General features: G+C 65.0%; 53 protein-coding genes and 4 pseudogenes (1 of these 57 only partly in view). 35 read left to right on the forward strand and 22 right to left on the reverse strand.

The window, feature by feature from the left end:
* Window positions 1-966 (reverse strand): type I restriction-modification system subunit M (locus RM530_RS15385; RefSeq protein WP_311366143.1); only part of this gene is annotated, 966 nt, incomplete at its 3' end.
* Window positions 967-998: 32 nt separating this feature from the next.
* Window positions 999-1,220, reverse strand: a complete 222-nt coding sequence (locus RM530_RS15390) for an HVO_A0114 family putative DNA-binding protein (protein WP_311366144.1) — start codon at window positions 1,218-1,220, stop codon at window positions 999-1,001.
* Between the two features lie 238 nt (window positions 1,221-1,458).
* Between RM530_RS15390 and RM530_RS15395 the strand changes: the two genes are divergently transcribed.
* A complete protein-coding gene (locus RM530_RS15395; RefSeq protein WP_311366145.1) occupies window positions 1,459-1,836 on the forward strand; it encodes a hypothetical protein in 378 nt (125 codons plus the stop codon).
* A gap of 90 nt (window positions 1,837-1,926) precedes the next feature.
* On the opposite strand, the gene RM530_RS15400 is transcribed toward RM530_RS15395, so the two are convergent.
* The 5 genes from RM530_RS15400 to RM530_RS15420 all read right to left on the reverse strand — a co-directional run bounded on the left by RM530_RS15400 (window position 1,927) and on the right by RM530_RS15420 (window position 5,380).
* On the reverse strand, window positions 1,927-2,568 hold the full coding sequence (locus RM530_RS15400) for a glutathione S-transferase family protein (RefSeq protein ID WP_311366146.1): 642 nt from the start codon (window positions 2,566-2,568) through the stop codon (window positions 1,927-1,929).
* A 175-nt stretch (window positions 2,569-2,743) separates the two neighbouring features.
* Entirely contained in the window at window positions 2,744-3,475 is a 732-nt protein-coding gene (arsH, locus tag RM530_RS15405; RefSeq protein WP_311366147.1) for an arsenical resistance protein ArsH, read from the reverse strand.
* Window positions 3,472-4,536 (reverse strand): ACR3 family arsenite efflux transporter, encoded by a 1,065-nt coding sequence (arsB, locus tag RM530_RS15410; RefSeq protein ID WP_311366148.1) that lies wholly within the window; start codon window positions 4,534-4,536, stop codon window positions 3,472-3,474. Before arsB ends, arsH begins: the two co-directional genes overlap by 4 nt.
* Window positions 4,533-5,054: an arsenate reductase ArsC gene (locus RM530_RS15415; protein ID WP_311366149.1), complete on the reverse strand. Its 522-nt coding sequence runs from the start codon at window positions 5,052-5,054 to the stop codon at window positions 4,533-4,535. The genes arsB and RM530_RS15415 overlap by 4 nt, the downstream gene beginning before the upstream one ends.
* Complete coding sequence (locus RM530_RS15420; protein ID WP_311366150.1) at window positions 5,051-5,380, reverse strand: ArsR/SmtB family transcription factor; 330 nt, start codon at window positions 5,378-5,380, stop codon at window positions 5,051-5,053. The genes RM530_RS15415 and RM530_RS15420 overlap by 4 nt, the downstream gene beginning before the upstream one ends.
* Window positions 5,381-5,535: 155 nt before the next feature.
* On the opposite strand from RM530_RS15420, the gene wrbA reads away from it, so the two are divergent.
* The 3 genes from wrbA (at window position 5,536) to RM530_RS15435 (ending at window position 7,700) form a co-directional block, all read left to right on the forward strand.
* On the forward strand, window positions 5,536-6,135 hold the full coding sequence (gene wrbA / locus RM530_RS15425) for an NAD(P)H:quinone oxidoreductase (RefSeq protein ID WP_311366151.1): 600 nt from the start codon (window positions 5,536-5,538) through the stop codon (window positions 6,133-6,135).
* Between the two features lie 162 nt (window positions 6,136-6,297).
* Window positions 6,298-7,365, forward strand: coding sequence for a DNA polymerase IV (gene dinB, locus RM530_RS15430; protein ID WP_311366152.1), 1,068 nt, complete (start codon window positions 6,298-6,300; stop codon window positions 7,363-7,365).
* A gap of 122 nt (window positions 7,366-7,487) precedes the next feature.
* Window positions 7,488-7,700 carry a dodecin gene (locus tag RM530_RS15435; RefSeq protein ID WP_311366153.1) on the forward strand — a complete coding sequence of 71 codons (213 nt, stop codon included), beginning with the start codon at window positions 7,488-7,490 and terminating at the stop codon, window positions 7,698-7,700.
* Between the two features lie 69 nt (window positions 7,701-7,769).
* On the opposite strand, the gene RM530_RS15440 is transcribed toward RM530_RS15435, so the two are convergent.
* Window positions 7,770-9,425: an alpha-glucosidase gene (locus RM530_RS15440; protein WP_311366154.1), complete on the reverse strand. Its 1,656-nt coding sequence runs from the start codon at window positions 9,423-9,425 to the stop codon at window positions 7,770-7,772.
* A 325-nt stretch (window positions 9,426-9,750) separates the two neighbouring features.
* On the opposite strand from RM530_RS15440, the gene RM530_RS15445 reads away from it, so the two are divergent.
* Together RM530_RS15445 and RM530_RS15450 are read left to right on the forward strand one after the other, a co-directional pair.
* A complete protein-coding gene (locus RM530_RS15445) occupies window positions 9,751-9,975 on the forward strand; it encodes a CsbD family protein (RefSeq protein ID WP_311366155.1) in 225 nt (74 codons plus the stop codon).
* Between the two features lie 109 nt (window positions 9,976-10,084).
* Window positions 10,085-10,417, forward strand: a complete 333-nt coding sequence (locus RM530_RS15450; protein ID WP_311366156.1) for a BON domain-containing protein — start codon at window positions 10,085-10,087, stop codon at window positions 10,415-10,417.
* A 116-nt stretch (window positions 10,418-10,533) separates the two neighbouring features.
* On the opposite strand, the pseudogene RM530_RS19055 reads toward RM530_RS15450, so the two are convergent.
* From RM530_RS19055 to RM530_RS15470, 5 genes and pseudogenes are all read right to left on the reverse strand, one after another.
* Window positions 10,534-10,737: pseudogene (locus RM530_RS19055) on the reverse strand (OPT family oligopeptide transporter); the annotation flags it as partial.
* Window positions 10,723-12,453: pseudogene (locus RM530_RS15455) on the reverse strand (OPT family oligopeptide transporter); the annotation flags it as partial. The pseudogenes RM530_RS15455 and RM530_RS19055, both read right to left, overlap by 15 nt.
* Before the next feature lie 253 nt (window positions 12,454-12,706).
* Entirely contained in the window at window positions 12,707-13,276 is a 570-nt protein-coding gene (locus RM530_RS15460; protein WP_311366158.1) for a type 1 glutamine amidotransferase domain-containing protein, read from the reverse strand.
* 129 nt (window positions 13,277-13,405) lie between these two features.
* Window positions 13,406-14,680 carry a cation:proton antiporter gene (locus RM530_RS15465; protein WP_311366159.1) on the reverse strand — a complete coding sequence of 425 codons (1,275 nt, stop codon included), beginning with the start codon at window positions 14,678-14,680 and terminating at the stop codon, window positions 13,406-13,408.
* Window positions 14,681-14,815: 135 nt separating this feature from the next.
* A complete protein-coding gene (locus RM530_RS15470) occupies window positions 14,816-15,058 on the reverse strand; it encodes a hypothetical protein (protein WP_311366160.1) in 243 nt (80 codons plus the stop codon).
* Between the two features lie 250 nt (window positions 15,059-15,308).
* Between RM530_RS15470 and RM530_RS15475 the strand changes: the two genes are divergently transcribed.
* The 11 genes from RM530_RS15475 (at window position 15,309) to RM530_RS15525 (ending at window position 26,811) form a co-directional block, all read left to right on the forward strand.
* Entirely contained in the window at window positions 15,309-16,070 is a 762-nt protein-coding gene (locus tag RM530_RS15475) for an SDR family oxidoreductase (RefSeq protein WP_311366161.1), read from the forward strand.
* A gap of 100 nt (window positions 16,071-16,170) precedes the next feature.
* Window positions 16,171-17,319 carry a transporter substrate-binding domain-containing protein gene (locus RM530_RS15480; protein ID WP_311366162.1) on the forward strand — a complete coding sequence of 383 codons (1,149 nt, stop codon included), beginning with the start codon at window positions 16,171-16,173 and terminating at the stop codon, window positions 17,317-17,319.
* Between the two features lie 91 nt (window positions 17,320-17,410).
* Window positions 17,411-18,496, forward strand: coding sequence for a CNNM domain-containing protein (locus tag RM530_RS15485; RefSeq protein WP_311366163.1), 1,086 nt, complete (start codon window positions 17,411-17,413; stop codon window positions 18,494-18,496).
* 46 nt (window positions 18,497-18,542) lie between these two features.
* Window positions 18,543-19,331: a potassium channel family protein gene (locus RM530_RS15490; protein WP_311366164.1), complete on the forward strand. Its 789-nt coding sequence runs from the start codon at window positions 18,543-18,545 to the stop codon at window positions 19,329-19,331.
* Between the two features lie 93 nt (window positions 19,332-19,424).
* Window positions 19,425-20,597, forward strand: coding sequence for a mechanosensitive ion channel family protein (locus RM530_RS15495; RefSeq protein ID WP_311366165.1), 1,173 nt, complete (start codon window positions 19,425-19,427; stop codon window positions 20,595-20,597).
* Window positions 20,598-20,669: 72 nt separating this feature from the next.
* Window positions 20,670-21,050 carry a hotdog fold domain-containing protein gene (locus RM530_RS15500; RefSeq protein WP_311366166.1) on the forward strand — a complete coding sequence of 127 codons (381 nt, stop codon included), beginning with the start codon at window positions 20,670-20,672 and terminating at the stop codon, window positions 21,048-21,050.
* Window positions 21,051-21,060: 10 nt separating this feature from the next.
* Window positions 21,061-21,861, forward strand: coding sequence for an MOSC domain-containing protein (locus RM530_RS15505; protein ID WP_311366167.1), 801 nt, complete (start codon window positions 21,061-21,063; stop codon window positions 21,859-21,861).
* A 94-nt stretch (window positions 21,862-21,955) separates the two neighbouring features.
* Window positions 21,956-23,080 carry a fatty acid desaturase family protein gene (locus RM530_RS15510; protein WP_311366168.1) on the forward strand — a complete coding sequence of 375 codons (1,125 nt, stop codon included), beginning with the start codon at window positions 21,956-21,958 and terminating at the stop codon, window positions 23,078-23,080.
* Window positions 23,077-24,096 (forward strand): diacylglycerol kinase family protein, encoded by a 1,020-nt coding sequence (locus RM530_RS15515; RefSeq protein ID WP_311366169.1) that lies wholly within the window; start codon window positions 23,077-23,079, stop codon window positions 24,094-24,096. Before RM530_RS15510 ends, RM530_RS15515 begins: the two co-directional genes overlap by 4 nt.
* Entirely contained in the window at window positions 24,093-25,871 is a 1,779-nt protein-coding gene (locus tag RM530_RS15520; RefSeq protein WP_311366170.1) for an ABC transporter ATP-binding protein, read from the forward strand. Before RM530_RS15515 ends, RM530_RS15520 begins: the two co-directional genes overlap by 4 nt.
* Window positions 25,864-26,811, forward strand: coding sequence for a lysophospholipid acyltransferase family protein (locus tag RM530_RS15525; protein ID WP_311366171.1), 948 nt, complete (start codon window positions 25,864-25,866; stop codon window positions 26,809-26,811). Before RM530_RS15520 ends, RM530_RS15525 begins: the two co-directional genes overlap by 8 nt.
* Here RM530_RS15525 and RM530_RS15530 read toward each other — a convergent pair.
* A complete protein-coding gene (locus RM530_RS15530; protein WP_311366172.1) occupies window positions 26,777-26,962 on the reverse strand; it encodes a hypothetical protein in 186 nt (61 codons plus the stop codon). The genes RM530_RS15525 and RM530_RS15530 overlap by 35 nt on opposite strands.
* Window positions 26,963-27,198: 236 nt before the next feature.
* On the opposite strand from RM530_RS15530, the gene RM530_RS15535 reads away from it, so the two are divergent.
* Window positions 27,199-27,432, forward strand: a complete 234-nt coding sequence (locus RM530_RS15535) for a hypothetical protein (protein WP_311366173.1) — start codon at window positions 27,199-27,201, stop codon at window positions 27,430-27,432.
* Between the two features lie 10 nt (window positions 27,433-27,442).
* Here the strand turns inward: RM530_RS15535 and RM530_RS15540 are convergent, their stop codons facing one another.
* Window positions 27,443-28,639 carry a Fic family protein gene (locus tag RM530_RS15540; RefSeq protein ID WP_311366174.1) on the reverse strand — a complete coding sequence of 399 codons (1,197 nt, stop codon included), beginning with the start codon at window positions 28,637-28,639 and terminating at the stop codon, window positions 27,443-27,445.
* A gap of 603 nt (window positions 28,640-29,242) precedes the next feature.
* Here RM530_RS15540 and RM530_RS15545 point away from each other — a divergent pair.
* On the forward strand, window positions 29,243-30,211 hold the full coding sequence (locus RM530_RS15545) for an NAD-dependent epimerase/dehydratase family protein (RefSeq protein WP_311366175.1): 969 nt from the start codon (window positions 29,243-29,245) through the stop codon (window positions 30,209-30,211).
* A gap of 112 nt (window positions 30,212-30,323) precedes the next feature.
* Here RM530_RS15545 and RM530_RS15550 read toward each other — a convergent pair whose 3' ends face one another.
* Together RM530_RS15550 and RM530_RS15555 are read right to left on the reverse strand one after the other, a co-directional pair.
* Complete coding sequence (locus RM530_RS15550; protein ID WP_311366176.1) at window positions 30,324-31,256, reverse strand: hypothetical protein; 933 nt, start codon at window positions 31,254-31,256, stop codon at window positions 30,324-30,326.
* Complete coding sequence (locus RM530_RS15555) at window positions 31,253-32,482, reverse strand: CDP-alcohol phosphatidyltransferase family protein (RefSeq protein WP_311366177.1); 1,230 nt, start codon at window positions 32,480-32,482, stop codon at window positions 31,253-31,255. The genes RM530_RS15550 and RM530_RS15555 overlap by 4 nt, the downstream gene beginning before the upstream one ends.
* Between RM530_RS15555 and RM530_RS15560 the strand changes: the two genes are divergently transcribed.
* From RM530_RS15560 to RM530_RS15590, 7 genes are all read left to right on the forward strand, one after another.
* A complete protein-coding gene (locus RM530_RS15560; protein WP_311366178.1) occupies window positions 32,469-33,353 on the forward strand; it encodes a metallophosphoesterase family protein in 885 nt (294 codons plus the stop codon). The genes RM530_RS15555 and RM530_RS15560 overlap by 14 nt on opposite strands.
* 100 nt (window positions 33,354-33,453) lie before the next feature.
* A complete protein-coding gene (locus RM530_RS15565) occupies window positions 33,454-33,897 on the forward strand; it encodes an HIT family protein (RefSeq protein WP_311366179.1) in 444 nt (147 codons plus the stop codon).
* 27 nt (window positions 33,898-33,924) lie between these two features.
* Complete coding sequence (locus RM530_RS15570) at window positions 33,925-35,109, forward strand: LptF/LptG family permease (RefSeq protein WP_311366180.1); 1,185 nt, start codon at window positions 33,925-33,927, stop codon at window positions 35,107-35,109.
* Complete coding sequence (locus tag RM530_RS15575) at window positions 35,106-36,173, forward strand: LptF/LptG family permease (RefSeq protein ID WP_311366181.1); 1,068 nt, start codon at window positions 35,106-35,108, stop codon at window positions 36,171-36,173. The genes RM530_RS15570 and RM530_RS15575 overlap by 4 nt, the downstream gene beginning before the upstream one ends.
* A complete protein-coding gene (locus RM530_RS15580) occupies window positions 36,170-37,384 on the forward strand; it encodes a CDP-alcohol phosphatidyltransferase family protein (RefSeq protein ID WP_311366182.1) in 1,215 nt (404 codons plus the stop codon). The genes RM530_RS15575 and RM530_RS15580 overlap by 4 nt, the downstream gene beginning before the upstream one ends.
* Window positions 37,381-38,505: a dATP pyrophosphohydrolase gene (locus RM530_RS15585; protein WP_311366183.1), complete on the forward strand. Its 1,125-nt coding sequence runs from the start codon at window positions 37,381-37,383 to the stop codon at window positions 38,503-38,505. Before RM530_RS15580 ends, RM530_RS15585 begins: the two co-directional genes overlap by 4 nt.
* Entirely contained in the window at window positions 38,502-39,302 is an 801-nt protein-coding gene (locus RM530_RS15590) for an NTP transferase domain-containing protein (protein WP_311366184.1), read from the forward strand. The genes RM530_RS15585 and RM530_RS15590 overlap by 4 nt, the downstream gene beginning before the upstream one ends.
* Here the strand turns inward: RM530_RS15590 and RM530_RS15595 are convergent.
* Window positions 39,292-40,080, reverse strand: coding sequence for a phosphocholine cytidylyltransferase family protein (locus tag RM530_RS15595; RefSeq protein WP_311366185.1), 789 nt, complete (start codon window positions 40,078-40,080; stop codon window positions 39,292-39,294). The two genes, RM530_RS15590 and RM530_RS15595, sit on opposite strands and share 11 nt — an antisense overlap.
* Before the next feature lie 102 nt (window positions 40,081-40,182).
* Window positions 40,183-40,836: a 4'-phosphopantetheinyl transferase family protein gene (locus RM530_RS15600; RefSeq protein WP_311366186.1), complete on the reverse strand. Its 654-nt coding sequence runs from the start codon at window positions 40,834-40,836 to the stop codon at window positions 40,183-40,185.
* A gap of 61 nt (window positions 40,837-40,897) precedes the next feature.
* On the opposite strand from RM530_RS15600, the gene RM530_RS15605 reads away from it, so the two are divergent.
* The 9 genes and pseudogenes from RM530_RS15605 to RM530_RS18800 all read left to right on the forward strand — a co-directional run.
* Complete coding sequence (locus tag RM530_RS15605; RefSeq protein WP_311366187.1) at window positions 40,898-42,199, forward strand: cytochrome P450; 1,302 nt, start codon at window positions 40,898-40,900, stop codon at window positions 42,197-42,199.
* Between the two features lie 8 nt (window positions 42,200-42,207).
* Window positions 42,208-44,190, forward strand: coding sequence for a non-ribosomal peptide synthetase (locus tag RM530_RS15610; RefSeq protein WP_311366188.1), 1,983 nt, complete (start codon window positions 42,208-42,210; stop codon window positions 44,188-44,190).
* A 205-nt stretch (window positions 44,191-44,395) separates the two neighbouring features.
* Window positions 44,396-46,204 (forward strand): fatty acyl-AMP ligase, encoded by a 1,809-nt coding sequence (locus tag RM530_RS15615; protein ID WP_311366189.1) that lies wholly within the window; start codon window positions 44,396-44,398, stop codon window positions 46,202-46,204.
* Entirely contained in the window at window positions 46,201-46,476 is a 276-nt protein-coding gene (locus RM530_RS15620) for an acyl carrier protein (RefSeq protein ID WP_311366190.1), read from the forward strand. The genes RM530_RS15615 and RM530_RS15620 overlap by 4 nt, the downstream gene beginning before the upstream one ends.
* On the forward strand, window positions 46,473-47,678 hold the full coding sequence (gene spt / locus RM530_RS15625; RefSeq protein ID WP_311366191.1) for a serine palmitoyltransferase: 1,206 nt from the start codon (window positions 46,473-46,475) through the stop codon (window positions 47,676-47,678). The genes RM530_RS15620 and spt overlap by 4 nt, the downstream gene beginning before the upstream one ends.
* Window positions 47,679-47,751: 73 nt before the next feature.
* Complete coding sequence (locus RM530_RS15630) at window positions 47,752-48,141, forward strand: GNAT family N-acetyltransferase (RefSeq protein ID WP_349256260.1); 390 nt, start codon at window positions 47,752-47,754, stop codon at window positions 48,139-48,141.
* Between the two features lie 45 nt (window positions 48,142-48,186).
* A complete protein-coding gene (locus RM530_RS15635; protein WP_311366193.1) occupies window positions 48,187-52,635 on the forward strand; it encodes a DEAD/DEAH box helicase in 4,449 nt (1,482 codons plus the stop codon).
* A 447-nt stretch (window positions 52,636-53,082) separates the two neighbouring features.
* Window positions 53,083-53,420, forward strand: a pseudogene (locus RM530_RS18795) (ATP-binding cassette domain-containing protein); the annotation flags it as partial.
* Between the two features lie 8 nt (window positions 53,421-53,428).
* Window positions 53,429-53,521: pseudogene (locus RM530_RS18800) on the forward strand (DNA-binding response regulator); the annotation flags it as partial.
* 60 nt (window positions 53,522-53,581) lie between these two features.
* Here RM530_RS18800 and RM530_RS15645 read toward each other — a convergent pair.
* The 3 genes from RM530_RS15645 to RM530_RS15655 all read right to left on the reverse strand — a co-directional run.
* Window positions 53,582-54,358 (reverse strand): fumarate reductase iron-sulfur subunit, encoded by a 777-nt coding sequence (locus tag RM530_RS15645; RefSeq protein ID WP_311366195.1) that lies wholly within the window; start codon window positions 54,356-54,358, stop codon window positions 53,582-53,584.
* A 71-nt stretch (window positions 54,359-54,429) separates the two neighbouring features.
* Complete coding sequence (locus tag RM530_RS15650) at window positions 54,430-56,421, reverse strand: fumarate reductase flavoprotein subunit (protein WP_311366196.1); 1,992 nt, start codon at window positions 56,419-56,421, stop codon at window positions 54,430-54,432.
* Window positions 56,418-56,691, reverse strand: partial view of a fumarate reductase cytochrome b subunit gene (locus RM530_RS15655; RefSeq protein ID WP_311366197.1) — the final stretch only. 458 nt of this gene lie beyond the right edge of the window; the window shows 274 of its 732 coding nt (coding positions 459-732); its start codon lies off the right edge, out of view; it ends in the stop codon at window positions 56,418-56,420. The genes RM530_RS15650 and RM530_RS15655 overlap by 4 nt, the downstream gene beginning before the upstream one ends.

Genomic DNA, 56,691 nt, shown 5'->3' on the forward strand with positions numbered 1-56,691 from the left:
GAGGTGCCAGTGGATGTGTTGCAGCCAGGCGTAGTTGGCGTTGCCCACCGGCGGCACGCCGAACTGCCAGCGCGGGTCGTCGCGCAGGCGGTCGCCGCCCCAGTCGGAGATGTTGAACGGCGGGTTGGCGAGGATGTGGTCGAAGCGCAGGTCGCGCAGTTCGTCCTTGTGGAAGCTGCCTTCGTTGTTCCAGCGGATGTCGGAGTCGATGCCGCGCACGGCCAGGTTCATCTTGGCCAGGCGCCAGGTGGTGTAGTTGCTCTCCTGGCCGTAGACGGCGATGTCGCCGAGGCGGCCGCCGTGTTCGAGCACGAACTTCTCGCTCTGCACGAACATGCCGCCGGAGCCGCAGCAGGGGTCGTAGACGCGGCCCGAATACGGCTCCAGCATCTGCACCAGCACGCGCACCACCGAGCGCGGCGTGTAGAACTCGCCGCCGCGCTTGCCCTCGGCACCGGCGAACTGGCCGAGGAAGTATTCGTAGACGCGGCCGAGCACGTCCCGGGACCGGTCGGCGCCTTCACCAAGCGCGATGCCGGAGATCAGGTCGATCAGTTCGCCCAGCATCAGCTTGTTCAGCGCCGGGCGGGCGTAGTCCTTGGGCAGCACGCCCTTCAAGGATTCGTTGTCCTTCTCGATGGCGCGCATGGCATCGTCGATGTGCTGGCCGATTTCCGGGCGCTTGGCATTGGCCTTCAGGTGCGACCAGCGGGCCTCCCTGGGCACCCAGAAGATGTTGTCGGCCAGGTACTCGTCGCGGTCCTCGGCGGCGTGCGAATCGCCGGCCAGCAGTTCGGCGTGGCGGGCCTCGAAGGTGTCGGAAATGTATTTGAGGAAGATCAGCCCCAGAGCGACGTGCTTGTAGTCGCTGGGTTCCATGTTGCCGCGCAGCTTGTCGGCGGCCTTGAACAGCTCGGCCTCGAAACCGAGGTTGCCGCCATTGTTGTTGTCTTTGCCGTTGGCCATGTGGGGATCCTATTGTTCAGTTGCGGAGCGGGTCAGTCCAGCAGCACGAGAAATTCGGTGGCCAGCGCCTCCGGGCGCACCGCGCGGGTGTCCGGGCTGCGGTGCAGCGTGACCAGGCCGTAGCCTTCCAGATTACGCAGCGAGCGCGACAAATTGCTGGCGGCGCGACCGGAGAGTTCGGCCTGCTCCAGTACCGTGCGGAGCTGCTGCTCCTGCATCAGGCGCAGCAGTGCCCGGTTTTCGTCCGACAGCACGCCGGCCAGCTGACGCCATGAGGCGAACCAGGCCGAGCCCTATTTATTTCTCGTCGTTCAGCCGACGCGTATCCGGACTTTCAGTCCGTAAATCACTAACCCACCGACTTCAGTCGCTGGTTGTTGAGTCACTCCGACCCTTTTTGGCCTGTCATTGAAAGAGGCTGGGATTTGGAAAGAGGCTGGGATTTGACAGCGCCGGGCCGTGCGCCGGACCATGGGCTGCGCTCGGCGGGCCGTGCCGCTGCTGATCGGCGCGCCAAGTGCCAACCCGGCGAAAAATAATCACGACCTGGAGAGCAGCATGACCTCGGCAAAACCAACCATCGTTCTCTACTTGCTGGCTTTTCTCGGCATCTTCATCTGGGCGGCCATGACCGACCCAAGCTTCGCCGGTTTCATGACGGTGGTGCGCGAACCCTGGGGGCTGGTAGTGTTCCTCGACTTCGTGTTCGGCTGTCTGCTGCTGTCCTGGATCATCTATTACGTCGAGGGCTCGGCGCGCGCGGCGCTGCCCTGGGCCGTGGCGCTCTTCATCATCGGCAATATCGTCGGCGCTATCTACTTGCTGATGCGGCTCGACCGTATCCGCCAGCGTTTGGCGGCTACCGCCTGAGGATCAAAAAAGGGTCGGAGTGAATAAAATACTTTTTTATTCACTCCGACCCCTTTTTGCGCCCCTTTTTGCGAATCGGTGTACTGGACATCAACCGGCGAGGCTTTTTAGCGCCTGGTCGCGATCGCGGTTGACCTGCTGCACCAATGGATTATTGTCCATCATCTGCTGCCAGTCGCGCAGGCCCTCAACCTCCGTGGCGAGATCAATGCCGTACGCTCGCTTCGCCACCATGTCGGCCAGATTCGCGGTGTAATACAGCATCAGGTCGGCTTGCGTCAGTTGTGCGCCGGCGGCATAGGGTGAAAATTGCAGCAGACACTTGAGCGCGGCCACGCCCTTTTCGAGCTCCGGCCTGACCTTGATCTTCAACTCTTCGCTCAGCGTTTCGCCGAAAAAGATGCCCCGATACAATTGCCGAGCGACGAGCTCCACATACAGCTCGATGGACTTGGATAGCTCGCGAACCTTGGCCCGCGCAAAATGTTCTTTCGGCAATAGCGCCTTGTCGGGATAGGCCTCATCGAGGAAATCGAGGATGACATTGGTTTCAGAAATAAACCCGTCAGGCGTCTGCAGGCAGGGGATCTTGCCCATGGGGCTTTTGGAGAGGTAGTCCTGTTCCTGGCTCGGCCGCATGATGATTTCTTCGAAGGCAAGGCCCTTGTGCAACAGCGCCAGTTTGACCATGTTGTAATAATTGCTTACCGGAAAACCGTAGAGTTTGAACATTTTATTCTCCTATCTGTTTGTTTTAAATAATTTTTATATATTATCGGGGCGGTTTAGACGGCGGGAGCGGTGCCGGATTTTTAAGTAATAAAAGCAATAAGGGGTCGGAGTGAATAAAATAAATACAGCCGATCCGTACTCTAACACTTCCTTACTTACTTCGCCCCCCTTTTTCCTATTCGGTCTGGGCTCTTGTGGCGGGGTCGGTTTGCGGTTCCACTGTCCTGCCGTCCTGCTTGCGTTCCGAGTAGCGATCGGTGAGCACCGAGGTGTGCGGCCGCAGCAGCACGGTGACGCGGACGAGTTCTTCCATGACGTCGACGATGCGATCGTAGTAGGCCGAGGGCTTCATGCGCCCGGCCTCGTCGAATTCCTGATAGGCCTTGGCGACGCTGGACTGGTTCGGAATCGTGAACATGCGCATCCAGCGACCGAGCAGGCGCAGTGTGTTGACGGCATTGAACGACTGCGAGCCGCCGGAAACCTGCATCACCGCCAGCGTGCGCCCCTGGGTGGGACGCATGCCGCCGAAGCTCAGCGGCAGATGATCGATCTGTGCCTTCATCAGTCCGGTGATCTGACCATGCCGTTCCGGGCTGCACCAGACCTGTCCTTCGGACCACAGTGAAAGTTCACGCAGTTCGTGAACGGCGGGGTGGTCGTCCTTGGGGGTTTGATCGGGCAGCGGCAGGTCGGCGGGATCGAAGATGCGGGTCTCGGCGCCGAGCCATTGCAGCAGTCGCGCCGCTTCCTCGGTGGCGAATCGGGAATACGAGCGCTCGCGCAGCGAGCCGTACAGCAGGAGGATGCGCGGTGCATGCGTTTCTGGAGCGGGCATCGACCGCGCCAGAAACGTCGGGTCCAGCGCCGGCAGTGTGTCGGGGGCGCTCAGCGTGCGCAATCTCATGTCGATAGTGTGGAAGCGGAGGGTGACGCCGGCCAGCGATCACGCAGACGCAGCGCCACATGTACCAGTGCCAGCAGCACCGGCACCTCGACCAGTGGCCCGATCACGGTGGCGAAGGCGACCGGCGAGGCGAGCCCGAAGCTGGCGATGGCCACGGCGATGGCCAGCTCGAAGTTGTTGCTGGCGGCGGTGAAGGCGGTCGCCGTGGTGCGTGCATAGTCCACGCCGACAAAGCGGGCCATCGCGAAGCTCAGCGCGAACATGATCAGAAAATAGAGCGCCAGCGGAGCGGCGATTCGCAGCGCATCCAGCGGCAGGCGCAGCACATCGCCACCCTTGAGGCTGAACATGACGATGATCGTCAGCAGCAGCGCGATCAGCGTCAGCGGCGCGATTCGCGGCACGAAATTCTGCTCGTACCAGGGCTGGCCACGCAGCCGCAGCAGCCATCGACGGCTCAGGTAGCCGGCGGCGAACGGAACGCCGAGATACAGCAGCACCGCCCCCGCGATCGTTTGGAAGGACACGTCCACGACACGGCCTTCAAGCCCGAGCAGGGGTGGCAAGGCGCCGAGGAAAAACCAGGCGTAGGCGCCGAAGAACAGGATCTGGAAGATCGAATTGAAGGCGACCAGCCCGGCAGCGTAGCTGCTGCTGCCGCAGGCGAGCTGGTTCCACACCAGCACCATGGCGATGCATCGTGCCAGACCGATCAGGATCACACCGGTCATGTAGTCGGGACGGTCTGACAGGAACAGCACGGCCAGCCCGAACATCAGGAACGGTCCGATCAGCCAGTTCTGGATCAGTGACAGCAGCAGCACGCGACGATCGGAAAAGACCTTCGACAGTTCCTCGTAGCGCACGCGCGCCAGCGGCGGATACATCATCACGATCAGGCCAATCGCGATCGGAATGTTGGTGCCGCCGATGCTGAGTCGGTCCAGTGCGGTTGGCAGCGATTCGAACAGGGTGCCGAGCAGCACACCCAAGGCCATCGCGGCGAGTATCCAGACCGTCAGATAGCGGTCGAGAAACGACAGGCGGGGGGGGGCGTTCATGTCAGCGTGGCGATCTCGCGCAGTGCGCCGGCGAGTGCGGCATGATCGCGTGATTCAAGGGGGAGCTGCGCGAAGGCCCGCAACCGTCGGAACAGGATGTCGTAGGCTTCGGTGAAGGCCGCCGCTTGCGCCTCGGCGCCGGCCACGGCCGCCGGGTCGGGCAGTCCCATGTGGACCTTCAGCGGCGCGCCGGGCCAGTAGGGACAGGTTTCGCCAGCGGCCTGATCGCAGACGGTGATGACGTAGTCCATGCGCGGCGCTTCGGGGCCGCTGAATTCGTCCCAGGACTTGCTGCGAAAGCGTTCGGTGGCGATGCCACGCCTGCGCAGTTCCGCCAGGGCCATGGGATGAACCTGACCTCGCGGGTGCGAGCCGGCCGACCATGCGTGGAGGCGTCCGTCCTTGCGGCCGAGCTCATTGAGAATCGCCTCGCCGAGTATCGAGCGTGCCGAATTGCCGGTGCACAGGATCAGGATGTTCACACCATCCCGTGGAATATCTTTGGAGGTTGGGTTCATGCCTTGGTGTCCTGGGTGGGCAGGCAGCCGGCGCCGCAGTCGGCGCCGTCACAGCAGTTTTCGAGCAGATAGGCCATCAGCGCGTTCATCGCCTTGAAATCCGGCGCATAGAAAATGCGCCGGCCGTCCGGGCTGGCGCGCAGCAGCCCGGAGCGGCTCAGTTCCTTGAGGTGAAACGATAGCGTTGCGGGTGCCATCCCGGTATTCGCGGCGATGTCGCCCACGCACAGGCCGTTCGGCCCGTTCTGAACCAGCAGGCGAAAGACCGCGAGCCGGTTTTCGTGGGCCAGCGCTGCGAGCTGGGTGACCGCGTCCTTAGATTCCATATTTCCAGAATTATTAAAATATTTTCGATTGTCAAGCTGTCTGCGCAACGAACGAGGCTGGCGCTGGCCGATTCATCGGTACGACAGCGCCGATGTGAAATACAGTGCCGGGGCGAGGTGGCTGTGCCGCCCGAAGAACCGCGAAGGAGACCTCAATGGCAAACGTACTGATCCTCTACTACAGCACCTACGGACACATCGAAACGATGGCCAATGCCGTGGCCGAAGGCGCCCGGTCGATCGGCGGCACTACGGTGGACATCAAGCGCGTACCGGAACTGATGCCGCCGGAGGTCGCGAAGAATGCCGGCGCCAAGCTCGACCAGGCGGCGCCGATCGCGCAGGTCGAGGAGCTGGCGAATTACGATGCGATCATCTTCGGTACGCCGACGCGCTTCGGCAACATGGCGTCGCAGATGCGCAATTTTCTCGACCAGGCCGGTGGGCTGTGGTCCAGCGGCAAGCTGATCGGCAAGCTTGGCAGCGTGTTCGTATCCACAGCCTCGCAGCACGGTGGTCAGGAAACCACGATCACCTCGTTTCATACCACGTTGCTGCATCTGGGCATGGTCATTGTCGGTGTGCCGTACAGTGAGCCGGGTTTGACGCGCCTTGACGAGATCTCCGGGGGGACACCGTATGGCGCGACCACCATCGCGGCCGGTGACGGTTCGCGCCAGCCCAGCGACAACGAGCTGGCGATTGCGCGCTTCCAGGGCAAGCATGTGGCCACGATCACGGCGAAGCTCGCCTAGTCGGCCAGGCTCTCGACAGCGGCAGGTATCGCCGAGAACGGCAGTCTCGGCGTACCGGCTTGTCGCGGGAGGAAAAATGGGCAGTACTGACCGGCTGCTGCCATTTGTGGGCTGGCGAGTGAATTAGGATGTGCTCCCGTCCCGAAAATTCGCCTGGAGTCGATGCGCAAAATCGTCCATATCGACATGGACGCGTTCTATGCCTCGGTCGAGCAGCGCGACGATCCCGCGCTGCGCGGGCGGCCCGTGGTGGTGGCCTGGCGTGGCGGGCGTTCGGTGGTGTGCGCGGCTTCCTATGAGGCGCGCGTGTTTGGCGTGCGTTCGGCGATGCCAGCGATTCGTGCCGAGCGGCTGTGTCCGGATGCAGTGTTCGTGCCGCCGGACTTCACGCGCTACCGCGCGGTGTCACAGCGAGTGCGCGAAATTTTTCTGCGCTATACCGATCGCGTCGAACCCCTGTCGCTCGACGAGGCCTATCTTGATCTCAGTGAGATTCGTACCGGGCAGGATTCCGCGACGGCTGTGGCGCAGCTGATCCGCGAACAGATTCGCGATGAATTGAATCTCACGGCCTCGGCCGGTGTGGCGCCGACCAAATTTCTGGCGAAGATCGCCTCGGACTGGAACAAGCCGGATGGCTTGTTCGTGATCCGCCCGGCGCAGGTGGATGCCTTTCTGCAGCCTTTGCCGGTGGGGCGTCTGCCCGGCGTTGGCAAGGTCATGAACGCTCGCCTCGAAGCGCTAGGGATCAGGACCGTGGGTGATCTCAAAAGCAGCGGTGCGAGTGCGTTGGAGCAGGCCTTCGGCCGCTACGGGCGGCGCCTGTATGAGCTGTCGATGGGCATCGACCGCAGCGAGGTGCAGCCCGACCGTCCGCGCAAATCGCTGTCGGCGGAGGATACGTTCGAGCGTGATTTGCCGATGTCGGAACTGGAATCGGCGATTCGGGTGCTGGCGGACAAGGTCTGGAAGGCCGCGGCACGCTCCGAGCGGGTGCCGCGCACCATCGTGCTCAAGCTCAAGACCAGTGACTTCCGCATTCTGACGCGCAGCCTGACGCCCGGCCGCTGGCCCCAATCGGCCGGCGAGTTCGCTGATATCGCCTGCCAGCTGCGCGAGCGTGTGGCCCTGCCGGACAGCACTCGTTATCGCCTGGTCGGCGTCGGACTGTCGAACTTCGAGGACGTCCCGCAGGCCGACGCGCAGGCGGATCTGTTCGGGCCGGATTGAAGCCCGGACCCGCTGTGTCCATCGGTGGTTCAGGCGGCGAGCGTTGTAATGACGGGGTGCACGGGCTCGAAAACGAATCACAAGATCGAGCCGACCGCATTCACGCCTTCAGGAGACAGACTATGCAACACGACCATACCTACAAGATCACTGAAATCGTCGGCTCGTCCAAGACCAGCGTCGAAGACGCCGTGCGTACCGCCATCGCGCGGGCCGGCAAGACCTTGCACGGCATGAAGTGGTTCGAGGTCGTCGAGACGCGCGGCTGGATCGATGGCGACCAGATCGGTCACTGGCAGGTCACGCTCAAGGTGGGCTTTGTGCTGGAAGGCTGAGCCTGTCCGATTGCCGCGCGCCGCAAAATGGCGCGCGGCGCTTCATCGATTTGCCTGAGGCTTGCCGCGTCAATGCCAGCTGTCAGGCGGCCGGCGTCCGAGGATGGCCGAACCGTAGGCGCCCAGATGCAGCACTGGCGGAATCAGGCGCCCCTGCAACAGCGGCTCGTGGCACAGGTGCCAGCCGCGCTCATTGATCGTGACTTCGGCAGGTTCGGTCGACAGATTGAACACGCATAGCAGTCGCTCCTCGTGTCGCCCGCGTTCGAACATCAGCACCGGCGGCGGTGAGCCGATCAGGCTCAGGGCGCCGCTGCGCAAGCCCGGCTGCGTCTTGCGCCAGTGCAGGAAGTGCCGATAGGCATTGAGCAGCGAGCCCGGATTCTGCTGTTGGCGGTCGACCGCGAGCGGAAGGTGCTCGGCGGGGATCGGCAGCCAGCTCTGGTCGCCGTCGCTGAAGCCGGCCGTATCGGCTTCGGCGCACCAGGGCATTGGTGTGCGGCAGCCATCCCGGCCCAGAATTTCGGGATAGTTCGCGATTCCGTAGGGGTCGCGCAGCTGCTCGAAGCTGAGCTGGGCCTGCGGCAGTCCCAGCTCATCGCCCTGGTAGATGCAGCAACTGCCCGGCAGACAGACCAGCATCGCCGCCAGCAGGCGGTCCAGGCGATGCTCGGTTTCCTCGTCATGCCGCCGATGCTGCGCCCAGCGACCCTTGAGTCTTGGAAAATCGTGGGTGCCGAAGGTCCAGCAGATGCGGTGGTCTTCGAACAGCTCCACGACCCGTTGCAACAGCTCGCTCATGGTCTGCTGGGTGAACGGTTCGTGGCTGATCAGCGACGCGTTGTAGGCCGTGTGCAGGCGCCGATTGCCACGCACGAAGTCGGCGGCACTGGCCAGCGTGTCTTCGGCGCTGGAAATTTCGCCCAGGGTGAACGTACCGGGGTAGCTGTCCATCAGCGAGCGCAGCTCGCCCAAGAGATCCAGGGTTTCCGGTCGGCTGACGGTGCCGCGGTTGATGTAGTCGAAGTAGCGATCGCGCGGCCCCGCGCCGGCGGGCCGCGGCACGTCCGCCGGGCGCCGCGGATTGTCGCGCAGGCTGCGGTCGTGGGTATAGAAATTGACGACATCGAGACGAAAGCCGTCGACTCCGCGGTCGAGCCAGAAGCGCGCCACCTCGTTCAGTGCCGCACGAACCTCGCGCTTGTAGAAGTTGAGGTCCGGCTGTTCGCTCAGAAAATTGTGCAGATAGTACTGGCCGCGCAACGGATCCCAGGTCCAGGCGCTGCCGCCAAAGGTGGCGCGCCAGTTGTTGGGCGGCCCGCCGTCGGGCGATGCGTCCGCCCAGACGTACCAGTCGGCCTTGGGGTTGTCGCGGCTGCTGCGACTTTCGACGAACCATTCGTGTTCGTCCGAGGTGTGATTCCAGACCTGGTCCATGATTACGCGCAGGCCCAGCATGTGCGCTTCGCGAACCAGCGCATCGAAATCGTCCATTGTGCCGAACATTGGTTCGATGGCCTGAAAGTCGGAAACGTCGTATCCGAAGTCGCGCATCGGTGACTGTACGAAGGGGCAGATCCAGATCGCATCCGCGCCAAGTTCCGCGAGATAACCCAGGCGCTCGCGTATGCCGTTGAGATCGCCGATGCCGTCGCCGTTCGAATCCCGAAAACTGCGTGGATAGATCTGGTAGATGACCGCGTCTCTCCACCAATCGGTTGTCATAAGCTCTCCTGAATCCCGGCAAGCGTTGCTCGGTTTGTCGAACGACCGAATCGACGGCTGCGAGCGCATCGGTCGGCATCTGCAGAACGAGCCGATCACGGCTCGAGCCTCAGTCTAGATCTGGCCGAGTAACCGCCGCTGAATGTCAGCTGCGTGACTCGGCTTCAGAGCGGACACGGCCCCCCCGTATCAAGCGGGCGAAAACTGCAATTTAGACAGAGTCTGGAAAATCCAGAGCGGTTCGGCCCCCGAATTCACGGCGAGTTCAGAGATTGACCGGCACAGTGAAGATGCCCTCGGTCGGGGGCGACCAGTGGAGATCGGCATGAACAGCGACATCCTCAAGGGCTCCTGGAAGGTGATGGGAGGGCGTCTCAAGAGCACCTGGGGCGCGTTGACCGACGACGACCTGATGCAGGTTCAAGGCAATTACGAGCGTTTGTGCGGGAAACTGCAGAGCAAGTACGGCCTGAATCGTGAACAGGCCGGAAAGCAGATCGACGAGTTTGTCGGCAAGTTCGAGCGCGACAATCGGTCCGCCCCACATTGACACTTTCGTCGGTCCGGATTCGCACTCGACATATTCGATTTTTCAAACAGAGCCGCCCGAGATTCCACGGCTCGACCTCGCCAATGAGAAACCAAAGGAGACACATCTTATGAAGTCCGATACCAAGACCCTGTTGCTCGCCGCCGTTCTCGGTGCCTCGGTGCCGATGGCCGTGATCGCCGGCGATGACTACAAGGACAAATCCACGATGGAGAAGACCGGCGACTATATTTCGGACGCTGCGATGACCGCCAAGGTGAAGGCCGCGCTGGTGGCGGAGGACGATCTCAGCGCGCTGGATATCGACGTCGAGACCGATCAGGGCGTGGTCACGCTCAGCGGCATGGTCGACAACGATGCGCAGGCCGAACTGGCCGAGCAGAAGGTCGAGGAACTCGACGGCGTCAAGGGCGTGAACAACAAGCTGGTTGCCAGCGACTAGCCCGATTCCGTGCGAATTCTCAGTATCTTGAGAATTCCGGAAGAAAAAACCCCGCCGGAACGATTCCGGCGGGGTTTTTCATGTCCGCTGATGAGGCGGGGCAGGGCCCATCGCGCTCAGGCCTGTGCGCGTGAGGACACCCGATAGAGCAGCCAGGCGATTACGGCCAGTATCAGGAGCCCCAGCCACTGACCGAAGTGCAGGGCGTCCGGCAGGGCCAGCACGTCGGCACTGCCGGCCAGCACGATCGGAATCGCAATGAAGATGCCCATCAGTGCCTCGCCGGTGATCAGGCCGGCGGCGAACAGGGTGCCCTTGCGGGTGGCGGCTTCGGCGCGGGCTTCGTCCTTGCCGGCGCGTCGTGTGATCGCCCAGTTGAGCAGGCCGCCGAGGAAGATCGGCACCATCAGCTCCAGCGGCAGATAGATGCCGATGGCGGCGGCCAGCACAGGCACCCGAAAGTTGGCTCCGCGCGCCTTGAGAATCTCGTCCAGCACGATCAGGGCCGCGCCGATGCCGGCGCCGACGGCGATCGTGTTCCAGGGCAGTTCGCCACCGAAGATGCCCTTGGCCACGGAGGCCATCAGCGTGGCCTGCGGCGCCAGCAGCGGATTCGGATGCTCGGCGGTCGGGGTACCGATGCCGTAGGCGGCGGCGAGCAGGTTCAGCACGGGCGCCATCACCAATGCGCACGAGAACGCGCCCACGGCGAGCATCGCCTGCTGACGCCACGGTGTGGCGCCGACGATATGGCCGCATTTGAGGTCCTGCAGGTTGTCGCCGCCGACACAGGCGGCGCAACAGACCACGGCGCCGATCATGATGGCCGCCACCGGGCCGATTTCGGAGCCCTTGCCGAGCAGCATCAACAGCACCAGCGCGGCGAACAGAATCGTGGCGATGGTGATGCCGGAGACCGGATTGTTCGACGAACCGACCAGGCCCGCCATGTAGGCCGAGACCGAGACGAACAGGAAGCCGGCCACGATCATGATCACGGTCATCGGAATGCTGACGGTCCATGAACCGACGATGGCCTGATAGAGGCCGGCCAGCGGCAGCGTGAACAGCACCAGGCCGATGAGGATGTACTTCATCGGAATGTCCTGCTCGGTGTGCGCGACCGTCTTGCCGACGTTGTCGCGTGCCACCGCCAGACCGCTGCGAATGCCCGAAACCAGCGACTTGCGCAGCGAGATCATGGTCCAGACGCCGCCGATCAGCATCGCACCGACGCCCAGATAGCGGATTTGCGCCGACCAGATCGCGCCAGCCGCATCGGCGGCACTGGCGCCGGCCAGTGCGCCGGAAAGCTGCGCGTTGCCGTCCAGGAAGAAGGCCGAATAGATCGGAATCGCGATGTTCCAGGAGATCACCGCGCCGGACAGGCAGACGATGCCGATGTTGAGACCGACGATGTAGCCGACGCCGAACAGGGCCGGCGACAGGTTGGTGCCGAAATAGGCGATGCCCTTGCCGACCCAGGCCGAGGCTGCGGCGGTATCCGGAATCAGGCGCAGACCGCTGCCGGCGGCGAGCTTGACCAGACCGCCGAGCAGTGCGGAACCGGCCAATACCTTGACGCCCTGACCGGGATTCTCGCCGGTCTTGAGCACTTCGGCCGCAGCCTTGCCTTCGGGGAAGGCCATGTTCTGGTCGACGATCAGCGAACGACGCAACGGCACCGAGAAGATCACGCCGAGCAGACCGCCGAGACCGGCGATGGCCATGACCCAGGAATAGCGGAAATCGTCCCAGTAGCCGAGGATGATCAGCGCGGGAATCGTGAAGATCACGCCGGCGGCGATCGAGGAGCCGGCCGAGGCGCCGGTCTGAACGATGTTGTTTTCGAGGATGCCGCCGCCGCCCAGCAGGCGCAGCACCGCCATCGAGACGACCGCGGCCGGAATCGCGGATGCGATGGTGAGCCCCGCGAACAGGCCGAGATAGGTATTCGCCGCCGCCAGCACCACCGCCAGCACGATGGACAGCAATACGGCACGAATCGTCAACTGTGCTTGAGCGATGTCGCTCATGTACGGATCTCCCCCAAAGAAACGAAAAGAAATGGCGCCGGCAGAGCGGCGCCTATGGGGGAGAGAATAATCGCAAAGCCGGGTTCAGGTTAGCGTGAATCACGCACTGCGTGATGCCGACCGACCCTCGCCCGCTTGCGGGAGAGCGGTGGGTGAGGGGAACGGCCGCAGGCGATTCATTGTGCGGGGTGGCGCTTGCGCCATGGCCGTTATCCCGGCGTTCCGGTCTGCTGCGACAGGCCGGTGGCGTCGTTCAGTGGACCGCTTCTTCCTGCCCGGCGTGATAGCCCTCCGCGATTTCCTCGACCAGCTTGCTGCAGAAGGCGGCCAGATCCTTGGGCGTGCGGCTGGTGATCAGACCTTCGTCGACCACCACTTCCTGATCGACGACGCGGGCGCCGGCATTGGCCAGATCGCGATGGATCGAGTGCACGGCCGTCATCTTGCGGCCTTCCACCACCCCGGCGTTGATCAGCAGCCACGGCCCGTGACAGATTGCGGCCACCGGCTTGCCTTCGTCGAAGAATTCGCGCGTGAAGCGGATCGCTTCGTCGTTGGTGCGAAGCTGGTCAGGGTTGAACAGGCCGCCGGGAATCACCAGCGCGTCATAGTCCTTGGCGCGGGACGAATTGACCGGCTGGTCCACGCCCACCTCCTGGCCTTTTTCGAAGTGTTTGAAGCCCTGAATCTTCCCGGATTCCGGTGAAACTATGTCGACTCGCGCCCCCGCATTCTGCAAGGCCTTGCGCGGCTCGAACAGTTCGGACTGCTCGAAACCGTGTGTGGCCAGAATCGCGACTCGCTTCCCGTTCAGATCTGCCATGTCGAATCTCCTTGGGTTGTCGGTCGTGGCGTGTGACCGGGCGGTCTGCCCGGTCACGTTCCGGCGCTATGCTCGCACCCTCCGCTGATCTTGAACTGAATCGCTTGGGCCTATTTTTGTTCAGCTTGTTCAGTTATTTGCATGACTTTTCGCATCAGCCTCCGAACTGCCGCCGAGTCCCAGACGGCGCACCAGCGGTGCCACGGTGAGCGCCTGCACCAATATGCTGAACACCACCACGACATAGGTCGTGGCGATGATGCGATGACGGCCCGGAAAGTCCGGCAGCGACAGCGCCAGCGCCACCGAGATGCCGCCGCGCAGGCCGCCCCAGGTCAGCATCTTCACGGCATGCGGCACGAAGCCGCGCCACAGGCGCAGCGCCGAGATCGGCAGGCCCACGCTGATCAGGCGCGCCAGCAACACGATCACGATGGCGACCACACCGGACTGGATATGCGCGCCGGTCATCGACAATGCGATGACCTCCAGGCCGATCAGCCCGAACAGCATCAGGTTCAGCAGTTCGTCGATCAGATCCCAGAACGAGAACAGGTGGTGGCGCGTGGTTTCCGACATCGCATGCGACTTGCCGCGATTGCCGATGATCAGGCCCATCAGCACCACCGCGATCGGTGCCGAGGTGTGCAGCTGCTCGGCCGCGGCGTAACCGGCGGTGGTCAGCGCCAGCGTGATCAGGATTTCCACCGCATAGCTGTCGATGCTGCGCAACAGTACGAAGGCCAGGTAGCCCAGCACCACGCCGACGATGATGCCGCCGATCACTTCCTCCACCAACAGCATTGCGACTTCGCCTGGCGACACGGCGTGCCCGCCGGTAGCGATGCCAAGCAAGGTGATGAACACGACCACGCCGATGCCGTCATTGAACAGGCTTTCGCCGGCAATCTGCGTTTCCAGGCTCTTGGGTACGCCGGCCTTGCGCAGGATGCCGAGCACCGCGATCGGGTCGGTCGGGGAAATCAGCGCGCCGAACAGCAGGCAGTGGATGTACGACAGCTCGGCGCCGAGCCAGTGCGTCGCGTAGTAGAACGCCGTGCCGACCAGCGTCGTGGAGATCAGCACGCCCAGCGTCGCCAGCGGCAGGATTACCCACTTCTCGCCCTTGAGATCGCTGAAGTTGACGTGGAGGCTGCCCGCGAACAGCAGCATGCCGAGCATGCCGTGGAATACGATTTCGGTGAAATCCAGTTCGTTCAGCGTGGTCTGCGCCCAGTGCGTCCATTCAGGGTGCTTGTTGCCGACGATCGCCATCAGCACCGACAGGATCAGTCCGACGGCGGTGATGCCGATCACGTCCGGCAGCTTGACGAAGCGTGCGTTGAGATAGCCGCAGACGGCGACCAGGGCGATCAGCAGACTGACGGCGTTGAACAGGGACACGGGCGGACCTTTGGGGAGCCTTGGAGCGATCAGCTTAGCGTTCAAAAAAGGGGCCGGAGCGCGATCGCGTCGCTCCGGCCCTGCGGCGAAGGGTTCCGGATCAGGCCATTGGCGCATCCGGAATGACGGACGGGTTCACACGCAATCGAAGATCGCGACCTTCTCGTCGTCCACCTCGTTGACATTGCGCATCTTCGCCGACTTTCCGAGACCGGAGCAGTACTCCATGGCGTTCTGGGTAACGGCGCTGAGAGAATTGTCTTCGTAGGTGAATGTGACGCTATCCGGGGTCGGATTGAGCTTGGTGGGCTCGGATCCACATGCGCTGAGCAGCAGCATTGGGGCGAGCATCGAAATCGACTGCATGAATCTTGACATTGCGAATCTCCTGGGGGGAGGGATCAGCCCTGACCGGACTGGCGCCGCCATTGATAGCCGCTAGCCGTGAATCATTGCTGAACTCTGGACGGACAGCGGCACGGGCCGTTCCGTCGAGGCCAATCGGCGCCGATGCCGCATTCCAGCGTCGTTTGGTCTGTCCGCGACAATGCTGAGCGCCTGTGGTTCAGGTGTTGCCGCTATCATTGGGCGCTGTCCCACACATTGAAGACCCACGCGCGTGGCTGAGTTGAACCGATCTCCATTTTCGCTGGCCTCGCGTGTTGCCCTGGTCACGGGCTCGGCCGGCGGACTTGGCTACGAAATCGGGTTCGCCCTGGCACGAGCTGGCGCCAAGGTCTATATCCACGGTCGTGATGTCAAAAAGCTCAAGGCGGCTGCGCGTGGCTTCGCGCAGCAGGGCTTGATGGCGACTCCGGTGGTCTTCGACCTGGCCGATTCGCAGGCGATCGATTCGGCGATCGCCTCGATCGCCGGGCGTGAAGGACGCTTCGACATTCTCGTCAACAACGCCGGTACGCGCGATCGGCGCGGTCTGTCAGAGCTGGATTCGGACGCGGTACGGCGCGTGCTGGAAATCGATCTGGTGGCGCCGTTCCAATTGTCGCGCTGTGCCGCACGGCACCTGCGCAGTGGTGGCCGCATCATCAACATCACCTCCATCGCCGGCCCGATTTCGCGCAGCGGAGATGCCGCCTATACCGCCGCCAAGGGCGGCCTCGAAGCGCTGACGCGAGCCCTGGCCGCCGAACTCGGTGCCCAGGGCATCACCTGCAATGCCGTGGCGCCGGGCTTCTTCGCGACCGCCGCCAATGCCGAGATGCTCGCCGACGCCGATCTGGACGACTGGTTGCGCCGCCGCACCTCGCTGGGGCGTTGGGGCAGGCCCGCTGAAATCGCCGGTGCCGTGGTGTTTCTGGCTTCCGAGGCGGCGTCTTACGTCACCGGCCAAGTCATCGCCGTGGACGGCGGTTATCTCGCGCACTTTTGAGCCGGCGGTGCCTGCGCGTGCCGGACAGCCGCTCGGCAGGGTTTTGGCGCGTGGCCCGCTCGGGTTATGGTCGGTGGCCCGAAACCACCAGGGAACCTGCATGACGCACTTCGCAAGAAGGTTGGCCGTCGGCTTGGCTCTCCTCGCCGCCTCGCCAGTCTGGGCCCAGGACGGCCAAGCCTCAGCCACTGCTTCCTCCTCCGAAAGCACGGCTGCCGCTGAAGCCGAAAATTCCAGCGCTGAGTCCACCGCAGACGTATTGAAAGTGGGTGTTCGCCAGAACCCACCGTTCGTGATTCGATCCGACAACGGTGATTTCGACGGCATCGCCATCGAGCTGTGGAACCAGATTGCCGACGATCTGGGCATGGACTTCGAATACCTTGTCGCCAGCGACGTCGGCGCTTTGCTGCAGGGCTTGGGCGAGGGGCGCTATGACCTCGGCGTCGGGGCGCTCACCGTGACCGCCGCCCGCGCAGAGGCCGTGGACTTCACGCAGCCGTTCTACCGCGGCGGCATCGGCATCGCCACGCGTGAGGAACGGGGCCTGCTGCATGCCTTGGGTGCCTTGGTGTCGCTGGACTTCCTCAAGGCGATTGCTGCACTGATGGTGGTCCTGCTGCTGGTCGGGGTGCTGGTCTGGCTGTTCGAACGTCGTCGCAATCCGGAACAGTTCGGCGGTTCCACGGCACAAGGCATCGGCGCGGGCCTCTGGTGGTCGGCGGTCACCATGACCACGGTCGGCTATGGCGACAAGGCGCCGGCCTCGTTCGGCGGTCGTGTCATCGGTCTGGTCTGGATGTTCGCCAGCATTATCACGATCAGCGGCTTCACGGCGGCGATCGCCTCGTCGATCACGGTCGGGCGGCTCACCACGCAGGTGAGCGGTGTGAGCGATCTGCCACGGGTTCGCGTCGCCTCGGTGGCCGGCTCGACCAGCGAGGACTTCGCGCGCGGCGAGGGGCTGGCGATCGCCTCGGTCGCCGACCCCGCAGAAGCGCTGCGCCGCCTGAGCACGAATCAGGTCGACGCCGTGCTGTACGACGCGCCGATTCTGCAGTCCCGTATTTTTCGACAGAAACTGGACCGGTTGACCGTGCTGCCGGAGCTGGTGCGCGAAGAGGACTACGCGCTGGCGCTGCCGCGCGATTCACGTCTGCGCAAACCGATCAATCAGGCCCTGCTGCGGGTTACCGAGGCGCCGCAGTGGCAGGAGACGCTGGACCGGTATCTGGGCGCGCAGCGCTGAAGACGCCGGAAGGGCGGGCTCAGCCCGCGTACGGGTACGTGGCACTAAGTTTGGCCGCTTCGATCCTGTTCCCGTCCGAGCCGCGCCGCACATGACACTACTGCTGCTGTTTCTGCTGCTGGCGCTGGCGACCTCGTTCGCCTGTTCGCTGTGGGAGGCGGTGCTGCTGTCGATCACGCCCAGCTTCGTCTCCGAACAGCTCGCCAGCGGACGCCGAGGCGCCGGTCTGCTGGACGCACTCAAACGCGATATCGAGCGTCCGCTGGTGGCGATCCTGTCACTCAACACGATCGCCCATACGATTGGTGCGATTGGTGTGGGCGCGCAGGCCAACAAGCTGCTTGGCAGCGGCGGCGTGCGGATATTCGGCTACAGCCTGCACTACGAGGCACTGGTTGCCGCCGGCATGACGTTGGCGATTTTGATTGTGTCGGAGATCGTGCCCAAGACGCTCGGTGCAAACCACTGGAAGCGTCTGGCGGTGCCCACGGCGCTGTGCCTGCGGCCTCTGGTGACGGTGCTGTTCCCGCTGGTCTGGTTCGGGCGCATGCTGACGCACTGGCTCAGTCGCGACGGCGCCGAATCGGTATTCAGCCATCGCGAATTTCTGGCGATGAGCGAACTCGGACTGCAGGAAGGCCGGCTCGGCGAGGAGGAATATCGCGTCATTCAGAACCTGCTGCGTTTTCGCGAACAGCGCGTGCGCGAAATCATGACGCCACGCACCGTGGTGATTGCGGCCGATGCCGACGAGACCGTGACGCAGTTTCTGGAACGGCGACCGCGCCTGCAATTCTCGCGCGTGCCGGTGTATCGCGGCAGCGTCGACAGCGTGATCGGCATGGTCATGCGCAAGGATCTGCTGGCGGCCAAGGCCGAAGGGCAGGGCGAGGTCGCGGTGGCGAGCCTGCAGCGCGAGGTCATGATCGTGCCGGACCTGATGGTGATCCCGCGCCTGCTGCGCGAACTGGTGGATCGGCGCGAACAGCTGGCCGTGGTGGTCGACGAGTACGGCGCCTCGGTCGGTGTCGTGACCTTCGAGGACGTGATCGAGGAGTTGCTGGGTCTGGAAGTGATGGACGAGTCCGACCGTGTGGGCGACATGCAGGAACTGGCGCGGCGCTCCGCCCGCCGTGCTGGCAGCCGCGCGGCGCGGGGGGAATCGCATGAATCGTAGCGATCCGCCAACAGGCCCCGGCGAGCCCGCGGGTACACTGCCGCCCATGCCGAATACTGGAAATACCGTGCGGGACCGTGTGCGCTACTGGGTCGACCCCTACGTCGGCGTGCAGGCGACGCCGCCTGCCTGCACGATGCTGGCCCTGGACGTGGCCATGATCGGCTTTTTCATGCTCACCACTTTCCTGCCGCGTTCGCCCTGGCTGACCTACGCGGACTACGCGCTCGGCGGGCTGCTGGCGGTGGAGTGGGGACTGCGCCTGTGGGTCGCACGCGACCGTCTGGCGTTCTTCTCGCGGCCGCTGGTGCTGGTCGATCTGGTGGTGGTGCTGTCGCTGCTGGCGCCGAGCCTGACCGAGAACTTCGCGTTCCTGCGGGTGTTGCGCGCGATGCGTCTGCTGCGTTCGTATCATGTACTCACGGTGCTGCGCACGCAGTCGCGCTTCTTTCGGCGGCACGAACTGGTGATCTTCAGCGCCACGCATCTGCTGGTCTTCGTGTTCGTGGTGTCGGCTGCGGTCTACGCCTTGCAGGCGCGCGTCAACGATCAGATCAACAACTATGTCGACGCCTTGTACTTCACCGTGACCACGCTGACGACGACGGGCTTCGGCGATATCGTCATGGTGGGCCCGGCCGGACGCCTGCTGTCGGTAGTCATCATGATCGTCGGGGTGTCGCTGTTTCTGCGCCTGATCCAGGCGATCTTCCGGCCGCCGCATGTGAGCCACGAATGCCCGGACTGCGGGCTGACCCGTCATGACATGGATGCCGTGCACTGCAAGCACTGCGGCTTGCTGCTGCACATCCGCACTCAGGGCGCCAACGAGTAGCCACCGCGCTGCAGTGGCGCCATCTCAGCTTCGATACAGTCGTTACCTGCCAAGATCGGCGCCCCTGGTCACAAACTTGCCTGCCAATCCCGAATGGATGATCGCATCGAGCAATTGGCGCAGTCGCTGGACGCTGCGGCACACCCCGCTATCGCGACGATCCTGACGGCCCTCGGCATCGCCGTTGCCGCGGCGCTGTTCGGGCAGTTGCTGTATTTCATCGGACGCCGCGTACTGCGCGAGACCAGCCTCACCCGCGCGATGATGATGCGTGCCGCCAGGCCGATGAGCCTGGTCTGGCCGCTGGTGGCGCTGCTGGTGTTCTGGGATGCCGCGCCCGGCGAATTTGCCTGGATGGGGCTGGTGCAGCACATCACCACGCTGTTGCTGATCCTGTTTGTGACCCTGTCCGGCGCCGGCTTCGCGCGCGGGCTCGGTGACCGGGTGCTGCAGGCCACCGAGCCGGACATCAAGCGCGGCGAACTGAGTGCCCGTCGCATCTATACCCAGGCGCAGCTGTTGACGCGCATGGCGATCTTCGGGGTCTGCGTGATCGGCGTCGCAACAGCCCTGATGACCTTCCCCGGCGTGCGCCAGCTCGGCGCGAGCCTGCTGGCCTCGGCCGGCGTCGCCGGCATCGTCATCGGCTTCGCCGCGCGGCCGGTGCTGTCGAACCTGCTGGCCGGCATACAGATTGCACTGACCCAGCCGATCCGCCTGGAGGACGTGGTCATCGTCGAAGGCGAATGGGGCTGGATCGAGGAGATCAAGGCCACCTACGTGGTCGTGCGCATCTGGGACGAACGCCGCCTGGTGCTGCCCCTGCAATGGTTCATCGACCACCCGTTCCAGAACTGGACGCGCTACAGCTCGCGCCTGATCGGTACGGTGTACTGGTGGGTCGATTACCGCATGCCGCTGCAGCCGATCCGCGACGAAATCAAGCGCGCCTGTGAGGGCGCACCCGAATGGGACGGGCGTCTTGCGATGTTGCAGGTCACCGACAGTACCGAGCGGGCAATCCAGTTGCGGGCTCTGGTCACGGCGCCGGACGCGCCGCGCGCCTGGGATCTGCGCTGCCGCGTACGCGAAGCCGTGATCGACATGATCCAGCGCGACTATCCGGACTACCTGCCGCGCCTGAGAACCGAACTTCATGCATCGTCCTCGGCGACGGAGCCGCCGTATCCGGAGGGCGACGGGCCGCAGCGGCTAAGTCCTGAACTGCACACTCCGCCGCCGGACCGACCGCTGCCGGAGGCCTGAGCGAAGCGGGAATCTGCATCGTTCGGGCACGGTGAATTGGATTTTCCGATCTTTGCACCGTGTGAGCCTGCCATGTCCGAATCCGTTCCGAGCACGCTTGCCCTGTTTCGTGGTTTCGCGGCGGTGCCGATGGGGCGCCAGTTGTTCACGCCTGCGATCTGCCTGAAGGCGCCCTATTTTTCGAGCATTCATCGCCTGGTGAAGGAAATGCGTGCGCAATACGCCGAAGCGCATATTCGCAAACGCTGCTCCGTCACCAATCATCTGGGCACCGTGTACGCCATTGCGATGTGCAACATGGCCGAACTGGCCGCCGGCATGCTGATGGAAGCCACCGTGCCGGATAGCCATCGCTGGATTCCCAAGGGTATGAGTGTGGAGGTCAGCGACACCGCCGGTCAGACCGTATTCCGCGCATCGATTAAGATGTGGGTGTCCCCGAAGAAGAAGTGAGTCGCAGCTGATGGCGACGCTCAGCGGCCTCTACATCTATCCGGTCAAATCCTGCGCCGCCGTGTCCGTGCAGCAGGTCGGCGTCGAGCCGCGCGGGCTGGCCGGTGACCGGCGCTGGATGATCGTTGATGCCACGGGGCATTTCATCACCGGGCGCGAGCAACCGCGCTTGACGCTGATCCACGCGCACCGGGTGGAATCGGGCTTGACCCTGTCGGCGCCCGGGCAGCCTGAGATCGTGGTGGCGCGGCCAGACAGCGCAGCGGCGCGCGCGCCCGTGGTCGTCTGGCACAGCGAAGTCCAGGCCTTGCCGGCGGCGCCGGAAGCCAGCGAGTGGATCAGCCGCTTCCTCGGCAGGCCGGCACGACTGGCGTACCAGGACGCAGCCGCGCAGCGGCTGATCGGATCGTCGCGCGTTCACCCCGACGACGAGGTGAGCTTCGCGGATGCCTATCCGATGTTACTGATCTCGGAAGCCTCGCTGGCCGGCTTGAATCATCGAATCGGCCGCGAACTGTCGATGCTGCGCTTCCGACCGAACCTGGTCGTCAGCGGCACGTCCGCGCATGCCGAGGACGAGTGGAAGCGCGTGCGCATCGGGGCCGTCGAATTCGATGTGGTCAAGCCCTGCGCACGCTGCAAGTTCACCACGATCGATCCCGAGACTGCGGAGCGCGATCCGCGCGGCGAGCCGCTGCGTACGCTCGCGACCTATCGACGCGTCGGCAGCGAAGTGATGTTCGGCCAGAACCTGGTCGCTCGGAGCGGGGGCGGCTTGCGGATCGGCGACACGGTCGAGGTAATCGAGTAGGTGCCGCGCAGGGCGCAGCATGGTCGCGCGGTTGCCGAGCGATTCGCGCGGTTCTATCCTTCCGCTGTAGACCTCCCCATTCTGACGAGCCGCCGTGACCACAACCGATCCAGCGTCCACATTGACGCAAGACGCCGCGAGCAATGATTCCGTGGTCGAAGATTTCGACTGGATACCCCAGGCGCATGCGATCGTGGCCGATCTGTTCGGGCGTTCGCCGGTGATCTACTGGACCGACCTGTTGCTGAGCGCGGGCGGCGCCTGGGCGCTCACGGTGGTGTATTTCCTGGCCGCGCCGTGGAGTCTGTTGCAGATCGCCGCCTTTCTCGGCGCGAGCATTCTGTTCTTCCGCGCCGGCACCTTCATTCACGAGCTCGTGCATTTCCCGCGCGGCCAGATGCGCAGTTTCGGACGGGTCTGGAACCTGCTGCTCGGCATTCCGCTGTTGATGCCCTGGGTGATGTATCGCAACCACGTCGAGCATCACAGCCCCAAGCGTTTCGGCACGCCGATGGATGGAGAGTATCTGCCGCTGGCCTCCTCGCCGATTCGGGAGACGGTCAAGTATCTGGTGCAGGCGCCGCTGCTGCCGCTATTCATGATCGTCCGCTTCGGCGTGCTGGGACCGCTGTCGCATCTGAATCGCCGGTTTCGCGAATGGGTGCTGACGGCGGCCTCGGCGGCGGTTTCCAATCCCTACTACCGCAAGCGTTTCCCTAAGCGGGACGAACGGCATCTGCTGATCGTGGAAGCCTTATGCTTTCTCTATCTCGCCGCGATCGGCGCCCTGATGTTCACGCACAGGATCAGCCTGGGGCAGCTGCTCATGGGCTATGCCCTGCTGGCCTGGACCTTGAGCCTCAACTGGGTACGCAATCTGGCGGCGCATCGCTATGCCAACCGCGGTGAGGTTCTGAGCCGTTCGCAGCAGGTTGGGGATTCGATCAATATCACCGGGCAGACCTGGCTCACCATGCTGCTGTTTCCGGTGGGTCTGCGGTATCACGCGCTGCATCATCTGTTTCCGTCGATGCCGTATCACAATCTCGGCACTGCGCACCGGCGACTGATGCAGGCGCTGCCGCCGGGCTCGCCGTATCACGCCGTCAACTGCCCCAATTTTTTCGTCGCCGCGCAGCAATTGCTGCGCTCGGCGCTACAGACGCCACCCGCCGCATCGGCGATGCCGGTTTGGCGTCCGGAGTCCCATCACTCTTGAGCGCTTGCGCCTCCGGGCTCACTACGGCGCCGGTCAGCCAGGCCGACACCGCGCCGCCGCCTTGTCTGATCATCAATCCGCTCAGCTTCCGTGTATCACGCAAGGGTCTCGCTGCACGGGCCGCGGCGCTGGCGCGGGCGCTTGGCGCCGAAGTGATCGAGGCCGACCATCCGCGGTCGGTCGATATCGCCCTGAGATCGATCCTGTCGCGTCGCCAACGCCATGTGCTGGTGCTGTCCGGGGACGGGACGGTACACGCCATCGTGGACGCGCTGGCGCGCTTGCCCGAGGGTAGCTGGAAGCCCGATCTGCTGGTATTGCCGGGCGGGCGTACCAATCTCACGGCGGCGGACCTCAAGCCGCAGGGAAACACGCTGGCGGCCCTGGAACGCGCTCTGCGGCAGGCGCGCGAACCGCATTGCGAGATGGTGGTCGAGGAGCGTCACACCTTGTGTGTGGAGCAGGCGCCGGCGCCACCGCGTTACGGTTTCTTTGTCGGCGCCGCGCTGGTCGATGACGTGGTCCGGGAGTGCCAGCTGTTCCGCCATCGCGGTTCGGGGCGGTTGCGCAGCGGACATCTGAGCTCCTTGTGGTGCGTGCTCCGGCTGGGTCTGTCGGCTCTGTTCGGTCGGCCGCGCCTGCCGCCGCGCCCCAGGCTGACGGTCGATGCCGGTCCGGCCGGGTGCATGAGTGCGCCGACCAGCGTGTTCATCGCGACCACCTTGCAGCACCGAACCGGTTGGTTCAATCCGTACGCCGCGCGCGGTGAAGGCGTGTTGCGCGTGACGGTCGTGAAAGCCGGTGCCCCTGGGTTCTGGCTTGGGCTGTGGCGCATCCTCACCGGACGCTTCAAACCGGGCATGACGATCGAGAACGGTTATCTCAGCGGTCGCTGCCCACAGCTGCGGATCAGCGGAATGCGCGGCTACTCGCTCGATGGCGAGGGTTTTGACGCCGATCCGGCGCGACCCCTGAGCATTTCGCCGGGTCCGATCCTGCGGTTCCTGCAACCATGAAGCGCAGCAAGACTCCACCGCTGGTTGCGGCGAGCAGCCGTGGCGCCTGGCCGATGATCGGCGCCTTGGTGCGCGCCTACCCAGGACGCAGCGCGGCGGCGCTGAGCGCGGTCTTCGTTGCCGGGCTCCTGGATGGACTGGGCCTGTCGATGCTGTTGTCGATGCTGGCGGTGGCGACCGACGGCGATACCGCCGATCCGTCCCTGCCGGAGCAGGTCGCGCTGCGTGTTGCCGCAACTCTCGGTCTGCAACCGACCGCTCCGGTACTGCTGAGCCTGGCCACGGTGCTGATCGGACTCAAGGCGGTGCTGAGCCTGCTCGCCAACCGACAGGTCGGCTACGCCGTGGCGCACATCGCCACCGATCTGCGTCTGGCGCTGATTCGCGCGGTCATGGGTGCGCGCTGGAAGTACTACTTGCAGCAGTCGGTGGGGCGGCTGTCGAACGCCGTGGCCACCGAGGCGCAGCGCGCGTCCGAGGCGTTCCAGTACAGCGCCGAAATGTCGGCGATGCTGCTCAATTCGATGATCTACATGGTCATCGCGCTGACGATCTCCTGGCAGGCCGGCGTCGCTGCGGTGGTGGCCGGTGGCCTGATGCTGACGGTGCTGCAGACCCTGATCCGCAGCTCGCGTCGTGCCGGTCAGTACCAGACGCGCCTGCTCGGAACGCTGCTGTCGGCGATCAGCGGACAGCTCGCGGCCGCCAAGCCGCTCAAGGCGATGGCGCGCGAGGATCATGTCGATGCGTTGCTGTCCGACCAGACCCGGCAGCTGCGCCGCGCGCTGCGGCGGCAGGTGATCAGCAAGGAGGCGCTGACGGCGCTGCAGGAACCGCTGCTGGCGATCATGGTCGGCATCGGCTTCTTCCTGAGCCTGGTGGTGCTGAAGATGCCGCTGGCGGCCGTGTTGGTGATGCTGTTCCTGCTGGCGCGCGTGGTCAGCTATCTGTCCAAGGGGCAGCGGGCATTCCAGCAGGTGGTGGTGCGCGAGAGCGCCTACTGGTCGCTGATCGACAGTATCGAGGACGCCCGTGCGCAGAGCGAACCGCGCGGCGGCACGTGGACCGTGCAGTTGAACGAGAGCATCCGTTTCGACGCCGTGCGCTTCAGCCATGGCGACGGCCGCGCGATTCTCGATCAGACGAGCTTCGAGGTGCCGGCACGCGCGCTGACGGTCATCGTCGGTCCGTCCGGCGCCGGCAAGACCACGCTGCTGGATCTGGTGGTGGGCCTGTTGCAGCCGGAATCCGGCCACATCCTGATCGACGGCGTGTCGCTGGCCGAACTCGACCTGCGGCAATGGCGCCGCCAGATCGGCTATGTTCCGCAGGATTCGGTGATGGTCAACGAATCGGTGGCCTACAACCTGAGTCTGGGCGAGACCGACCTGAGCGAGGACGATCTGCGCGAAGCACTGCGTTCGGCCGACGCCCTGGACTTCGTGGAGGCAATGTCGGACGGTCTGCAGACGCGTGTTGGAGAGGGCGGCTCACGCCTGTCCGGCGGGCAGCGTCAGCGTCTGGCGATCGCGCGCGCACTGGTGCACAAGCCGCGCCTGCTGATCCTCGACGAGGCCACCAGCAGCCTCGATGCCGAAGCCCAGGCCGCCGTGGTCGAGACCGTGAGCCATCTCAAGGGCCGGTTGACGATGCTGGCCGTGGCGCATCAGGGCCAGCTGCTCGGCGCGGCCGATCATGTCTATCGGCTCGCGGAGGGGCACATGGTGTTGCAGCCGCAACCGCGCGTTGCCGGCGATGTCGTGGTCGATGACTGAGCCCAGGCCGCGACTGGCGCTGCGTGTGAAGCGCGCCCGTCGGCGCTGGATGTTTCGCGTGATCCGTCAGTTGCTGCGCCTGGCCGGGTTCGAACGGGCACGGAGTCTTGGTGCCGTCCTTGGCGAATTGCAGTTCCACCTGATGTGGCGTTCGCGCCGCCGGCTGCAGAACGATCTGGCCGTGCTGCTCGGCCGGTCTCCCAACGAGTCTGCGGTTCGCGCCTGCCTGCGTCGATCGTATCGCCTCAACAATGGTGCGGTCTCCGAAATCATGGCGATGTTCGAGCGCCCGATCGACGAGGCGCGGCTCGCCGCGCATTGCGAAGTCGGCGGCCTGGAGCACCTGCAGGCGGCGATGGCGGGCGGCCGCGGCGCGATCCTGCTGGCTTCGCACAGCGGCAATGGCCTACTGCTCACCGTGCGTCTCGCCAATGCCGGCTGGCCGGTCAGCGTGGTCTATCGCGAGGCGATCATGATGTCCGCCGGATTCTTCCATGAGGGTCTGGAGCGCTACGGCATCCAGGGCATTCTGGCGAATACCGGGATCAAGGCCTACGGCCAGATGCTCGCTGCGCTGCGGCAGGGCCGCATCGTGTTCCTGATGCTGGACCAGGGCGTCAAGAAAGCCGAGGACGGCACGGTCCAGCGATTTCTCGGCAAGGACATGCCGATGCCCGCAGGACCAGCGCAACTGGCACGCCACGCACGCGCGCCGGTGCTGCCGGTGGCCACCACAGCGGCCTCACCACGCTGGCGTTTCGAGATCGGAACGCCGATCGAGTTCGAGGCCGGAGCCGCACTGGAAGATGATCTGGCGCGATTGGTCGCAGCCACCGAGTCCATGGTGCTCGAACACCCGGAGCTGTGGAGCTGGCACCAGCGGCGCTGGCGCAAGTTCCCGCTGGCTACTTCGGTGTCCGGCGCAGATAGTCCGCGATGACGTCGGCGCCGTGCCGCGACGAGGGCACCTCGCCCTGGCCGGCACCACCGAAGGTTTCTTCGAAGTAGGCCGTTTGCAGTGCTTGGTACTGCGGATGGCTGTCGATCGCCTCTTGCCGGGCATCGTCGAGCCTGTTGAGGTGATCGAGCACCGGACCCAGCGACCAGAAGCGATGGTTTGGATCGTTGTTCCAGGCGCCACCGCCATCGCGCGGTCGCCAGCGCCGTGGCCGGTGTAGATCATGCGTGTGCGCGGCAATCGACCCTTGCGCCGCAGCACCAGCGAAGTCCGTTCCGGGGTAACCAGCGCGTCACAGCCTGACAAATAGTCGAGATTGGCCATCAGCGTGCGTTTCTTCAGCGGCGCCGTTGCGCCACTGAGCGTGGCATGCAGCCGCGCTTCCCAGGGGCGTTTCAGCAGCCGGTACTCGATCGGCGCCTTCAGTCCGTAACGCCGGGCGAGACGCCGCGCAAAGTCCAGATGCCGTTCGCTGACGCCAGCCACGTCCACACGGATATCGCGATGACGCGCCGCCAGTTCGAGCGCGATCGGCAGCGAATGCGGAATCTGGTGAAGCTGGGCGTTGTAGATGAAGGCGACGTGCATCGGTCGTGTCAATAGACCCGGATTTTTATTGATCGGGAAACAGTCCCGGCAGCCAGCGCGCCGCAAGCTTCGCCGGAAACGCCAGATGCAGAGGGGCGCGGGTTGAGGCGGCTGTCAGCACACCCGCATCCAGCAGGGCCGACGTGATCCTGCGGGCCTGGCGCTCGCCGGTTCCCAGAACCTTGAGGGCATCCGCGCGCGGCAGCTCCCCGCGATAGAGCACCGCATCGAGTACTGCGTCTGCGCGTGGCGGTAAGTTGCCAAGCCGGATTTCCTCTTCGGCCCAGATCAGGATGCGATGGCGCAGACGCTCGGGCTGGATCAGCGATTCCATGAAGTTGATCTGGTCGATGCAGGTTTCCAGAAAGAACACCGCAAACTCGGCCAGACGCGATTCACTGAGATTGCCGCGCCCGTCATAGTCGCCGTGGCGTGGCTCGTCACAGGCCGCCAGATGGGTTTTGTAGGCTTGCTCCCGCCGTGCCAGCCCGCGCGCCACCGACCAGATGCCGCCGGTATTCATCGCCTCGCGCAGAATGGCGTAGGACATCAGGCGCGCCACGCGGCCGTTTCCATCCAGAAACGGGTGCATCCACAGCAGGCGATGATGCGCGGTCGCCGCCGAGATGATCGTCTCCACCTTGCCGAGCCTGGCATAGCCGTCCTCGAAGCGCCGCATGAAACGGGGCAGGGCTCCGGGACTAGCGGGGATATGCCGCCCCACGGCCACGTCACGATGACGCAGGCGGCCCGGTATCACCCGGATGCGTTCCTCCGTGTCCGGATTTTCCACCCAGAGCAAATCATCCGGCAGGCGCCCACAAAAGCGCTGGTGCACCGCGAGAATCGAGGCCTCTGAGGTGGCCGGACCGGGCAAGCCGCCTTCGTCGATCCACTGCTGCACCTCGATATGGGCTTTGGCTTCGAGCTGAAGATCGCGCTTCTTCGGGTCGCGGCTGTAATCTTCCTTGAGCGCCCGCTCAATATCGACCGGGTGCGTATCGTGACCTTCGATCAGATTGCTGTAATAGCAATTCATCGAACGCACCATCGTCGCCAGCGCCCGCATGATCTGCGGCGACAGGCTGCGGCTCAGCCCGGTCGATTTCGCCGTCAGCTCGACAGCCAGATCGACCAGCCGGGAGCGGTGCGCGGAGCTTTCCCGGATCAACAGCGGCTCCATCGTCGCCGGTATCTCGCCGCGATCGACAGGCGTTTCCATGTCCGATTTTATGTCCTGTTCTTCATCAATAATAGTCCATTATTATCATGGTATTACGATAGATGCTAGCCAATTTTAGGACTTTGTCATGTCCGCTTCAATGGCCGGATCGAAACATTGGCAACGCACGCTTGGGCTCTGGCGTTGCGGCGTTGAGCGCGGCTATCTGCTGCCGCCAAGCGCTCAGGTGCGATGAATACAAGAGCTCTCGCGCAGTAAGGCGCCGATCTTGCCGCCCGGCAGGTTCTGGGCCATGCCAGGAATCCGGCGCTTATCCCTCAAGGAGAATCGCCGTCGCGACGTCTTGGCAGTCAACTCATTGGATCCACGGGGCCTTGCTGCCGAGGCACTTGACACGGCTTGCTCCGAGGTGGGAAGGACTTGAATTTCGGGTTTCATGAGAGGCGGCTACCTTCAGTAATTGTGAAGAGGTCGCAGTCTCAGGTCGCATTGTCATGGGGGTGAGTCATTTCTGGGGAGGATATCGGTCGAGGAATGCCCTATTGTTCTATACAGTCCTTTGGACGCTGTGAGCCGGATGGTGGTGGAGCCAACCCCGGCACCGGCGAGTATCCGCGACCTTCCGTTCAAAAACCGACCCCGATGACTCAGTCGCAGCAGAATTCCGCGCAGGCACCGCTTGCGGCCGTGACCGGCGCCACCGGCTTCATTGGCCGGCATCTCGTCCCGGCGCTTGTGCATGCGGGCTGGCGGGTGCGGCTGTTGCTGCGCCGCGAGCCGGTCGATCCCTTGTGGCAGGGGCTGCGGCCGGAGGTGGTGGCCGGCGAGCTTGGGCAAGCCGCGGCACTATCGCGTCTGGTCGAAGGCGCCGATGCGATCATTCACGTCGCTGGCCTGATCAAGGCAGCCCGGCGTGAGCAGTTCTATCGCGTCAACCTCCAAGGGACCGAATCGCTGGCGCGGATCGCCGCAAACGAGGCGCCGGGTGCGCATTTCCTGCATGTCTCCAGTCTCGCGGCGCGTGAACCGAAGCTGTCCGATTACGCTGCGAGCAAGCGAGCCGGTGAAGAAGCGGCGTTGGCCCTGCGCGGCGCGCAGGCGACGGTGCTGCGTCCGCCTGCGGTCTACGGTCCCGGCGATCGCGAAACCCTGGTGTTCTTCCAGCTCGCGCGCGCTCGCCTGGTGCCGATGCTGGGGCCGAGTGCAGCCCGCTCAGCCTTGATTCACGTCGCCGATCTGGTGTCGCTGCTGACGGTGCTGGCGGCCGGCCCGCCGCAAGGGCGCGTGCTGACCGCCGCCGACGCGCGGCCGCAGGGATACTCCTGGGCCGAGGTTCTTGGCGCCGCGGCACGGGCGGTCGGCAACCCGAACCCGAAACTGTTCGCGGCGCCGTGGCCGCTGTTGCGCGGCGTCGCGGCCGTCGGTGATGTCGCGCACCTGTTCGGCTCCGCTTCGATGCTCAGTTCGCAGAAGCTGCGCGAGCTGCGTCATCTCGATTGGTCGGTGTCCGAGACCGAATGGGCGCGGCCCGCCGCGTGGCAGCCGCGCCACGATCTGGAATCGGGGTTTGCCGAAACCGCCGCCTGGTATCGGCAGGCGGGCTGGCTCTGATTTCCACCGGGATTTCGAGACCGGCCGTCGCCCGGTTCCCGGATTCCGCTGCGCTTCATCCGGGCTACTCGCCACCCGTTCTTGGGATGTCGGATCAGGTCGACGAACGTTCCTAACGCAGCACGCCGTTGCGGCGCAGCCGCAGATACAAGGCCGGTGCCGCCAGAACAGGATGCCGCCGCTGAAATTCCGTCGGCTCCATGCGGTACCCGGAGTGACGTTCGACCTTCCAGGCGATGTAGTCCATGCCGTTGTCGAAGGTGCCGGCTGCCTTGATCAGGCGCAGCGCGTTGAGCGGACGTCCCAGCCGTTGGCGCAAGGCCCAGCGGCGTCCGGCGGCGGTGCGTTCGGCTGGGCTGAATCGCGTCAGTAGCCAATCACCATCTTGATCGAAATCGACGCCGGCAGCGCGCCAGGCGGCGGGCAGCAGTGCGGCGTAGCGCGCCGCATCACGGGCCACCAGATCGGCGCCGCGATCGCTGCGTTCCACACGCAGTTCCGCCTGGTAGGTGCGCGCATACAGCGCGCGCCAGTAGTCGAGTGCCTTGCCGCGTTCGGGTCCGAGCGCGGCGGCCCATTGCGCGGCGGTGAGGGTGGCCGCCCGCACCGCATCCCGGACGTCTTGCCGGTCCGATTCGCTGCGTGCGTAGAGGCAGACGCTGGGCTGTGAGAAACGCGCCCAGAGTGTGGTGTCGACCGCGCGAACGGACATCGCCTTGCGGAACTGCGCCAAGCTCATCACCGCGTACTTGGTCCGTAGTGTCTGTCCGCCGAGTTCGGTCTCGATGTAGCCCACGTTCGGAGGCAGCAGACGGTTGGCGAGGGTCGCCGTCGCGGGCGCTGGCCAGTCGGCGCAACGGTCGAGCAGGATGTAGAAATCGAGCACGCCATCAAGTGCCGCGTCGCGCAGTGCGGAGCCGTAGAACAGCACCGCCGCCGCACCGCCGCCGGACCGTTCGCCCAACTGCCGCGCCAGTTCCACAGCGGCCTCGGGTGCATCGCGGCCCAGCTCGGCATCGAGCAGGGACTCGATGGTGTCGCTCATGGCGCCGATGCGAGCCAGGAACGCAGCGGCCCCCGGCGTTTTGCGAGCAGGGCCTGGATCAGACGCAGCGCGTGGACGATCAGGCACAGCACGGTCCAGACCGCGACCGCGAGTATGCCCAGATCGGGCCGGCCGAACAGCACCGATGCGGTCAGCAGCAGCAGGTTCGGATTGCGACGCGCGGTGATCAGCCGGAAGCGGCTGTCGAAGCGCTCCCACACGTGCATCTCCATGCCGATCCAGGTGATGAACAGACCTTCTTCGAGCCGTTGCAGCACATAGCCTGCAACGATCACGCCGAGCACCAGCGATGCCTGCGGCAGGCTGAAGCCGGCGGCCGGCAGGCCCACGAGCCAGGCCCACCACCAGAACGGTGGATGGATCAGATCGATGGAGTGGTCAAACACATTCCCGAATGGCGAGGAGCGCACGGTGACGCGTGCCAGCTTGCCGTCCACGGTGTCGAGAAAGGTCATCGGCCAGGCGGCGAGCAGGCCCAGCACGTAATGGCCGGTCCAGAACCCGTACATCGCCAGCAGGACCAGCAACAGGCTGAGACTGGTGACCTGGTTGGGGCTGATGCCGAGTCGGGCGCACCAATGCGTCACGGCGCGCGCCGGGCGCGGCCACAGGTACAGGGTGACCAGATCGGTGACGCCCTTGTAGGCGCCGCCAAAGATGCGCTTCTCGACCGCCGCATGGTTCCCGGCGTTCAGCGGCAACAGGTAGGGTGCTTCGCGTTTGCGCAGCACGTCGTTGTAGGCGCTGCCGAGCGTGGCGGCGGTGACGGTAGGGATCGAATCGGGCGCGCGTCGTTCGGCCAGCAGCGCGCGGCCCTCATCGGCTGCGGACGCGGCCAGCCGTAGTGCCACTGGCGCGCCGTCATCCCCAAGCAGGGCGAGATCGCCCTCGGCCTCGGCCAGACCGCGCAGGAGCACATCGTCGTAAACCCAGTCGGCGCGCAGCAGCAGCACCTGTCCGCCACCGGGGGCGGCAGCCCCGAGCGGCACGCCGATTCGTGCCAGCTGTCGGCCGATGCGTTGCTGTGGACTCAATCCCCACACGCGCAGCGCAGACTCGCCGACGATCCCGGCGCTGATGGCGGAGGCCTCTGCGGTGCTCACGGAGCGCACAGGATTGCGGGGGCGTTGCACGCCGCCGGGCGGAGATTTGGCATGATCGGCCGATTCGAAACGTAGACCGCCATTATCGATGAACAGCTTCACGTTTGCGCATGTCTCGGACCTGCACCTGCCGTTCGAGCCGGCGCTGTCGCTGTGGCAACACTTCAGCAAACGCCAGCTCAGCGTCTGGTCATGGCGCCGGCGCAAGCTGCTGCACCGCCCGGAAATTCTCGATGCGCTGGCCAGCGACCTGCGATCGCCGGACATCGAACATGTGGCGGTGACCGGCGATCTCACCAATTTTTCCCTGCCGGACGAATTCCGTCAGGCGGCGCAGTGGCTGGAAGCCCTGGTGCCGGCCGCTCGGCTCAGTCTGGTGCCCGGCAACCACGACGCCCTGGTGCCGGTGGTCGCGACGCAGGGCATCGATCACCTGGCGCCGTGGATGCGGGCCGAGGCCGGTTGGCCGACGGTGCACCGGCATCAGGGCGTCACCCTGATCGGCCTGAACTCGGCCTTGCCGACCGCCCCGCTGCTGGCGCAGGGGGCTCTCGGCAGCGATCAGCTCGCTCGTCTGGAACAGCTGCTGAAGGAGGAGGGCAAGGCCGGCCGCACGCGTGTTGTGCTCCTTCACCATCCGGTCGCCGACGGCGCCGTGTCCTGGCGCAAGGCGCTGCGCGACCGCGCCGGCCTGCAAGCGGTACTGCGGCGCGTCGGCGCCGAGCTGATACTGCACGGCCATGCACGCGATGCGCGCCTGGACAGTGTTGCCGGGCCCGGCGCCCCGATCCCCTGTGTGTGCGTGCCATCGTCGTCGGCGGTGCCGAATCCGCGGGACGAAGGTGCTCGCTGGCATCGACTGTGCCTGTACGAAGAGGCGGGTCGCAAACGTCTGGAAGTCGACGTACGGCGCTGGACGCCGCAGACGCAGACCTTCGCAGGCACGGCACGCTATGTGCTGTGCCTGCCATGATCCCTGCCTTGCCTGGAAGCGGCGCGGGGCTGGTCACCGGTCGGCGGCTACGGCACCCTGCGCAGCCCGCGACGAACTTCTTGGCCGAGATCGATATCCGATGAGCAACCCGACAGAAAGCAAATTCGGCGACCCCGAAACCCGCATCGCACAGACCGCGCACTGGACCGTGCTGCTGCGCCCCAAGCAGCCGACGCTGGGATCGCTGGTGCTGGTGTGCCGCGAACCGGTGCAGGCCTTCTCCGAACTCAGCGCGGCGGCCTATACCGACTTGCGCAACATCGTTAGCCGCGTGGAACCGACGCTCAAGGCTGTCAGCGACTATCAGCGCATCAACTACCTGATGCTGATGATGGTCGATCCCGATGTGCATTTTCACGTCATTCCTCGTTATGACGGCGTACGCAGCCTGGCAGGCACGGAGTACCCGGATGCCGGTTGGCCGGGGCCGCCGGCGCTGGACGTGGCGGTGAGTCCGCAAGGCGCCGACCGCGATGAGCTGCTGGCGCGTCTGCGCGAGGCCTGGCGGCGCGCCGATGGCTGAGTGCGCCGCTTCGGATCGGATCGGTTCGTGCCCAATCGGCTAGATTTCTACACGCTGCGCCTGTTCGCAGGCCCGTTCGCCCTGGCGCTGGCGACCCTGCTGCTGGCGCAGTTGCTGGAGCGCCTGCTGCGGCTGTTCGACCTCGCGGCTTCGGCCGGCGCGCCGCTGTCCACGGTGCTGCTGATGGCGGCCAATCTGGTGCCGCACTATCTCGGGCTCGCCGTGCCGATGGCCTTCACCGCAGCGATCTTCATGGCGGTGGCCCGCCTGGGGGACGACAACGAACTGGATGTGATGCTGGCGACCGGCCGCTCGATCGCCCGGATCGCGGTGCCGTTCTTCGGTGTGGCGATCCTGCTGAGTCTGCTCAGCCTGTACCTGTTCGCAAGCCTGCAACCCCTGAGCCGCTACGGTTATCACCTGGCGATGGACGCGGCGCTGCACACCGGCTGGGATGCCAAGATCGAGGATCGCCGCTTCATCGACACCGGCAAGGGGCTGGTCTTTACGGCGAAAACAGTGGACGCGGACGGACGCGGTCTGGAGGACATCTTTGTCGAGCACATCGATGCGGGTCGTGAGCAGATCACCACGGCACCGCGCGGTCGGCTGGTTCCGTCCGATGACGGGACGCGATTGCTGCTGACTCTGGAAGACGGGCTGATCGTGCGGGAAGAATCGGCGCAACGGCTCTCCACGCTGAGTTTCCAGCGTGCGCTGATCGATGAGGACTTCACGCCGGCCGCGCCGCCGTTCCGGACGCGCGGCGATTCCGTCCGGGAGCGCACCCTGGCCGAGCTGCGACAGGACATGCGATCGAGCGGCGCGCGCGGCGAAGCTGCGGCTGAATTTCATGGTCGCCTCGCCCGGGCGCTGGTGTTGCCGCTCCTGCCCTTGTTCGCGCTGCCTCTGGGCATGGCCTCCAAGCGTGGGCGGCGTGCGCCGGGCGTGGTCTTCGCAAGCCTCGCGCTGCTGGCCTTGAACCACGCGATGCAGTTCGGGGAGAGTCTGGCCGAAAGCGGGCGTGCCGATGCCTTGCCGGCGGTATGGACGCCGCCACTGGTTTTCGCCGGGCTCGGCCTGTGGCTGTTTCGCAGCAGCCTGGCCTGGCCGGGCGACAACCCCGTGACGCGCGCGCTGGCGGCGATCGAAGCCGGGTTCGAAGGCATCATCGGCGGCTTGCGTCCGCGTCGCCGTCGGCGCCCCGCATGAACTGTGTCCTGGCGCGCTATCTGCGCGGACGCCTGTCGATTCAGATACTGGGTCTGCTCGTGGCCCTGACGGCGCTGATGCAGGTGCTCGAACTGCTCGACGTCACCACCGATGTGCTTGACCGCGGGCTGGGGCTGCGCGGCCTGGTCCATTATGCGATGTTGCGCACCCCATCCGAAGTGGTCGTGGCCTTGCCGCTGGCGGTGCTGCTCGGCACGGTCTCGGCGTTTCATGCGATGGCGCGGCAGCACGAGATCACGGCGATGCGCGCGGCCGGCGTGAGCCTGGGCAAACTCTATCTGTGGTTGTTGCCGGTGCCGCTGGTGATGGCGGCCGCGCATTTCGCGCTCAGCCAGGCGGTGCTGCCGCAGGCCGAAGCCGAACTCAAACGCTGGTGGGACGCGACCACGCCAGTCGAGGACATCAAGGTCGAACCCTTATGGGCGCATACCCGCAACGGGCCGGTGTCGTTCGAGCACGGCGCGCCGGATGGCCGCAGCCTGCGGCATGTGCGGATCTACGAGCTTGCGGACGATGGGCGCCTGCGCGGACGCATCTTGGCCGATGCCGCGCAATGGCAAAACGGACAGTGGCGGCTCGAAAGCGTGCACGAGTTGCGTCTCACGGGCCACAAGCTCATGCGCGAAGAGCTGGATCATCGTTTGTGGAACAGCAATTTGCGTCCCGATGATGTGACACGACTCGAACTTGCCAGACCCCAACTGTCGAGTATGATGCTGGCCGATACGATTGCCGGCAGCCGCGTCGGCACCCAGCCGCTCCGCTATTACAAAACCGTCTTGTACCGGTCATTCACGGCGCCGTTCGGCGCGTTCGTCATGCTGCTGCTCGCAGTGCCTTCGGCGCTGGCCTTGCCGCGTGGCGGCGGTGGGGGCGAGATGCTCACGGGGCTGGGGCTCGGGCTCGCGTTCATGCTGTGCGACGGGCTCGTCGCCGCGCTCGGCAGCGGCGGGCAGCTTCCGCCACTGTTTGCGGCGCTGGCCGCGCCGCTGCTGTTCATCACGATCGGGCTGCTGCGAGTGCGGACGCGCGATCGGCTGTGAGGCTCTGGATCGAAACCGGCGCCCAGGCGCGCGCTCAGGCGCTGTTCGGACTGCCTCCATTGGAACGCTTGCGCCGCAGCATCGCCAAGCTGGTTTCGTCCGAAGACGTCATCCTGTCCGGGCCCGTCGACGAGAGTCCGGCTTGGATCGGTGCCCGCAGGGATGTCGATACGTCCGCGCTCGGTACCCGTCTGCGCCGCGCGCTGGGGCAGGGTGAGGCGCTGGTCGCAGTCGATGCCGCCAATGCGATCGACCCACGCCTGATCCGATATTTGCTGGACAGCGGCGAGGACGTGGTGGCATCGCGAGGCGAGGGCACCATGCGCGCGGTGGTGCTGCGCCTGAGCCCGGCGCAGGCCGAGTCGATACCGCCGCAGGCTGCAAACCTGTGCGAGGTTGCCGATGCCTTGTTGGCGGCCGGGCGCATCACGCTGCTCGGCGACCATGCGTTTCCGGCCTATGTCGATAAGCTGCGCCGCTTCCTGCCGTACTGGATCTACGCCGTGGACGATGTGCCGACGCGGCGGCGTCTGGAACGGCGGATGTTCTGGGACAATTACAAGGGCTCGACTGATCTGCTGACGCGTTGGGTGTTCCCGCCACTGGTGTGGCCGCTGGTGCGGTTCTGTACGCGCTGGCGCATTCATCCCAATACCGTGACGGTGCTGTCGATCGTGCTGGCGTTCGCGGCGGTGCCGCTGTTTGCGCGTGGCGACTTCCTGGCCGGGTTCATCTGTGCCTACGCGATGAGCGTGCTCGACAGCGTGGACGGCAAGGTCGCGCGCGTGACGCTCACCGATTCGAAGATCGGAAACCTGCTCGACCACGGACTGGACCAGGTGCATCCGCCGTTCTGGTACTTCGCCTGGGCCTGGGGCCTGGGAGCGCACACGCCGGACGCGCCGCTGTATCAGCTCGCGGTCTGGCTGATCATCTTCTACGTGGCTGATCGCATCGTGCTGGGCATCGCCCGGCACCGCATCGGTTTCGCCCTGCACGCCGCCGGGCGCCTGGACGAGCGCGCACGCAGCTTCATCGCACGCCGCAATATCACCATGACGATCATGGCCCTGGCCTTGCTGTCCGGTGCGGGTGCCGCAGGCCTGTACGCGGTGACCGCCTGGCAGGGCCTGACCCTGGCCTGGCACTCGGCGCGAACTGCCTGGCATGGATTTCTGTCCCCCCGACGCCCACGACCGGAGGCTCGATGAGCCGCATCGAAATTGTGCCGGTGAACTCACCGGCCGAGCTGGACCGTTTCATCAGATTGCCCATGCGCTTGTTTGCGAACGATCCGCAGTTCGTACCGCCGTTGCTGCTGGAGCGGCGCGAAGCCCTGTCACCGAAGAAGAATCCGTATTTTGCGCACGCCGAAAGCCAGTTCTGGCTGGCCTGCCGCGATGGGCAGGATGTCGGGCGTATCAGCGCACAGGTCGATCAACTGGTGAAGGATCCGGAGGTCGGCCATTTCGGCATGCTCGCGGCCGAAGACGACGCAGCGGTGTTCGCAGCCCTGTTCGAAGCCGCCGAGGCCTGGCTACGCGCACGCGGCAAGCGCCGCGTGATCGGGCCGTTCAGCCTGTCGATCAATGAGGAGACCGGTCTGCTGATCGACGGCTACGACACGCCGCCGGTGCTGATGATGCCGCACGATCCGCGCTATGCGCCGGCCCGCGTCGAGGAGCAGGGCTACGCCAAGGCCAAGGACGTGATCGCCTACATGTACGACATCGAGCACGAGCTGCCGAAGGCGGCGCGCCGCATGATCGATCGGCGCAAGCCGGCGGCGATGAGCGTGCGCAACCTCGACAAGTCCCGCTACTACCAGGAGTTCGATACCGTCACCGCGATCTTCAACGACGCCTGGTCGGAAAACTGGGGCTTCGTGCCGTTCACCGAGGCCGAGATCGCGCACATGGCGAAGAGCCTCAAGCCGCTGATCGATCCGAAGTGGGTGGCGATCGTGGAAATGAACGGCGAAGCCGTCGGCTTCGGCATCACGCTGCCGAACCTCAACGAGCTGATTACCGACTTCCACGGCAAGTTGCTGCCCTTCAATTGGGTCAAGTTGCTATGGCGGCTCAAGCGTGGCGTGCGCAGCGCGCGTGTGCCGCTGATGGGCATCCGCCGCAGTTTGAGCGGCAGCCTGATCGGCGGCATGGCGCCGTTTCTGGTCATCGATAAAATGCGCGAAGGCCTGCGCGCCGACGGTGTGCAGAAGGTCGAGCTGTCCTGGATCCTCGAAGACAATCTGGCGATGCGGCACATCATTGAGTCCTTGGGCGCCGACGCCTACAAGACCTATCGCCTCTACGAAAAAGTGCTCGCGTGAAGCCGTTGACGGCGCTGGTGCTGGCCGGTACACGCAGCGGTGGCGATCCAATGGCTGCCGCGGCCGACGTCGGCCACAAGGCGCTGATCGAAATTCACGGTCGCAGCATGATCGAACGCGTGGTCGCGGCCCTGGCGCAGTCGTCGTCGGTGGAGCGCATCATCATCGCGATCGATGCCCCCGATCTGTTGAGCGAACATCCGGAACTGCGCGCTGCGGCCGGCGACAAGTCGCTGACGCTGATGTCGACCGGCGAGGGCCCCAGCGCCACCGTCGCCGCCGCATTGCGCGGGGAAGGCACGCCGATGCTCGTCACCACTGCCGATCATGCTCTGCTGCAAGCGCAGTGGATCGACGAATTCCTCGCGGCCTGTCCTGCCGACGCCGATGCGGTGGTGGCGATGGCGCGCCGCGAACAGGTGCAAGCGGCGGTGCCGGACACGCAGCGCACCTATCTGCGCTTTACCGACGGCGAGTTTTCAGGCTGCAATCTGTTCCTGCTGGCACGGCCGGCGGCCAGCGACGTGGTCCGGTTCTGGCGTCAGCTCGAAAGCGAGCGCAAGAAGCCACTGAGGATGATCGGTCGGCTGGGTTGGCTGTTCGCGCTGCGTTATCGCTTCGGCAGGCTCGGTCTCGCCGCCGCCATCGAACGGCTGGGACGACTGGCGGGTGGAGCCAAACTGGCCATCGTCGAAATGAACGACGGGCGTGCTGCCGTTGACGTGGACAAACCGCGGGATCTGGAACGGGTGCTGCGTTTGATCGCAGCAGATTCCGGAACGGACCTCAGGCGATAAGCGCGGCGGCCTGAGCGCCGCTGACATCGTTGTTGCCGAGCCAGCCCGCGGTCAGCGCGCGTGCACGCACCAGATCAGCCTGGAAGTCGAGTTCGCCCCACTGCAGACCTTCGATCAGGGCGGTACGCACGTCCGTGCCGGCCTTGGCGAGTTTGTGAATCGCCGACAGGTACCACAGGCCAGGACCTTCCGCAGTGCGCATCGTGCGTTCGATTTCGTCGACGAAGCAGGCGGCGCCGTCGGCGTCGAATCTCAGGAATCCGATCGATTCGCCGGTGACCTGCTCGGCGGCCAATGTCTTGCCGATGGCGCGCAGGCGATCACCCGCGGTTTCGACCTTCATGTCGTCGGAGTCGTAACGCGGCTTGCGGTCGATGGCCACCGTGATCGGTGCCGCCGGCGAGGCCACCAGTCGGCGGGCGATTTCCGCTTCGAACAGCGTGTCGCCATTGATCAGCAGGCAGCCGCCCTTGAATTCCTCGCGCACCATCCAGCAGCTGGCGAGATTGTCGGCGAGTTTGTAGAACGGATTGAACAGGGTGCGCACGCGCAGGCCGGCGGGTGTGATCCGGCGCAGCGCCTCTTCCACGAGATCGGCACGAAATCCGGTGACCACGACGGTTTCGCGCAGGCCGACGGCGGCCAGGCCCTGCAACTGCCATTCGAGCATGCTGCGGCCACTGATATCGATCAGGCACTTGGGCATCTGTTCGGTCAGTGGTAGCAGGCGGCTGCCTTGGCCGGCACTGAGAATGATCGCGCGTTCTGGTTTTTGCACGGACGGGGTCATCAGATCAAGGGTACGGAAGACTTCAAGTTTACATCCTTGTGAAAGCCAAGCGTAGCTGCGGCGAACGACGCCTGTCCGTGGCGGCCTTGCTTACGGACTGGCTGCACGCAGCTGCGACAGCGACAGCGACTCGGGCGGTATCGGTGGTTCCGGCGTTTGCCGCGCCAAGTGGGCGATGTGCTGGCTGCCGACTTCCAGTGCCGCGGTATGCCAGGTCTGTCCGTCGAGCTGCGCGCTGCGGCCGTCGATGTCGAGAACGACCCGGTGCAGGCCGGCCAGGCCGGTCCCGTCCGCCTTGACGATCGCTTCCTTGCGCGTCCACAGGCGGGCGAAGCGATTCGGATCGTCGCCGGCCCAGGCCCGTTCGGCCTCGCTCAGGTAACGACGAAAAACAGAGGCCGTGCATGAGCCCGGTGCCTCGACGTCGACACCGAGCGGCCCGCTCGCCGACAGCCCGCACAAAACCAGCCCCTCGCAGTGCGAGATGCTGAAATCCAGGCCCAGACCCGGCAGCCGCGGTTTGGCCCTGGCCGGATAGTGCAGGGACGCCAGCACGTCCGGCGGATGGCCCAGGCGCCGGAGCCCTTCGAGCAGCAGGCGGCTGGCGATCAGCGAGCGCTGGCGCGCGCGACGGTCCGGCCAGCCCAGAAGCTGGCTCCGGCGTGCTTCCGGCAAGGCGTCCAGCCATTCGAGCTGCAGCTTTTCGGGCAGAAACACTTCCGCAATCATCAGCGAGATCGGCATGATCGGCCTACGCGTTTCGTCGAATTATCATAAGATTCGAAAAAAAGTTGTATAGGCAACTATGGACCCGGTCAGCAAAATTCAACTGGCGCCGAATCCTCCGCAACGGCACGATCTGGATGCCGATGGCGAAAGCCTGCGCCTGTTGCAGGCCTGGCTGCCACGTTACGGGAATATCTGCCGGGTTTCCCCCCTTACCCGAACCCGGGATGCGCTGGTCATTCACCACCCCGACGATATCCGCCAGGTACTGCTGGTCAACCGTGCCAACTACACCAAGGGCGTGGGTCTGGAGCGGGTTCGCATGCTGCTCGGCAACGGCTTGATCGTCAGTGACGGCGCGTTGTGGATGCGGCAGCGAAGGATGATGCAGCCGCTGTTTCACAGCCAGGTGTTGCGCGGCTTCTCCGAGCTGATCCGGCGGGAGAATCTGGCCCTGGTCGAACGCTGGGCCGAGGTGGCGGCGCGCGGCGAATCCATAAACCTGACGCGCGAGCTCAGCGAGCTCACGCTGGCCATCGTGCTGCGCTCCCTGATCAGCAGCGATCTGGACCGGCTGATCGACGCGCACGGTGAAAATCCGTTCGCGCTGCTGACGCGGCAAAGCCGGCGCGATCTCGCGTTCGCTGCACAGTTTCGTGCGCTGGTGCCTCTGGTGCGGGAGACGATCGAACGGCGGCGCCGGGAAGGGCGTATCGAACACGATTTCCTGTCGATGATGATGGAGACCCGCGATCGCGATACCGGCGAGGCGATGCCGGATCGCGCCCTGCTCGACGAGATCATGTCGCTGATCGTTGCCGGCCACGAAACCACGGCCAGCACGCTCAACTGGACCTGGTATCTGCTGTCGCAGCACCCGGACGTCGAGGCCGGGCTCCATCGAACGGCGGACGCGCTAGCGCCGGAGCTGAGCGCATCCGAGGCGGCGAAGCTGCCGGAGGTGGCGCAGATACTGGAGGAAGCCCTGAGGCTGTATCCGCCCGTCTGGCTGTTCAGCCGCCGCGCCCTGCGCGACGACAGCATCGGCGCCTACGCTGTGCCGGCGGGCACCGACATCTTCATCTGCCCTTATCTGCTGCACCGTGATCCTGCGCACTGGCACGAGCCGGAGGTATTCCAGCCGCGGCGTTTCGCCCCTGAGGAGGCGACCGACCGGCACCGCTTTGCCTTCCTGCCGTTCTCGGCCGGCCCGCGGCATTGCATCGGTGAAGGCTTCGCCATGTCGGAAATGGCGGCGCATCTGATCCTGGTTGCCCGCCGATTGCGGTTAGAATATTGCGGTTCCACCACACCGGAACCCGAATTCCTGATTAATCTACGCACGCGCCAGGACCTGCAGATGCGGCCGGTGGCGCGTTGAGAAACTGCATGCCGCGATTCCAGACCCTAGTCTCGGCGTTGGACGCCAATGGGCGCGACGACCGGGAAATCGTGTTCGTCGACGCCGAGGACAATCAGCGCACGCTGAGCTTCGCGCGGCTGCGCCAGCGCGCCCTGGGCGTGCTCGGCGCCCTGCAAGGCCGCGATATTCGGGCAGGTGACGCCATGATTCTGTTCGTGGCCGACAACGAGCGATTGCTGGAAATGTTCTGGGCCTGCCTGCTCGGCGGCATCATCCCGGTGCCGCTGGCGGCCGGCAGCGGCGACGAAAACCGGCGCAAGCTGTTTCGGGTTTTCGCCCAGTTCGAGCGGGCATGGGTCTACAGCGATGCGCACACGCTGGAACGCTTGCAGGCGTCCGCCGCCGCGCGGGAACCCGATGATGGCGGCCGGGCACTGTTCGCGCGCGCCCTGATTCACGCGCAGCTGGATATTGTCGGGGCGCCGGGCCGGCCGCTGGATCCGGCCCCTGGGGATCTGGCCTTCATCCAGTATTCCTCGGGTTCCACCAGCGAGCCCAAGGGCGTGATGCTGAGCCACGGCAATGTCTGCGCGAATATCGGTTCGATCCGCGAAGCCGCGGCGTTCACTGACCGCGACATCGCCTTGAGCTGGATGCCGCTGTCGCACGACATGGGTTTGATCGGCTTTCATCTGAACATGCTGGCTTGCGGCGTGAGCCACCTGATCATGCGCACCGATCTGTTCGCGCGCCGGCCGCTGCTGTGGCTGGAACTGGCGAGCCGGCGCCGCGCCACGGTGCTGTGTTCGCCCAACTTCGGCTATCAGCACTACCTCAAGCAGTACGAGGCGAAGCGCCCGACAGGGCTGGACCTGTCGGCGGTGCGACTGATCTTCAACGGAGCGGAGCCGATTTCCGCTGAACTGTGCCATCGCTTCGTCGAGACCCTGGCGCCGCACGGCCTGAATCCGCACAGCATGTTCACGGTCTACGGTCTGGCCGAAGCCAGTCTGGCCGTGAGCTTTCCGCGCCCCGGCGCGGCGACCGAGGTGCTGTATCTGGACCGCTCGTCTCTGAAGATCGGTGAGGTGGCCACGACGGTGGAGGCGAGTCATGTTCACGCCGCCGCATTCGTCAAACTCGGGCGGGCCGTGCCGGGAACACAGCTGCGCGTGGTCGACGACGCCGGTCGGGCCTGCGCGGTGCGTGCACCCGGGCACGTGCAGATTCGTGGCGCCAATGTCACCGCCGGCTACCACGGCGACGAGGCCGCCAGCGCGTCGGCTCGTGCCGCCGATGGCTGGCTGGACACCGGCGACATCGGACTGATTGACGAGGGGCAACTGGTCATCACCGGCCGCGCCAAGGACATCATTTTCATCGGCGGCCAGAACTACTATCCGCACGACCTGGAACGCATCGCCGAAAGCGTGCCCGGCATCGAGACCAACAAGGTAGCGGCGGTCGGTGTGCGTCGCGGCGACGCCGAGGCGCTCGTGTTGTTCGTGCTGCACCGTGCGCCCGCCGCCGATCTGGTGCCCACGGCGCTGGCGTTGCGGCGCGCGATCAATCTCCAGACCGGTCTGGAGGTGGCCCAGGTGCTGCCGGTGGCGCGTATGCCCAAAACCACCAGCGGAAAGTTGCAACGCTATGCCCTGGCCAGGGCGTTCGAACGGGGCGAATTCGACGCAGTGATGACTGAACTGGAGCCGCTGATGGCGGTGGGTCCGGGAACTGCGGATCCACGGATCGAAGACCCTGCAAATTCTGCATGCCTGCAAAATTTGTTGACGATTTGTGCGCAAGTGATCCCCGATCGGGACATCGCGGCCGATACCAATTTGCTCGAGATCAATCTCAGCTCACTGAGCCTGGCGCGCCTTCACGAGGCGATCGATCTGGCTTATCCGCAGCGTGTCGAGGTCGTCGACCTGTTCGATCACCCGAGTCTTCGAGCCTTGGCAAGGTTTCTGGATGCCTCGGGACGAGTGGGAATCAGCGCCGATTGAACCTTTCCGGTCGGTGACGATCACAATGTCGCCCACGGGAAATCGCGGGTACCCTATAAACACGACACAATTCTTGCATTGAAGTTGCGCGAGCATTACATTTTTGCGCGATTTCAAGCGTTCGGGGGGACGTCTTAATGTCGACAGGAGCCGGTTCGGGGATGTTTTTGTGAAAGAAGAAATGCAGCAGGATCGGGGTCACGCGGTGAAGACAGTTCTTCCCGGGGGCGCTCCTACAGCGACGATCAGTGGAATTCCGCTGCGCAGCGCCGACTTCTCGACGCTGGCAGAGGCATTGGACTATGCGGCGCAAGGCGAGGCCGGGTTCAACTTCTACGACGGTCGTGGTGAACTCTCCGTGGCTTTGCCCTATCGCGAGCTGCGCAGCCGCGCCCGGGCGCTGGCGCTGCGCCTGGCGCGCTGGGAGCGCGGTCAGCGCGTGGCGCTGGTGGCCCACACCCACCCCGACTTCGCCGTGATGTTCTACGCTTGCCAGTATGCGGGCCTGGTGCCGGTGCCGGTGCCGGCCTCGGTGCATCTGGGCGGCCATGAAGCCTATGTGCGCCATCTGCGCCAGCTGGTTGGCGATTGCCAAGCCGTGGCCGCTTTTGCGCCTTCCGAGTTCATCGGCTTTCTGAGCGAGGCCACGACCGGTCTGCCGATGGCGCTGACCGGCACGATGGACGACTTCATGGCGCTCGAGGCGCTGGACGAGCTGCCCGCGCCGCCGGCTCCGTCGGAGCTGGCCTATCTGCAGTACACCTCGGGCAGCACGCGTTTTCCGCGCGGTACGATGATTCCGCAGTCCGCGGTGATGGCCAATCTGCATGCCATCTTCAACGACGGCTTTCCGCTCGACGAGAACGACCGCTTCTGCTCCTGGCTCCCGTTCTATCACGACATGGGACTGGTCGGCATCGTGCTCGGCTGCGTCGCCATGCAGCGCTCCGTGGACTATCTGCCGACGCGCGATTTCGCGATGCGTCCGCGCGTTTGGCTCAAGCTGATTTCACGCAATCGCAGCACGATCTCGTTCAGCCCGCCGTTCGGATATACCTTGTGCGCACGCCGTCTGCGGCCGGCCGACATCACGGCCCTGGACCTGTCCGCCTGGCGCGTGGCCGGTGTCGGTGCCGAGATGATTCACCCGGATTCGCTGAGCCATTTCGCCGAGGTTCTGGCGCCGGCCGGTTTCCGCGCCACGGCCTTCCTGCCGTGCTACGGCATGGCCGAGTGCGCGCTCGCGGTGAGCTTTTCGCCAGTGGCGGCGGGGGCCAGCAGCGATTGCGTGGACATCGAGCGGCTGTCCGGCGAGGCGCAGGCGCATCCGCTGGACGCCGCCGATTCCCAGGGGCGTAGCCGTGCGTTCATCAACTGCGGCAAACCCTTGCCCGGTTTCGAAGTCGAGGTTCGTGACCCGCAGGGTCTGCCGTTGACGGATCGTCATGTCGGCCAGGTCTACCTGCGTGGAGCCAGCGTGATGTCGGGTTACTTCGGCAACCCGGAGGCGACACGGGACGTGCTCTCCGAAGACGGCTGGCTCAATACTGGTGATCTTGGCTATCGCGTCGACGGCAAGCTGCACATCACCGGTCGTGCCAAGGACCTGATGATCATCAAGGGCCGCAACATCTGGCCGCAGGATCTTGAGCATCTCGCCGAGCAGCAGCCGGAGGTTCGCCCCACCGACGCCTCGGCGTTCTCGGTCGCCGGTGCCGATGAAAATGAAATCGCAGTGCTGGTCGTGCAGTGCCGGGTGACCGATCCCCAGGCGCTCGCGGCGCTGGCCGGGCGGCTGCAGGAGGGCATCTCCGCCGAGTTCGGCATTCAGTGCCTGATCGAACTGGTGCCGCCGCATACCTTGCCGAGAACCTCCTCCGGCAAGCTGTCGCGTAGCCGGGCACGCAATGAGTTCCTGGAGCGTCATACCGACGAGCGCCTGAAGGAATCTCCGCGCTTCCTCGTGAGCGTAGGGCGAAGGACGGCGGCCAAGTCTTCGGCAGCGGTTTCGTGACGGCACCCTCCAGTTCGGACAGCGATAGCGCTGTCAGGATCGAAGCCGCGGTACGTGACGCGCTGGTGATGATTCAGCCGAATGCAGCGGGCCTGGACGGCGACGCCGATCTGGCGCGCGAGGTCGGCTTGGATTCGGTGCAGGTCATGGACATGATCATGGAGATCGAGGACAGCCTGGATATTTCGGTGCCGGTGGAAGTGCTGGCACAGGCACGCACCGTCAATGAACTCCGTGATGGAATCGGACGCCTGATCGGTTCGTCCTCTTGAGCCTGTTCGACAAGTTCGCAACGCAGCGCGCGTTGCAGACGGCGCTTGCCGACGACGGACGCGTGGCGTCGCTAGCCACGCCGATGGGCGTGATCCATTCGGCGACCTCGGCGACGATCGACGGGCGGCGCATGGTGCTGGCCGGCACCAACAACTACCTGGGCCTGACCTTCGACGACGAATGTCGCGCAGCGGCGATTGCGGCCATCGAAACCCACGGCACCGGGACCACCGGGTCGCGCATGGCCAGTGGCAACTATGCCGGTCACCGCGCCTTGGAACAGGCGATGGCGGATGCCTTCGGCTGGCCTTCCGCCATCGTGTTCTCCACCGGTTACCAGGCCAATCTGGGCGCGATTTCCGCGCTGGCGGGGGCCGACGATTTCCTGATGGTGGACGGCGACAGCCATGCCAGCATCCATGACGCCTGCAAGCTCAGTGCGGCGACCACCATCCGCTTTCGCCATAACGATCCAGACAATCTCGATCGCAGGCTGGCGCGACTCGGCGACGACGCCAAGCGCACGCTGGTGGTTGTCGAGAGTCTCTACAGTACGCTCGGCGACCGTGCGCCGCTGCGCAAGATCGTCGAAATCAGCAAGCGTCATGGCGCCTGGCTGTTGGTGGATGAAGCCCACTCCTTTGGTGCCTTTGGTGCCAGCGGCATGGGCCTGTGTGAAGAACTCGGGCTGCTCGACGAGGTCGATTTCATTGTCGGCACCTTCTCCAAAAGCCTGGGGGGCATCGGCGGGTTCTGCGTGAGTCGGCATGCCGATCTGGAACTGTTGCGCCTGGCCAGCCGGCCCTACATCTTTACCGCGTCACCGGCTCCGGCGGTGATTGCGGCGACGCACCAGGCGCTGCGCCGCGTACTGAGCGGGCAGGATCTGCGCGAGCGGCTGATGGGGCACGCGCGGCGGTTCTATGCGCAGACCGCCGCTCTCGGCTATCGGCTGGGCGCCGCCACGCCGGGACCGGTTGCGGCCCTGGTATTTTCCCAACGCGATACGGCGCAGGCGCTATGGCGCGGCCTGTTCGATGCCGGTGTCTACACCAATCTGATGGTGCCGCCGGCGACTCCCTCCGGATTGAGTTTGGTTCGTATCAGTCTCAGCGCCGCGCACAGTGACGACGAACTGTCCACGATCATTGCCGCGCTCGCGCAATGGGCCCCGAATCTCGGTGTATCGGCTGCCGACTGAGTACGATGACTAAGCCGCTCGTCCGGAACTCGAAACCGTGAACGAATTGCGCATTTCGACCGAAGTCGGCGAAATGGACCTCGTCCAGGTCCATCGCTGGATCAGCGAGCAGTCCTATTGGGCGGCCGGCGTGCCGATGGAGACGCTGCGGCGGGCGCTCGAACACTCGATCGGCTTTGCCGGTTTCATTGGTACGCGGCAGGTCGCGTTCGCGCGGGTCACCACCGACCGCGCTACCTTCGCCTATCTCGCCGATGTGTTCGTCGACGGGGACTACCACGGTCTTGGCTACTCGAAAATCCTGATGGAGGCGGTGCTCGCGCATCCCGATCTACAGGGTCTGAGGCGCTTCGTACTCGCGACCCGTGATGCTCACGATTTGTACAGGCGCTACGGGTTCACGCCACTGAAGTCTCCCGACTTGTTCATGGAAATCCACCGGCCGGACATCTACCGGACCTGAGTGCGGTGTGAGCATAGAAGCGCGGCATGGGCCTAAAATGCCACGATGCAAACCCGCTTCGATTTTCGACCTGTCGCCGCCGATAGCGGTGAGCCGTTTCACCCGGCGGTCAGTCGCTGGCTGGAGACGCGCTTCGGTCAGCCGACCGAGGCTCAGGCGCGCGCCTGGCCGGTCACCTCGCAACATCGAAACGCGCTGATCGCGGCGCCGACCGGTTCCGGCAAGACGCTGGCGGCGTTTCTGTCGGCGATCAACGATCTGATCGTGGAAGGGCAGCAGCAGACGCTGCGCAATGAGGTCTATGTCCTCTACGTGTCGCCACTCAAGGCGCTGTCCAACGATATCCAGAAGAATCTTCAGGAGCCCTTGGCGGGGATACGCGAGCAGCTGCGCGAACTTGGTTATCCGGACGTGGCGATCAGCGACGGCGTGCGTACCGGCGACACGCCACAGGTGGAACGCGAGCGCATGCGCCGCTGCCCGCCGCAGATTCTCGTCACTACGCCGGAATCGCTGTTCATCCTGCTGACCTCCGACAGCGGTCGCAAGATGTTCGGCTCGCTACGCACCATCATCGTCGACGAACTGCACGCCGTCGCCGGCAGCAAACGCGGCGCTCACCTGATGCTGAGCCTGGAACGCCTGGTCGCGCTGTGTCCGCAGACGCCGACCCGCATCGGTCTATCGGCGACGGTGAAGCCCTTGGGTGCGATGGCGGATTTTCTGATGGGGGGCGCTGGTCTCCCTTCTCCCTCCGGGAGAAGGGCCGGGGATGAGGGCCAGGCGCCCGAGCGTAGCGCCGAGCCTCAATCGGCGCCGCGCGCCCTCACCACCATCATCGACGCCGGCCACATTCGCGAACGCGATCTGGCGCTGGAGATTCCGGAGTCGCCGCTGACGGCGGTGATGGCCACGGAGGTCTGGGGCGAGATTTACGACCGGCTGGCGACGCTGATCGCCGAGCACCGCACCACCCTGATCTTCGTCAACCAGCGCCGCGTCGCCGAGCGCGTGTCGCGTCATCTGGCGGAACGGCTTGGCGAGGAGCACGTCAGCGCGCACCACGGCAGCCTCGCCAAGGAACACCGGCTCAAGGCCGAGCAGCGGCTCAAGGCCGGCCGGCTCAAGGCCCTGGTCGCGACCAGTTCGCTGGAACTGGGCATCGATATCGGCGACATCGATCTGGTTTGCCAGCTCGGCTCGCCGCGCGCGATCAATGCCTTTCTGCAACGCGTCGGCCGCGCCGGCCATGCCATCGGCGCGATTCCCAAAGGACGCCTGTTTCCGCTGGCACTGGACGATCTGCTCGAATCCACGGCGCTGCTGCATGCGATCGAGCGCGGTGAACTGGACCGCATCCGCGTGCCGGAGGCGCCGCTGGATGCGTTGGCGCAACAGGTCGTGGCCGAGGTCAGTTGCCAGGAATGGGCGCTGGATGCGCTGTACCAACGCCTGCGTCGCGCCCGGCCGTATCAGGCCTTGAGCCTTCAGCGCTTCGAGCAGATCGTGCAGATGCTGGCCGAGGGCTATGCCACGCGCCGGGGACGGCGCGGTGCCTATATCCACTACGACGCGGTCAATCGCATGCTGCGCCCGCGTCGCGGCGCCAGGCTCACGGCGGTGACCAATGCCGGCGTGATTCCAGACCAGTTCGACCACGAGGTGTTACTGCTGCCGGAAGGCCATCGCATCGGCAGCATCGGCGAGGACTTCGCCTTCGAGGCGATCCCCGGCGACATCTTCCAGCTCGGAAACGCCTCGTACCGCTTTGCCAGGGTCGAGACCGGCAAGGTGCTGGTCGAGGACGCGCACGGTTTGCCGCCGACGATTCCGTTCTGGTTGGGCGAAGGTCTGGGCCGCACCGACGAACTCAGCGCGGCCGTGTCCGGCCTCAGTGAAACAGCGGTCGAAAAGCTCGCGGACGGGGCCGATGTCTGCCTGCAATGGCTGCGGGACGACATCGGCATGCCGCTCGCCGCGGCCGAGCAACTCACGGCCTATCTGGCGGCTTCATGGACAGCGCTGGGCAGCCTGCCGAGCGAACGCACGATCATCTTCGAGCGCTTCTTCGATGATGTCGGCGACACCCATCTGGTGATTCATTCGCCCTACGGTTCGCGCGTCAATCGCGCCTGGGGTCTGGCGCTGCGCAAGCGCTTTTGCCGTCAGTTCAATTTCGAGCTGCAGGCCAGCGCGCTGGACGACAGCATCGTGCTGTCGCTCGGACCCACGCACAGTTTTCCGCTGGAGGACGTCCTGGCCTTTCTCAAGTCCGCCACGGTGCGCGACGTGCTGATCCAGGCCTTGCTGGATGCACCGATGTTCGGCACGCGCTGGCGCTGGGTGGCGACGGTGGCGTTGGCGATCCGGCGCATGAATGGCAACAAGCGCGTGCCGCCGCAGTTCCAGCGTTCGGACGCCGAAGACCTGCTTACCGTGGTGTTTCCGGATCAGGTGGCCTGCGCCGAAAACCTGGCGGGCCCCCGCGAAGTGCCGGACCATCCGCTGGTGCACCAGACCCTGGACGATTGCCTGCACGAGGTCATGGACATCGACGGCCTGGAACGCCTGCTGGCGCGCATCGAGGCGAACGAGGTGCGGATCGTGTGCCGCGATCTGGCCTCGCCGTCGCCGCTGGCGCACGCCATCATCAACGCCAAGCCCTACGCCTTTCTCGACGATGGCGAAGCCGAGGAACGGCGCACGCGTGCGATCAGCACCAGGCCGCTGATGGACCTACGCACCGCGGCGGACATCGGCCGCCTCGATCCACAGGCGATCGAGCTGGTGCGTTCCGAGGCACGACCCGAGATCGGCAATACCGACGAATTGCACGACGCGATGCTGAGCTTCGGCTTTCTGAGCGATTCCGATCTGGACGGGGCGGGCGAGGTTTCTTCCCGTCTGCGTGAGCTGTACCGGCAGCGGCGCGCCACGCGCCTGCAGGTGCCGGGCGGCGCGGCGCTGCATGTCGCCGCCGAGCGCCTGCATGAATTCATCGCGGTGTTTCCACAGGCGGTGTGGCAACCGTCGATCGATCCGGTGGTGCGCGAGCCGATCGATCCCGGCGATGCCCTGCGCGAGATCATCCGCAACCGCATGGAGCTGCTCGGGCCGGTGACCGAAGCCGCGCTCGCCGAAACCCTCGGGCTGAAACCTTCGGTCGTGCAGATCGCCTTGTTGCAACTCGAAGGCGAGGGCGCAGTGATGCGCGGCGCCATGAGTTCGCCGGCGGCGCGCGAATGGTGCGACCGGCGCCTGCTGGCGCGGATTCATCGCTACACCCGGGACACGCGCCGCGCCGAAATCCGCACCGTGCCGCCGACGCAGTTCCTGCGCTTCCTGTTCCGTTGGCACGGGCTGGCGCAGGGCGAGGGCGCCTCTGACGAACGGCGCGAGGGCAGCACCGCCCTGCTCGTCGTGCTCAAACAGCTGGAAGGCTACCCGGCGCCCGCCGCAGCCTGGGAGGAGGACATCCTGCCGGCCCGCATCGCCGACTACATGCCCTACATGCTCGACAATCACTGCGCGGCCGGGCGCATCGCCTGGGCGCGCCCGGCGCCGGCCGGCGGCGACGAGGCCAAACGCAAGGCCGGCCCGATCCGCACCACGCCGATCGTATTGTCCGAGCGCGAAACCCTGATGCACTGGCAGCAGGCTGGCCACACGCCGGATGAGGAGGCGCCACTGTCCTCGCGTGCCCAGCGCGTGCTCGACGAACTGCGCACGCACGGCGCCAGCTTTCATTCCGATCTGCTGCAGGACTGCGGCCTGATCGGCAGCGAACTCGAAAACGCGCTCGGAGAACTCGTCAGCCAGGGGCTGGTCACCTGCGATTCCTTCGTTGGCCTGCGTGCCCTGGTGATGCCGGCCGAAAAGCGCAACCGCCTGCGCCGCCGCACCCTGCGCAACTCGGTGAATCTCGACGAGGCCGGCCGCTGGTCGCTGACGCGCCGCCGCCGCGCACCGGTGGATGACGGCACCGCGCTGGCCGCGCCGCACGTGGAACACATCGCGCGCGTGCTGCTGCACCGCTACGGCGTGGTGTTCCGCAAGCTGCTGGAACGCGAGGACGGCTTGCCGCCGTGGCGCGAGCTTTACTACGTCTATCGGCGTCTGGAGGCACGCGGCGAAATCCGTGGCGGTCGTTTCGTCAGCGGTTTTTCCGGCGAGCAGTTCGCACTGCCGGAGGCGGCGTCCACGCTGCGCCAGTTGCCCGAGGTTCCGGAGCACGGCGCCGGTGTCGAACACGTCTCGATTTCGGCGGCGGACCCGCTGAACCTCGTCGGCATCCTCACGCCGGGTGACAGGCTGGCGCGTCTGCCTGGCAACCGCGTGCTGTTCGAAAACGGCGTACCGGTGGCGGTTCAGGCCGGCGGCGAAGTGCGCGTGCTCAAGCCGATGGACGCCGCTCAGGAATGGGAGCTGCACACGCTGTTGGTGCGGCGTGCGCGTGCCGGCGGGTTGTCCGAGCCGCCGCGCCTGCCGCAATAGGTGCTGCGCCCGGCGCGCGGCGGGTCACGCGCAACACGCGCGACTTTCCAGCGTCCGATCCGGTGTGCGGGTGTCGTATCGGGTGTAGGCCGGTTTCGAGACTGTGCACGGCGGCGATGAAGGACCAGAGCACGCCGCTGCGGCTTGCCGCTGTCACGTAGCGCGGCCGGTGTTGAAGGATGGTCTCGACGGTGGCCTCGACTTCGGCGGGTTTGCCGTCGGTCACGCGGCAGGATTCGAACAGGGATTCGTACTCGGCGCGCAGTGACGCCGTCAGGTTCGCCTTGGCCATCCGTATCGTCCTCGCGATCAGCCGGTAGGCCCAGATTACGCCGGGTCTGCGCCACGATGCGTCCCCTGATTGGAGGAGCCATGACAATTGTCCATGACAATTTTCATGGACAAGGGCTGATTTCATGGACAAGGGCTGACGTCGGGCACTGGGCGCCGCGTCCGCTGGCGGAGGCGGTGCGGATCGCCGGTCTGTCGGTTCTGGTCGAGCGGCGCTACGGCAAGCTGTCCGGCGGTCAGAAACGTCTGGTGCGGTTGCGCTTGCGATCTGCGGCCGGCCACGTCTGTTGTTTCTGGACAAACCGACCACCGGTCTCGACGTGGAGGCGCGCGCGGCACTGTGGCGGGCGGTGCGCACGCTGCTGGCCGAGGGCCGTGGCGTGTTGCTGACCACCCACTATCTCGAATAAGCCGAAGTCCTGGCCGACCGCGTGCTCGTGCTGGTGGGCGGGCGCGTGAGTGCCGAGGGTAGCGTCGACGAGATCCGCGGGCGTTTCGGGCCCGCGCCATCGATCCGGCCTTGGCGGTGGAAGTCTGGTCCGAAGCCGATCCGCTGAATGACCGGGAACGCCAGGCGCTGCGCCTGGCCGGCGAGGACGTGTAGACGAAAAGGTAAATCCATCAAATTTTCGACCACTTTTTCGTTTTTCGTCTACTATCCAAACTTTGCCATCTTTCGCCGCATGAATGCCAGCTGGGTCTGGAGAGGCAGTTCTTTTGGACAGACATCGTTGCACCCGAGCAGGGCCATGCAGCCGAACACACCATCATCATTGCCGATGAGCTCGTAGAAGTCCTCATCGCTGCGCTCGTCGCGGGGGTCCAGCCGGAAGCGTGACAGCTTGTTGATACCGGCCGCGCCCACGAAGTCCTTGCGCATGCGCGCGGTGCCGCAGGCAGCGATGCAGCAGCCGCATTCGATGCAGCGGTCGAGTTCGTGGATTTCCTCGGCCCGCTCGGGTTCCATGCGTTCCTCGAGCCGGTCGATATCTGGTTCTTTGTGCTGATGTACCCAGGTTTCAAGCTTCTCCCCCATCTGGCGCGCCCAGGCGCCGGTATCCACCGAAAGATCGCCGATGAGCTTGAATACCGGCAACGGCGCCAGCGTGATTTCCGGGTCCAGCTTGTTGGTCAGCGTGCGGCAGGCCAGTCCCGGCCGGCCGTTGATGAGCATGCCGCAGCTGCCGCAGATGCCCGCCCTGCAAACGAAATCGAATTGCAGTGACGGAGCCTGTTCATCGCGAATCCGGTTGAGTGCGATAAACAGCGTCATGCCGGGGGCCTCGTCGAGCTGGTAGCGCTCGAAGCGCGGATCCGACGCCGGATCCTGCGGGTTGTGGCGGAGGATTTTTATGGTCAGGCGGCGTGCGCTCCTGTCAGAAATTCCGGTCTGCGTCTCTCTGCGGTTTGCCTGGTCGGACGATTTGTTCATGTTTACATCAGCCGTGCCGGGTTCCGGGGCTGTTCGCCCGCATGGCAGGCTCCTACGGTGCGTGAATTCATTTATCGTGTCTTTTCGACGGGTTCTTCAAGACATTCGTTTTTCTCGCGGTAGCGTTCGGGCAGCTGATGATCGAACGGCATCAGCCGGTTCTGGATCGCGAATCGGTCGGCACCCGAGAGCTGCTCTCGAATCGCGGTGACCTCGCTCAGCCGGGCTTCGGTATCCGGGTGATTGCGATGGTCTGCCTGTCCGTAACCGCGGAAGCCCGGCGGCAACTCCATGCTGGCAACATCGATAGGCTCGTAGTCGACGGCCGGCAGCGTGTCGCCCTCGTCCTTCCAGGTCGTGAGGGTGCGCTTGAGCCAGTTGGCGTCGTCGCGTTGCGGATGGTCTTCGCGCGAATGAGCGCCGCGGCTCTCGGTGCGTTGCCGCGCACCCACAGCCACGCACAGCGCGACCTTGAGCATTTTCTGCAGTCGGTAAGCCCCAACCAGCTCCGGGTTGGCGCCGCGCACGCGGCTTTCCAAGCCGAGACTGCGCGAGCGAACCAGCAGATCTTGCAGTTCGTCGACTGCCTCGTCGAGCTCTGTGCCGGTGCGGAAGATGCCGACCTTGTTGATCATGATCTCTTCCATTCGCCGGCGAATGTCGCTGGCCCGCTCCTTGCCTTTCGAGGTCAGAATTTCGTCCAGCCTGGCCTGCTCCCGTGCATGGAATTCGCGCACCAGCGCAGTGGGAATGCTGATTTCGCTTTCCCCGGATTGACAGAAGTCGGCAATGAATTCCGAGACGATCATGCCGGCGACGATGGTTTCGGCCACCGAGTTGCCGCCCAGCCGGTTGAATCCGTGCAGATCCCAGCAGGCCGACTCGCCGCAGGCGAACAGTCCCTTGAGCGCGGTGCTCTCACCAGTGTGGCGGGTGCGGATGCCGCCCATCGAATAGTGCTGGGTGGGGCGCACCGGAATCCAGTCGACGGCTGGATCGATGCCCAGGAAATAATGGCAGATGTCCTTGACTTCGCGCAGGTTCTTCTCGACGTGCTCGCGGCCCAGCAGGCTGATGTCCAGCCATAGGTGATCGCCGTACGGTGACTTTACGCCCTTGCCCTTGCGCATGTGCTCGGTCATGCGGCGCGATACGACGTCACGCGAGGCCAGCTCCTTCTTCTCCGGCTCGTAGTCGGGCATGAATCTGTGGCCATCGACGTCCCGGAGCACGCCCCCGTCGCCGCGGCAGCCCTCTGTGGTCAGGATGCCGGCCGGCACGATTGCGGTCGGGTGGAATTGCACGGCCTCCATGTTGCCGAGTTCGGCGATGCCGGTTTCCAGTGCGATGCCCATGCCGGTGCCTTCGCAGATGATGCCGTTGGTCGAGACCTTGTAGATCCGGCCATAGCCACCGGTAGCGATCACCGTGGCCTTGGCCACGAACGACGTCAGTTCACCGGTCACCAGGTCGCGGACCACGGCGCCGTAGCAGCGCCCGCCCTCATGAATAAGTGCGAGCGCTTCCTTGCGTTCCATCACCGGGATGCCGTGGGCGATCGACTGGTCGCCCAGTGTAAACAGCATCGCGTGGCCGGTGCCATCGGAGGTGTAGCAGGTGCGCCATTTCTTCGTCCCGCCGAAATCGCGCGCGGTGATCAGGCCGTGCGCCTCGGGCGACTCGGTGATGGTGATCTTTTCGGCATTCACGACCGCTTCCCGATCACCGGATCGGACCCGGTTCCACGGCACGCCCCAGCCGGCCAGTTCGCGCACGGCCTTGGGAGCCGTGTGCACGAACATGCGCGCGACCTGCTGGTCGCAGCCCCAGTCCGAGCCCTTGACCGTGTCCTCGAAGTGAACGTCCTCGTTGTCGCCGCGTCCCATGGCGCTATTGGCCAGGCTGGCCTGCATGCCGCCCTGGGCCGCGGCCGAGTGCGAGCGCTTGGCCGGCACCAGGCTGAGCACGACGGTATCCAGGCCGCGTCTTTTCACACCTATAGCGGTGCGCAAGCCCGCCAGGCCGCCGCCGATGACGAGTACGTCGGTATAGACCAGCTTCATCGGCGGGGCTCCAGCGGCTGTTCAAGGCTCGGCGGCACGTAAGGCTCACCGTAATTGTCGCGATGGTCGATGCCGATCCTGATGTAGGCGACCAGCGACAGCAGACCCAGCGTCAGGAAGAATGTGGTAAGCAGCCACCTGGCGCGCTTCATGTTGCGGCGCGTCGCGGCCGGCTTGCGCCCTTCCAGCCAGCCCCATTTGACCGCGACACGGTACAGGCCGATGGAGCCGTGCAGTTCAACGGCAAAAAGCAGCAACAGGTAAAGCGGC

Source organism: Banduia mediterranea (genome assembly GCF_031846245.1).
Lineage (GTDB): Bacteria > Pseudomonadota > Gammaproteobacteria > Nevskiales > Nevskiaceae > Banduia > Banduia mediterranea.

What these genes read in the sequence shown, in the direction of transcription:
- RM530_RS15400 (WP_311366146.1), bottom strand. Translation starts at nt 2,568, where the DNA reads ATGTTCAAACTCTACGGTTTTCCGGTAAGCAATTATTACAACATGGTC.
- arsH (WP_311366147.1), bottom strand. Translation starts at nt 3,475, where the DNA reads ATGAGATTGCGCACGCTGAGCGCCCCCGACACACTGCCGGCGCTGGAC.
- arsB (WP_311366148.1), bottom strand. Translation starts at nt 4,536, where the DNA reads ATGAACGCCCCCCCCCGCCTGTCGTTTCTCGACCGCTATCTGACGGTC.
- RM530_RS15415 (WP_311366149.1), bottom strand. Translation starts at nt 5,054, where the DNA reads ATGAACCCAACCTCCAAAGATATTCCACGGGATGGTGTGAACATCCTG.
- RM530_RS15420 (WP_311366150.1), bottom strand. Translation starts at nt 5,380, where the DNA reads ATGGAATCTAAGGACGCGGTCACCCAGCTCGCAGCGCTGGCCCACGAA.
- wrbA (WP_311366151.1), top strand. Translation starts at nt 5,536, where the DNA reads ATGGCAAACGTACTGATCCTCTACTACAGCACCTACGGACACATCGAA.
- dinB (WP_311366152.1), top strand. Translation starts at nt 6,298, where the DNA reads ATGCGCAAAATCGTCCATATCGACATGGACGCGTTCTATGCCTCGGTC.
- RM530_RS15435 (WP_311366153.1), top strand. Translation starts at nt 7,488, where the DNA reads ATGCAACACGACCATACCTACAAGATCACTGAAATCGTCGGCTCGTCC.
- RM530_RS15440 (WP_311366154.1), bottom strand. Translation starts at nt 9,425, where the DNA reads ATGACAACCGATTGGTGGAGAGACGCGGTCATCTACCAGATCTATCCA.
- RM530_RS15445 (WP_311366155.1), top strand. Translation starts at nt 9,751, where the DNA reads ATGAACAGCGACATCCTCAAGGGCTCCTGGAAGGTGATGGGAGGGCGT.
- RM530_RS15450 (WP_311366156.1), top strand. Translation starts at nt 10,085, where the DNA reads ATGAAGTCCGATACCAAGACCCTGTTGCTCGCCGCCGTTCTCGGTGCC.
- RM530_RS15460 (WP_311366158.1), bottom strand. Translation starts at nt 13,276, where the DNA reads ATGGCAGATCTGAACGGGAAGCGAGTCGCGATTCTGGCCACACACGGT.
- RM530_RS15470 (WP_311366160.1), bottom strand. Translation starts at nt 15,058, where the DNA reads ATGTCAAGATTCATGCAGTCGATTTCGATGCTCGCCCCAATGCTGCTG.
- RM530_RS15480 (WP_311366162.1), top strand. Translation starts at nt 16,171, where the DNA reads ATGACGCACTTCGCAAGAAGGTTGGCCGTCGGCTTGGCTCTCCTCGCC.
- RM530_RS15485 (WP_311366163.1), top strand. Translation starts at nt 17,411, where the DNA reads ATGACACTACTGCTGCTGTTTCTGCTGCTGGCGCTGGCGACCTCGTTC.
- RM530_RS15490 (WP_311366164.1), top strand. Translation starts at nt 18,543, where the DNA reads ATGCCGAATACTGGAAATACCGTGCGGGACCGTGTGCGCTACTGGGTC.
- RM530_RS15495 (WP_311366165.1), top strand. Translation starts at nt 19,425, where the DNA reads ATGGATGATCGCATCGAGCAATTGGCGCAGTCGCTGGACGCTGCGGCA.
- RM530_RS15500 (WP_311366166.1), top strand. Translation starts at nt 20,670, where the DNA reads ATGTCCGAATCCGTTCCGAGCACGCTTGCCCTGTTTCGTGGTTTCGCG.
- RM530_RS15505 (WP_311366167.1), top strand. Translation starts at nt 21,061, where the DNA reads ATGGCGACGCTCAGCGGCCTCTACATCTATCCGGTCAAATCCTGCGCC.
- RM530_RS15520 (WP_311366170.1), top strand. Translation starts at nt 24,093, where the DNA reads ATGAAGCGCAGCAAGACTCCACCGCTGGTTGCGGCGAGCAGCCGTGGC.
- RM530_RS15525 (WP_311366171.1), top strand. Translation starts at nt 25,864, where the DNA reads ATGACTGAGCCCAGGCCGCGACTGGCGCTGCGTGTGAAGCGCGCCCGT.
- RM530_RS15535 (WP_311366173.1), top strand. Translation starts at nt 27,199, where the DNA reads ATGCAGCCGCGCTTCCCAGGGGCGTTTCAGCAGCCGGTACTCGATCGG.
- RM530_RS15540 (WP_311366174.1), bottom strand. Translation starts at nt 28,639, where the DNA reads ATGGAAACGCCTGTCGATCGCGGCGAGATACCGGCGACGATGGAGCCG.
- RM530_RS15545 (WP_311366175.1), top strand. Translation starts at nt 29,243, where the DNA reads ATGACTCAGTCGCAGCAGAATTCCGCGCAGGCACCGCTTGCGGCCGTG.
- RM530_RS15550 (WP_311366176.1), bottom strand. Translation starts at nt 31,256, where the DNA reads ATGAGCGACACCATCGAGTCCCTGCTCGATGCCGAGCTGGGCCGCGAT.
- RM530_RS15560 (WP_311366178.1), top strand. Translation starts at nt 32,469, where the DNA reads ATGAACAGCTTCACGTTTGCGCATGTCTCGGACCTGCACCTGCCGTTC.
- RM530_RS15565 (WP_311366179.1), top strand. Translation starts at nt 33,454, where the DNA reads ATGAGCAACCCGACAGAAAGCAAATTCGGCGACCCCGAAACCCGCATC.
- RM530_RS15575 (WP_311366181.1), top strand. Translation starts at nt 35,106, where the DNA reads ATGAACTGTGTCCTGGCGCGCTATCTGCGCGGACGCCTGTCGATTCAG.
- RM530_RS15585 (WP_311366183.1), top strand. Translation starts at nt 37,381, where the DNA reads ATGAGCCGCATCGAAATTGTGCCGGTGAACTCACCGGCCGAGCTGGAC.
- RM530_RS15600 (WP_311366186.1), bottom strand. Translation starts at nt 40,836, where the DNA reads ATGCCGATCTCGCTGATGATTGCGGAAGTGTTTCTGCCCGAAAAGCTG.
- RM530_RS15605 (WP_311366187.1), top strand. Translation starts at nt 40,898, where the DNA reads ATGGACCCGGTCAGCAAAATTCAACTGGCGCCGAATCCTCCGCAACGG.
- RM530_RS15610 (WP_311366188.1), top strand. Translation starts at nt 42,208, where the DNA reads ATGCCGCGATTCCAGACCCTAGTCTCGGCGTTGGACGCCAATGGGCGC.
- RM530_RS15630 (WP_349256260.1), top strand. Translation starts at nt 47,752, where the DNA reads ATGGACCTCGTCCAGGTCCATCGCTGGATCAGCGAGCAGTCCTATTGG.
- RM530_RS15635 (WP_311366193.1), top strand. Translation starts at nt 48,187, where the DNA reads ATGCAAACCCGCTTCGATTTTCGACCTGTCGCCGCCGATAGCGGTGAG.
- RM530_RS15645 (WP_311366195.1), bottom strand. Translation starts at nt 54,358, where the DNA reads ATGAACAAATCGTCCGACCAGGCAAACCGCAGAGAGACGCAGACCGGA.
- RM530_RS15650 (WP_311366196.1), bottom strand. Translation starts at nt 56,421, where the DNA reads ATGAAGCTGGTCTATACCGACGTACTCGTCATCGGCGGCGGCCTGGCG.